This is a genomic window from Methylobacterium soli, from assembly GCF_008806385.1.
In the GTDB taxonomy this organism is placed as follows: Bacteria; Pseudomonadota; Alphaproteobacteria; order Rhizobiales; family Beijerinckiaceae; genus Methylobacterium; species Methylobacterium soli.
The window spans coordinates 1-57,671 of record NZ_VZZK01000012.1 but is presented as its reverse complement, the minus strand read 5'-3'; the positions used below and the strand labels follow the sequence as shown (position 1 = coordinate 57,671).

General features: G+C 70.2%; 47 protein-coding genes, 1 tRNA gene and 1 pseudogene (1 of these 49 running past the window's edge). 18 read left to right on the top strand and 31 right to left on the bottom strand.

Annotated elements, in window-relative coordinates; all coding sequences use genetic code 11:
* Positions 1-1,986, top strand: partial view of a 1,4-alpha-glucan branching protein GlgB gene (glgB, locus tag F6X53_RS13505; RefSeq protein ID WP_151000727.1) — the 3' portion only. Its footprint begins 291 nt before the window's first position; 1,986 of the gene's 2,277 nt are visible here — the last part of the coding sequence; the start codon falls outside the window, past its left edge; its stop codon occupies positions 1,984-1,986.
* Between the two features lie 22 nt (positions 1,987-2,008).
* Here glgB and F6X53_RS13500 read toward each other — a convergent pair whose 3' ends face one another.
* From F6X53_RS13500 to F6X53_RS13490, 3 genes are all read right to left on the bottom strand, one after another.
* A complete protein-coding gene (locus F6X53_RS13500; protein WP_238298138.1) occupies positions 2,009-2,962 on the bottom strand; it encodes a TY-Chap domain-containing protein in 954 nt (317 codons plus the stop codon).
* A 180-nt stretch (positions 2,963-3,142) separates the two neighbouring features.
* Positions 3,143-4,678: a glycogen synthase GlgA gene (gene glgA / locus F6X53_RS13495; protein ID WP_151000568.1), complete on the bottom strand. Its 1,536-nt coding sequence runs from the start codon at positions 4,676-4,678 to the stop codon at positions 3,143-3,145.
* 188 nt (positions 4,679-4,866) lie between these two features.
* Positions 4,867-6,453, bottom strand: coding sequence for an alpha-amylase family glycosyl hydrolase (locus F6X53_RS13490; RefSeq protein ID WP_151000722.1), 1,587 nt, complete (start codon positions 6,451-6,453; stop codon positions 4,867-4,869).
* Between the two features lie 393 nt (positions 6,454-6,846).
* Between F6X53_RS13490 and F6X53_RS13485 the strand changes: the two genes are divergently transcribed.
* The gene (locus tag F6X53_RS13485) at positions 6,847-9,381 is read left to right on the top strand and encodes a glycogen/starch/alpha-glucan phosphorylase (protein WP_151000566.1); all 2,535 of its coding nucleotides are present in this window, start codon (positions 6,847-6,849) and stop codon (positions 9,379-9,381) included.
* Positions 9,382-9,492: 111 nt separating this feature from the next.
* Here F6X53_RS13485 and F6X53_RS13480 read toward each other — a convergent pair whose 3' ends face one another.
* From F6X53_RS13480 to F6X53_RS13470, 3 genes are all read right to left on the bottom strand, one after another.
* Positions 9,493-9,840, bottom strand: a complete 348-nt coding sequence (locus tag F6X53_RS13480; RefSeq protein WP_151000564.1) for a hypothetical protein — start codon at positions 9,838-9,840, stop codon at positions 9,493-9,495.
* Between the two features lie 109 nt (positions 9,841-9,949).
* Complete coding sequence (locus F6X53_RS13475; RefSeq protein WP_151000562.1) at positions 9,950-10,894, bottom strand: ferredoxin reductase domain-containing protein; 945 nt, start codon at positions 10,892-10,894, stop codon at positions 9,950-9,952.
* Positions 10,895-10,929: 35 nt separating this feature from the next.
* On the bottom strand, positions 10,930-11,280 hold the full coding sequence (locus F6X53_RS13470) for a hypothetical protein (protein ID WP_151000560.1): 351 nt from the start codon (positions 11,278-11,280) through the stop codon (positions 10,930-10,932).
* Between the two features lie 345 nt (positions 11,281-11,625).
* Here F6X53_RS13470 and F6X53_RS13465 point away from each other — a divergent pair, with 345 nt between their 5' ends.
* A complete protein-coding gene (locus F6X53_RS13465) occupies positions 11,626-12,060 on the top strand; it encodes a response regulator (protein ID WP_151000558.1) in 435 nt (144 codons plus the stop codon).
* Here F6X53_RS13465 and F6X53_RS13460 read toward each other — a convergent pair.
* The 12 genes from F6X53_RS13460 to coxB form a co-directional block, all read right to left on the bottom strand.
* Positions 11,988-14,873, bottom strand: a complete 2,886-nt coding sequence (locus tag F6X53_RS13460; protein WP_151000556.1) for a sensor domain-containing phosphodiesterase — start codon at positions 14,871-14,873, stop codon at positions 11,988-11,990. The genes F6X53_RS13465 and F6X53_RS13460 overlap by 73 nt on opposite strands.
* A 185-nt stretch (positions 14,874-15,058) precedes the next feature.
* Positions 15,059-16,354: a M16 family metallopeptidase gene (locus F6X53_RS13455; RefSeq protein ID WP_151000554.1), complete on the bottom strand. Its 1,296-nt coding sequence runs from the start codon at positions 16,352-16,354 to the stop codon at positions 15,059-15,061.
* Positions 16,355-16,356: 2 nt separating this feature from the next.
* Positions 16,357-17,769, bottom strand: coding sequence for a threonine synthase (gene thrC / locus F6X53_RS13450; RefSeq protein ID WP_151000552.1), 1,413 nt, complete (start codon positions 17,767-17,769; stop codon positions 16,357-16,359).
* A 60-nt stretch (positions 17,770-17,829) separates the two neighbouring features.
* Complete coding sequence (locus F6X53_RS13445; RefSeq protein ID WP_151000550.1) at positions 17,830-18,246, bottom strand: DUF4864 domain-containing protein; 417 nt, start codon at positions 18,244-18,246, stop codon at positions 17,830-17,832.
* Positions 18,247-18,318: 72 nt separating this feature from the next.
* Positions 18,319-19,089: an SURF1 family protein gene (locus F6X53_RS13440; RefSeq protein ID WP_151000548.1), complete on the bottom strand. Its 771-nt coding sequence runs from the start codon at positions 19,087-19,089 to the stop codon at positions 18,319-18,321.
* Positions 19,086-19,457 (bottom strand): DUF983 domain-containing protein, encoded by a 372-nt coding sequence (locus F6X53_RS13435; RefSeq protein ID WP_151000546.1) that lies wholly within the window; start codon positions 19,455-19,457, stop codon positions 19,086-19,088. The genes F6X53_RS13440 and F6X53_RS13435 overlap by 4 nt, the downstream gene beginning before the upstream one ends.
* A gap of 183 nt (positions 19,458-19,640) precedes the next feature.
* The gene (locus tag F6X53_RS13430) at positions 19,641-20,498 is read right to left on the bottom strand and encodes a cytochrome c oxidase subunit 3 (RefSeq protein ID WP_151000544.1); all 858 of its coding nucleotides are present in this window, start codon (positions 20,496-20,498) and stop codon (positions 19,641-19,643) included.
* 142 nt (positions 20,499-20,640) lie between these two features.
* Positions 20,641-21,252: a cytochrome c oxidase assembly protein gene (locus tag F6X53_RS13425; RefSeq protein WP_151000542.1), complete on the bottom strand. Its 612-nt coding sequence runs from the start codon at positions 21,250-21,252 to the stop codon at positions 20,641-20,643.
* Between the two features lie 6 nt (positions 21,253-21,258).
* Positions 21,259-21,423 carry a hypothetical protein gene (locus F6X53_RS32375; RefSeq protein ID WP_191970827.1) on the bottom strand — a complete coding sequence of 55 codons (165 nt, stop codon included), beginning with the start codon at positions 21,421-21,423 and terminating at the stop codon, positions 21,259-21,261.
* Positions 21,424-21,428: 5 nt separating this feature from the next.
* Positions 21,429-22,391: a heme o synthase gene (locus F6X53_RS13420; protein WP_151000721.1), complete on the bottom strand. Its 963-nt coding sequence runs from the start codon at positions 22,389-22,391 to the stop codon at positions 21,429-21,431.
* Positions 22,392-22,605: 214 nt separating this feature from the next.
* Complete coding sequence (ctaD, locus tag F6X53_RS13415) at positions 22,606-24,234, bottom strand: cytochrome c oxidase subunit I (protein WP_151000540.1); 1,629 nt, start codon at positions 24,232-24,234, stop codon at positions 22,606-22,608.
* Between the two features lie 88 nt (positions 24,235-24,322).
* Positions 24,323-25,159, bottom strand: coding sequence for a cytochrome c oxidase subunit II (coxB, locus tag F6X53_RS13410; protein WP_151000538.1), 837 nt, complete (start codon positions 25,157-25,159; stop codon positions 24,323-24,325).
* Positions 25,160-25,491: 332 nt separating this feature from the next.
* On the opposite strand from coxB, the gene fdhD reads away from it, so the two are divergent.
* A complete protein-coding gene (gene fdhD, locus F6X53_RS13405; protein ID WP_151000536.1) occupies positions 25,492-26,352 on the top strand; it encodes a formate dehydrogenase accessory sulfurtransferase FdhD in 861 nt (286 codons plus the stop codon).
* Positions 26,353-26,389: 37 nt separating this feature from the next.
* Here the strand turns inward: fdhD and F6X53_RS13400 are convergent, their stop codons facing one another.
* Positions 26,390-27,472, bottom strand: coding sequence for a hypothetical protein (locus tag F6X53_RS13400; RefSeq protein ID WP_244965566.1), 1,083 nt, complete (start codon positions 27,470-27,472; stop codon positions 26,390-26,392).
* Between the two features lie 706 nt (positions 27,473-28,178).
* Between F6X53_RS13400 and gltB the strand changes: the two genes are divergently transcribed.
* Both gltB and F6X53_RS13390 read left to right on the top strand, forming a co-directional pair.
* Complete coding sequence (gene gltB, locus F6X53_RS13395; protein WP_151000534.1) at positions 28,179-32,891, top strand: glutamate synthase large subunit; 4,713 nt, start codon at positions 28,179-28,181, stop codon at positions 32,889-32,891.
* Positions 32,892-32,989: 98 nt separating this feature from the next.
* Entirely contained in the window at positions 32,990-34,420 is a 1,431-nt protein-coding gene (locus F6X53_RS13390; protein ID WP_151000532.1) for a glutamate synthase subunit beta, read from the top strand.
* A 68-nt stretch (positions 34,421-34,488) separates the two neighbouring features.
* On the opposite strand, the gene F6X53_RS13385 is transcribed toward F6X53_RS13390, so the two are convergent.
* The 3 genes from F6X53_RS13385 to galE form a co-directional block, all read right to left on the bottom strand.
* Entirely contained in the window at positions 34,489-35,904 is a 1,416-nt protein-coding gene (locus tag F6X53_RS13385; RefSeq protein ID WP_151000530.1) for an SGNH/GDSL hydrolase family protein, read from the bottom strand.
* A 95-nt stretch (positions 35,905-35,999) separates the two neighbouring features.
* Positions 36,000-37,172 carry a lytic murein transglycosylase gene (locus F6X53_RS13380; protein WP_373875960.1) on the bottom strand — a complete coding sequence of 391 codons (1,173 nt, stop codon included), beginning with the start codon at positions 37,170-37,172 and terminating at the stop codon, positions 36,000-36,002.
* Between the two features lie 58 nt (positions 37,173-37,230).
* Positions 37,231-38,223, bottom strand: coding sequence for a UDP-glucose 4-epimerase GalE (gene galE, locus F6X53_RS13375; protein WP_151000527.1), 993 nt, complete (start codon positions 38,221-38,223; stop codon positions 37,231-37,233).
* Positions 38,224-38,396: 173 nt separating this feature from the next.
* On the opposite strand from galE, the gene galU reads away from it, so the two are divergent.
* Entirely contained in the window at positions 38,397-39,263 is an 867-nt protein-coding gene (gene galU, locus F6X53_RS13370) for a UTP--glucose-1-phosphate uridylyltransferase GalU (protein WP_151000526.1), read from the top strand.
* A gap of 303 nt (positions 39,264-39,566) precedes the next feature.
* On the opposite strand, the gene F6X53_RS13365 is transcribed toward galU, so the two are convergent.
* Positions 39,567-40,472: an N-formylglutamate amidohydrolase gene (locus tag F6X53_RS13365; RefSeq protein WP_151000525.1), complete on the bottom strand. Its 906-nt coding sequence runs from the start codon at positions 40,470-40,472 to the stop codon at positions 39,567-39,569.
* Positions 40,473-40,690: 218 nt separating this feature from the next.
* Between F6X53_RS13365 and cpdR the strand changes: the two genes are divergently transcribed.
* The 4 genes and pseudogenes from cpdR (at position 40,691) to F6X53_RS13345 (ending at position 42,826) form a co-directional block, all read left to right on the top strand.
* Positions 40,691-41,047 (top strand): cell cycle two-component system response regulator CpdR, encoded by a 357-nt coding sequence (cpdR, locus tag F6X53_RS13360; protein WP_003603128.1) that lies wholly within the window; start codon positions 40,691-40,693, stop codon positions 41,045-41,047.
* 134 nt (positions 41,048-41,181) lie between these two features.
* Positions 41,182-41,436 (top strand): annotated as a pseudogene (gene grxC, locus F6X53_RS13355) (glutaredoxin 3); the annotation flags it as partial.
* Positions 41,437-41,503: 67 nt separating this feature from the next.
* Entirely contained in the window at positions 41,504-42,349 is an 846-nt protein-coding gene (locus F6X53_RS13350; RefSeq protein WP_151000524.1) for a carbon-nitrogen hydrolase family protein, read from the top strand.
* 21 nt (positions 42,350-42,370) lie between these two features.
* Positions 42,371-42,826, top strand: coding sequence for a DUF1178 family protein (locus F6X53_RS13345; RefSeq protein WP_151000523.1), 456 nt, complete (start codon positions 42,371-42,373; stop codon positions 42,824-42,826).
* Positions 42,827-42,847: 21 nt separating this feature from the next.
* Here F6X53_RS13345 and F6X53_RS13340 read toward each other — a convergent pair whose 3' ends face one another.
* The gene (locus F6X53_RS13340) at positions 42,848-43,354 is read right to left on the bottom strand and encodes a disulfide bond formation protein B (RefSeq protein ID WP_151000522.1); all 507 of its coding nucleotides are present in this window, start codon (positions 43,352-43,354) and stop codon (positions 42,848-42,850) included.
* Positions 43,351-43,932: a YqaA family protein gene (locus F6X53_RS13335; protein ID WP_151000521.1), complete on the bottom strand. Its 582-nt coding sequence runs from the start codon at positions 43,930-43,932 to the stop codon at positions 43,351-43,353. The genes F6X53_RS13340 and F6X53_RS13335 overlap by 4 nt, the downstream gene beginning before the upstream one ends.
* Before the next feature lie 162 nt (positions 43,933-44,094).
* Here F6X53_RS13335 and F6X53_RS13330 point away from each other — a divergent pair.
* Positions 44,095-44,179: transfer RNA gene (locus tag F6X53_RS13330), tRNA-Leu, on the top strand.
* A gap of 3 nt (positions 44,180-44,182) precedes the next feature.
* Here F6X53_RS13330 and F6X53_RS33675 read toward each other — a convergent pair.
* Both F6X53_RS33675 and F6X53_RS13325 read right to left on the bottom strand, forming a co-directional pair.
* Positions 44,183-44,311, bottom strand: a complete 129-nt coding sequence (locus tag F6X53_RS33675; RefSeq protein ID WP_280526026.1) for a hypothetical protein — start codon at positions 44,309-44,311, stop codon at positions 44,183-44,185.
* Between the two features lie 121 nt (positions 44,312-44,432).
* Complete coding sequence (locus tag F6X53_RS13325) at positions 44,433-45,593, bottom strand: ceramide glucosyltransferase (RefSeq protein WP_151000520.1); 1,161 nt, start codon at positions 45,591-45,593, stop codon at positions 44,433-44,435.
* Between the two features lie 209 nt (positions 45,594-45,802).
* On the opposite strand from F6X53_RS13325, the gene F6X53_RS13320 reads away from it, so the two are divergent.
* Complete coding sequence (locus tag F6X53_RS13320) at positions 45,803-46,708, top strand: histone deacetylase family protein (RefSeq protein ID WP_238298688.1); 906 nt, start codon at positions 45,803-45,805, stop codon at positions 46,706-46,708.
* On the opposite strand, the gene F6X53_RS13315 is transcribed toward F6X53_RS13320, so the two are convergent.
* The gene (locus tag F6X53_RS13315; RefSeq protein WP_151000519.1) at positions 46,705-47,268 is read right to left on the bottom strand and encodes a TetR/AcrR family transcriptional regulator; all 564 of its coding nucleotides are present in this window, start codon (positions 47,266-47,268) and stop codon (positions 46,705-46,707) included. The two genes, F6X53_RS13320 and F6X53_RS13315, sit on opposite strands and share 4 nt — an antisense overlap.
* Positions 47,269-47,367: 99 nt before the next feature.
* Between F6X53_RS13315 and F6X53_RS13310 the strand changes: the two genes are divergently transcribed.
* The 3 genes from F6X53_RS13310 to F6X53_RS13300 all read left to right on the top strand — a co-directional run bounded on the left by F6X53_RS13310 (position 47,368) and on the right by F6X53_RS13300 (position 53,164).
* The gene (locus tag F6X53_RS13310) at positions 47,368-48,528 is read left to right on the top strand and encodes an efflux RND transporter periplasmic adaptor subunit (RefSeq protein ID WP_151000713.1); all 1,161 of its coding nucleotides are present in this window, start codon (positions 47,368-47,370) and stop codon (positions 48,526-48,528) included.
* A gap of 443 nt (positions 48,529-48,971) precedes the next feature.
* A complete protein-coding gene (locus F6X53_RS13305) occupies positions 48,972-50,042 on the top strand; it encodes an efflux RND transporter periplasmic adaptor subunit (RefSeq protein ID WP_151000518.1) in 1,071 nt (356 codons plus the stop codon).
* On the top strand, positions 50,042-53,164 hold the full coding sequence (locus F6X53_RS13300) for an efflux RND transporter permease subunit (RefSeq protein WP_151000517.1): 3,123 nt from the start codon (positions 50,042-50,044) through the stop codon (positions 53,162-53,164). The genes F6X53_RS13305 and F6X53_RS13300 overlap by 1 nt, the downstream gene beginning before the upstream one ends.
* Before the next feature lie 125 nt (positions 53,165-53,289).
* Here the strand turns inward: F6X53_RS13300 and F6X53_RS13295 are convergent, their stop codons facing one another.
* The 3 genes from F6X53_RS13295 to tsaA all read right to left on the bottom strand — a co-directional run bounded on the left by F6X53_RS13295 (position 53,290) and on the right by tsaA (position 55,236).
* A complete protein-coding gene (locus F6X53_RS13295) occupies positions 53,290-53,874 on the bottom strand; it encodes a MarR family winged helix-turn-helix transcriptional regulator (RefSeq protein ID WP_191970826.1) in 585 nt (194 codons plus the stop codon).
* Between the two features lie 145 nt (positions 53,875-54,019).
* Positions 54,020-54,721 carry an SGNH/GDSL hydrolase family protein gene (locus F6X53_RS13290; RefSeq protein WP_151000515.1) on the bottom strand — a complete coding sequence of 234 codons (702 nt, stop codon included), beginning with the start codon at positions 54,719-54,721 and terminating at the stop codon, positions 54,020-54,022.
* The gene (gene tsaA / locus F6X53_RS13285) at positions 54,718-55,236 is read right to left on the bottom strand and encodes a tRNA (N6-threonylcarbamoyladenosine(37)-N6)-methyltransferase TrmO (RefSeq protein WP_151000514.1); all 519 of its coding nucleotides are present in this window, start codon (positions 55,234-55,236) and stop codon (positions 54,718-54,720) included. Before tsaA ends, F6X53_RS13290 begins: the two co-directional genes overlap by 4 nt.
* 168 nt (positions 55,237-55,404) lie before the next feature.
* Here tsaA and F6X53_RS13280 point away from each other — a divergent pair, with 168 nt between their 5' ends.
* Together F6X53_RS13280 and F6X53_RS13275 are read left to right on the top strand one after the other, a co-directional pair.
* Positions 55,405-56,898 carry an AMP nucleosidase gene (locus tag F6X53_RS13280; protein ID WP_151000711.1) on the top strand — a complete coding sequence of 498 codons (1,494 nt, stop codon included), beginning with the start codon at positions 55,405-55,407 and terminating at the stop codon, positions 56,896-56,898.
* Positions 56,899-57,190: 292 nt separating this feature from the next.
* A partial coding sequence (locus F6X53_RS13275) for a CHASE3 domain-containing protein (protein WP_191970825.1) occupies positions 57,191-57,671 on the top strand: 481 nt, incomplete at its 3' end.

Genomic DNA, 57,671 nt, shown 5'->3' with positions numbered 1-57,671 from the left:
AAGATCGAGGGGGAGGGCCGTCCCCTCTACGAGATCGAGGTCGAATCCTGGGACGGCCAGACCCGGCGCCGCTTCGATCCCTACGGGTTCGGCTCCTCGCTGGAGCAGCACGACATCAACGCGCTGCGCGAGGTGGGGAGCAACGTGGTCTACCGCGTGCTCGGCGCGCAGGCCGGGCGCCTCGACGGGATCGACGGGTTCCGCTTCGCGGTCTGGGCCCCGAACGCCAAGCGCGTCAGCGTGGTCGGCGACTTCAACGACTGGGACGGCCGCCGCCACCCGATGCGCCTCTGGCAGGATGGGGGCGTCTGGGAGCTGTTCGTGCCGGGGCTGAAGATCGGCGCGCATTACAAGTTCGAGATCCGCGGCCCCGACGGGGCGCTGCTGCCCCTCAAGGCCGACCCGCTGGCCTTCGCGGCGCAGAAGCCGCCGGAGACCGCCTCGGTGCTCCAGGGCACCAGCGACCCGGCCTGGGACGACGCGGCCTGGATGTCGACGCGCGGCGCCAAGGATCCGCGCCACTCGGCGATCTCGATCTACGAGGTGCATCTCGGCTCGTGGGCCCGGGTGCCGGACGAGGGCAACCGCTACCTGACCTACCGGGAGCTTGCCGCCCGCCTGATCCCCTACGTCAAGGAGATGGGCTTCACCCATATCGAGATGCTGCCGATCACGGAGTTCCCGTTCGACGGCTCATGGGGCTACCAGCCCGTCTCGCTCTTCGCCCCGACGAGCCGCTTCGGCACGCCGGAGGATTTCGCCTATTTCGTCAACGCCGCCCACGAGGCCGGCATCGGCGTGATGCTCGACTGGGTGCCGGGGCACTTCCCCCTCGACGCCCACGGCCTCGGGCAGTTCGACGGCACGCATCTCTACGAGCACGCCGACCCGCGCCAGGGCTTCCACCAGGATTGGGGCACCTACATCTACAATTTCGGCCGCGCGGAGGTGGCGACCTTCCTGGCCGCCAATGCCCGGTTCTGGCTGGAGCATTACCATCTCGACGGCCTGCGCGTGGATGCGGTCGCGTCGATGCTCTACCTCGACTATTCGCGGCGCGCCGGCGAGTGGATCCCGAACCAGTATGGCGGCAACGAGAATCTCGACGCCATCCACTTCCTGCGCAAGACCAACGAGGCGACCTACAGCCACGCCCCCGGCACCATCACGGTGGCGGAGGAATCGACCTCCTGGCCGGGCGTCTCGCACCCGACCTACACGGGCGGCCTCGGCTTCGGCTTCAAGTGGAACATGGGGTGGATGCACGACACCCTGAACTTCATCTCGAAGGAGACGATCCACCGGCGCTACCACCACCACGACCTGACCTTCGGGCTGCTCTACGCCTTCTCGGAGAACTTCATCCTGCCCCTCTCCCACGACGAGGTGGTGCACGGGAAGGGCTCGATGCTCGGCAAGATGCCCGGCGACCGCTGGCAGAAATTCGCCAACCTGCGGGCCTATTACGGCTTCATGTGGGGGCACCCGGGCAAGAAGCTGCTCTTCATGGGCGGCGAGTTCGGCCAGGAGCGGGAGTGGAACCACAACCAGTCGCTGGACTGGCATCTCCTCGACGATCCCCTGCACAAGGGGGTCAAGGACGTGGTGCGCGACCTCAACCACCTCTACCTGTCGACGCCGGCCCTCTACGCCCGCGACGTCGAGCATACCGGGTTCCAGTGGCTGGTGGCGGATGACCAGGACAACAGCGTCATCGCCTGGGCCCGGAAGGGGGCCGAGCCCGGCGAGGTCGCCATCGTGGTCTCGAACTTCACCCCCGTCCCGCGCGAGGGCTACCGCATCGGCGTGCCGCAGGGCGGCTTCTACCGCGAGGCCTTCAACTCGGATGCGGAGATCTATGGCGGCTCGAACTTGGGCAACCAGGGCGGGCGTCACGCCGAGGACGTGCAGAGCCACGGCAACGCCCATTCCCTCTGCCTGACGCTGCCCCCGCTCTCCACGCTGATCTTCGTGCGGGAGGGCTGACCTGGCTCCGAGGTCGGTCGCGCTAGTCGGTCCGGACCCGCAGCGCGACCGCCCCGGTATAGCCGTAGGCGTCGCGCAGGAGCGTCAGGATCTCGGCCGCGATCGCGTCGTCGGAATGCGCGTCCAGCGCGTAATCCTTCCAGTAGTTCGGGCTGCGGCCCGGCTCGGCGAAGCCGGCCTCGCGCAGCCGGGCCGCGCGCTCCGGCGTCAGCACTGCGGCGAGCGCCGGCCAGCTGCGGGCGGATTGGGCCTCGCAGGAGAGCGCGCGCTCCGGTGTTCTCGGCATGCATTGAATGTAGCCGATGCCGGCGTCGAACACCGCGAAGATGGGGCGCCCGGCATTGATGCGCAGGCGCTGCAACTCGGCCGCGACCCGGCCGCCATACTGGGCGAGGAGGTCGGCGCGCGTCTCGGCCTTCGGGGGCGCGGGCTCGGGCGCGTAGGTGCAGGCCCGGATCGACCCGCGCCGCATCGACGGCGCATCGTTGACGATGCCGGCGAGATTCTGCGACGGCCCGTTGCGCGGCGGGCAGGGCTCGTCGCCCACCCAGGCGGTCTGCAGCTCGAGGCGCTCCGGAGCGGCCGCGTAGCCCTGCGTCAGCGCGTCGAGGACATGCCCGGCGACGGTCAGGCTCGGCATGTCGGCCGGAAAGCTCCGCACGTAGCTGCCGAAGCTCGGGTCGGGCGACCAGCCGAGGCGCGCGATCGCCTGCAGCCGCGCCGGGGTCAGGACGGCGTCGAGCGAGGGCTGCATCCGCGTGCCGGCCGCCTCGCAGCGCAGGGCGCGGTCCGGCATGCGGCGGCACTGCACGTAGGCGTTGCCGTCCCAGACGGTCGCGTAGCCGACGCGCTCCGGCCGGGTCAGCGCCGTGATGTTCCGGAGGGCCTCGTCGATGCGGGCGACGGGCTCGGCGGCAAATGCGCCGCCTGCGAAGAGCCAGAGACCCAGGGCAGGAACGAGGGCCAGGATCCGCATGGGTGAGACCGCCGATGGACGCTCCGGCGGGGAGCCCGAGCGGCCCCGCGGGGGCGCAAAGGCATGGCCGCGCTTCGTCCCGTCACGCAATCACGCCGCGCGCGCCGCGTCAAAGAACGTTCCGGTGATGGCCTGTCGGGGCGCGACGCGGGGGGCCGCAGCCCACCTGCGCCTGAGGGCTCAGGCCGCGCGCCAGCGCAAGGCCGCGTTGTTGCCGAAGGCGCGGGCGTAGAGGGAAGCGTAATGCGTCGCCGCGTCGTCCCAGCCGAAGCTGCGCGACATCGCGGTGCGACGCATGGCGTTGAAGCGCTTCTTCTGCCCGAACGTGTCGAGGGCGCGCCGGATGGCGCCGCCGAGGCCCCTGGGCGAGCCATCCGCGAAGGTGAAGCCCGTGACCCCGTCCTCGACGGTGTCGGCGAGGCCGCCGGTGCGGCGCACGATCGGCAGGGAGCCGAAGCGCTGGGCATACATCTGCGCCAGGCCGCAGGGCTCGAAGCGCGAGGGCATCAGCAGGAAGTCGCTCCCGGCGAACATCCGGCGGGCATCGGTCTCCTGGAAGCCCACATGGACCCCGACCGCGCCCGGGTGCCGGCGGGCGAGGCCCTGCAACGCCTCCTCGAAGCGGCTCTCGCCCTGGCCGATGACGACGAGCTGGCCGCCCTCCTGCACGATGCCCTCGGCCGCCTGGATCGAGAGGTCGATGCCCTTCTGGTGGACGAGGCGCGACACGATGGCGAAGAGCGGCCCGCGCGAGACCGCGAGGCCGAACTGGTCGCGCACCGCCTCGGCATTGGCGCGCTTGCCCTTCCAGTCGTCGGCCTCGAAGCGGGTGGCGAGGTGCGGGTCGGTGCGGGGGTCCCAGCTCTCGTCGATGCCGTTCAGGATGCCGGCCAGCCGCCCCTGCTGGGCGCGGGTGCGGATCAGCCCGTCGAGGCCGCAGCCCGATTCCGGCGTCATGATCTCGCGGGCATAGGTCTCGCTCACCGTGGTGACGTGCGAGGCGTAGTAGAGGCCGGCCTTCAGGAAGGAGAGCTGCCCGTAGAACTCGACGCCGTTCATCTGGAAGGCGTGATCGGGGACGCCGAGGCGCGCGAGGTTGTCGCGCGGGAACAGGCCCTGATAGGCGAGGTTGTGGATCGTCAGCACGCTCGGCACGCGCAGGCCGCGCCAGGCGAGGTAGGCGGGCGCGAGCGCCGCCTGCCAGTCGTTCAGGTGCAGCAGGTCGGCGCTCCAGGCCGGATCGGCCCCGAGCGCGATCTCGGCGGCCGCGAGGCTGAGGCGGGCGAAGCGCAGGTCGTTGTCGCCGAAATCCCCGTCCGCATTGCCGTAGGGCGTGCCGTCGCGCTCGTAGAGCTCCGGGCTGAGGAGCACGTAGATGCGCAGGCCGTCGCCCGCCTCCACGAGGCCGAGATCGCAGGCCGGCACCCCGGCCTGGGCCTCAAGCCGCGCCACCACCGGTATGTCCGGATAGGCGCCGACCACCTGCCGGTAGCCTGGAATGAGTACGCGGACATCGTAATGGCGGCGAAGCGCGCGGGGCAGGGCGCCCGCAACCTCGCCGAGGCCGCCGGTCTTCACGAAATCCGCCATCTCGGGCGTGGCGTAGAGGATGCGGGGCTGAAGGGCGGTGCGGAGCGGGGGGAGGGCGGCCAGTCGGTCGGCCGGTGCGTAGGCGGAGGCGGGATGACGGTCTTCAACGAGCGCGTCGTACGCCATGCAAGCCTTTCCGCGCGGAGTGACCTGCCCCAGGCGGGCGGCGCCGCCCGCAACCAACGTCGACATCATGAACGCCCTCGCGCATCGCTGGTTCCGCTGCGATGCACAAGTCAGGCCATCATCACAGTTAAGCAACGGTTTCGCCTTACCGCATTGCGGTAGGAAAAGCGATGGCGCCGGACGCCCGGTCAGGTCCGCATTAGGATCAGGCCCTCGGACCCGGCCAGGGCGACCTGGCCGGAGGCCGTCTCGCCGGTGCGGCCGGCATGGCTCGACAGCAGCAGCGTCCAGCGGCTCCCCTCCGGCAGCGGCAGCGCCTGCGGGTCCTCCCCGAAATTGAGGATGATCCGGATCGTCGTGTCTTCATGGCTGCGCTCGTAGGCGAAGACCGCGTCGGGCTCGGTCGGGATCGTGCGGTAGCTGCCGATCGCGAGGGCGGCCTGCTCACGGCGCAGGCCGAGCAGGCGGCGATAGAGCGTCAGCGTGGAGGCCGGCGCGTCGCACATCGCGTCGACGTTGCGGGTCTGCGCATCCGCCGAGAGGGGCAGCCAGGGCTCCACCGTGGAGAAGCCCGCGAAGGGGCCGGGCTCCCACTGCATCGGCGTACGCTCGGGGTCGCGGCCATGGCCGGGCTCGTTGCGCTCCCATGGGTCCTGCATCCGCTCGGGCGGGATCGAGACGTGGTCGAGGCCGATCTCGTCGCCGTAATACAGGGTCGGCGTGCCCCGCAGCGTCAGCAGCAGCATCGCGGCGATGCGGGCCTGCGCGATGCCGATGCGGGCGGCGATCCGGGGCTGGTCGTGGTTGCCGAGCACCCAGTTCGGCCAGCCGCCGGGCGGCAGGGCCGCCTCGTAATTCTCCACGAGATCCGCCACCGCGTCGGCGCGCCAGGGCGTCTGGATCAGCTGGAAATTGAAGGGCAGGTCGGCGGCGTCGAGGTCCGGCCCGTAATAGGTGACGAGGCGCTCGATCGGCAGGTAGATCTCGCCGATCAGGACCCGGTCGGAATAGTCATCGAGGACACGGCGCATCTGCGCGATGACGTCGAGCACCTCGGGCCGGTCGGCGGAATAGACCTGGGTGAAGCGGTTGATCTCGGGCAGGTGCGGCAGGAAATCGGGGTTTTCCGGGTTGTCCCGGAATCCCTCGTCCTTGATCAGGTGCCAGATCACGTCGACCCGGAAGCCGTCGACGCCGCGATCGAGCCAGAAGCGCAGCACGTCGTGCATCGCCGCCCGAACGGCGGGGTTGCGCCAGTTGAGATCGGGCTGCTCGGGCAGGAAGGCGTGATAATAATATTGGCCGGTGGCCTCGTCCCGGGTCCAAGCGGGGCCGCCGAAATTGCTCAGCCAGTTGTTCGGCGGTCCGCCATCGGGGGCCGGATCACGCCAGATGTACCAGTCCCGGCGCGGGTTTGCTCGTGAGGACCGGCTCTCGGCAAACCACGGATGCGCGATCGAGCTGTGATTGGGCACGAAGTCGAGGATCACCTTGAGCTTGTGCCGGTGCGCCTCGGCCACGAGCTCGTCGAAATCCGCCAGATCGCCGAAGAGCGGGTCGACGCCGCAGTAATCGGCCACGTCGTAGCCGAAATCCGCCATGGGCGAGGGATAGATCGGCGAGATCCAGACCGCGTCGACGCCGAGCCAGGCGAGGTAATCGAGGCGCCGGGTGATGCCCTTCAGGTCGCCGACGCCGTCGCCGTTCGTGTCCTGGAACGAGCGCGGATAGACCTGGTACACGGTCCCGCGCTTCCACCAGACGGTCTCGCGCACGGCCTTGTGCGCGATCGATCCGGCGGGCGAGGCCCGGCCGGGGGCGGCGTCAGCGGCGTTCTCGGCGGCGGCGTCAGACATGCGTCACTCCTCCCCCGGAGCGCCGGCTCCCGGGCGGCGCTCGCGGGAGGTTGCTCCGTTCAGCTTATCTTCAAGGGTTTTCCGCCAAATTCAGGCCGGGTTTGCGTGTGACATCAAGAGTTGTGTCCGAGACGACACAGGGACGTGGCCTAGCGCTTGCACGGTTCGATGCAGACGCAACCGACGTCTCGACATGATGGCCGCTTGGACACACCATACCGGCTTCCGGCCCCGGAGCTGACCCCGCCGGCAGAAGCGGAACAGGCTCAGGGCGACCGTTCGCGCTACGGCGGCGAAGATGGGGGTTTGCATATGTTGAACGAGATTCTGGAAGCCGCCGGAAGAACCGACCACCAGCCGAGCGGCGGGCCCCGGCGCCGGCACGACGCCCAGGCGAAGGCCGCCCCGGTCGCGTCGGCCCGGACCGGCACGGGCGACGCCGTGGCGGATCTGCGCGAGGCGATCCTCGGCAAGCTCGCCTTCGTGGTGGGCAAGACGCCCGCCACTGCCCGCGAGCGCGACTGGTTCGCCGCCACCGCCCTCGCCCTGCGCGACCGGATCGTCGAGGCCTGCATGGCGGGCGAGCAGGCGATTCCGAACAAGCGGGTCTATTATCTCTCGCTCGAGTTCCTGATCGGTCGCCTCCTGTCCGACGCCATGAACAATCTCGGCCTCGTCGAGACCACGCGCGCCGCCCTGCGCGACCTCGGCATCGCGCTCGACACGGTGGAGGGCGCCGAGCCCGACGCGGCGCTCGGCAATGGCGGCCTCGGCCGCCTCGCCGCCTGCTTCATGGAGAGCATGGCGAGCCTGTCGATCCCGGCGATCGGCTACGGCATCCGCTACGACCACGGCCTGTTCCGGCAATCCCTGGAGGATGGCTGGCAGCGCGAGGCGCCGGAGACCTGGCTCGCCGAGGGCAACCCCTGGGAATTCGTGCGGCCCGAGGCGACCTACGCGATCGGCTTCGGCGGCAGCGTCACCCTGTCGGCGGTGTCCGAGGGCGTGATCCGCCGCCACTGGCAGCCGGCCGAGACCGTGCTGGCGGTCGCCCACGACGTGCCGGTGGTCGGCTGGCGCGGGCGCCACGTCAACACGCTCCGCCTCTGGAAGGCGGAGGCCGAGGCGCCGATCGAGCTGGCCCAGTTCAACGGCGGCGACCATATCGGCGCGGTGGCGAACCGCGCCCGCGCCGAGGCGATCTCGCGGGTGCTCTACCCGAGCGATTCCTCGACCGCCGGCCAGGAGCTGCGCCTGCGCCAGGAATACTTCTTCACCTCCGCCTCGCTGCAGGACCTGATCCGCCGCCACGTGGCGGAGCGCGGCGACGTGCGCTCGCTCCAAGACCACGCGGCGATCCAGCTCAACGACACCCACCCGGCCATCGCGGTGCCGGAGTTGATGCGCCTCCTCCTCGAGGAGCACCACCTCTCCTGGGAGGATGCCTGGCACGTCACCACCAACACCCTGAACTACACCAACCACACCCTCCTGCCCGAGGCGCTGGAGACCTGGCCGGTGGAGCTGATGGAGCGGCTGCTGCCGCGCCACATGCAGATCATCTACCTGATCAACTGGATGCACCTGGAAGAGCAGGGCAAGCACGGCCGGCACGACGCCGCCCACCTCGCCGCCGTCTCGCTGATCGACGAGAGCCATGGCCGGCGCGTGCGCATGGGCCACCTCGCCTTCCACGGGGCGCGCCGCGTCAACGGCGTCTCGGCCCTGCACACCGACCTGATGCGCTCGACGGTGTTCAAGGACCTGCACGCCCTCGACCCGGACAAGATCGTCAACAAGACGAACGGGATCACCTTCCGGCGCTGGCTGCACAACGCCAATCCGGACCTGACGCGGCTCGCCGTCGAGGCTTTGGGCGAGGGCGTCCTGGATGATCCGACCGCCCTGCGGGGCCTCGAGGTCTTCGCGGAGGACGGGGCTTTCGTGAAAAGCTACGCCGCGATGCGCCGGGGCCGCAAGGAGGCGCTCGCCGGGATCGTGGCCGACCGCACCGGGATCGACATCGATCCGACGGCCCTGTTCGACGTGCAGATCAAGCGCATCCACGAGTACAAGCGCCAGCTGCTCAACGTCATCGAGACGGTGGCGCTCTACCAGGCGATCAAGGCCGAGCCGCATAAGGACTGGACGCCCCGCGTCAAGATCTTCGGCGGCAAGGCGGCGCCGAGCTACACCCAGGCCAAGCTCATCATCAAGCTCGCCTGCGACGTCGCCAAGGCCGTCAACGACGATCCCGAGGTGGCCGGCCGCCTCAAGGTCGTGTTTCTGCCCAACTACTCGGTGAGCCTCGCCGAGGCGATCATCCCGGCCGCCGACCTCTCGGAGCAGATCTCCACCGCCGGCATGGAGGCCTCCGGCACCGGCAACATGAAGTTCGCCCTCAACGGCGCGCTGACGGTCGGGACGCTCGACGGCGCCAATATCGAGATCAGCGAGCATGTCGGGCTCGACAACATCTTCATCTTCGGCCTCGACGCCGCGGGCGTGCAGGCGCGGATGGCCGAGCCGAACTTCGCGCGCGACGCGATCTGGGCCTCGCCCCGCCTCGCCGCCGCCCTCGACATGATCGCGTCCGGCCGGTTCTCCCCCGAGGAGCCGAACCGCTTCCGGCCCCTCACGGACGACCTGCGCCACCGCGACCAGTATCTCCTCACCGTCGATTTCGACGATTACTGGCGGGCGCAGCGCGCGATCGACGCGGCCTGGACAAACCCGGCGGCGTGGTGGCGCAAGGCCATCCTCAACACCGCCCGGATGGGCTGGTTCTCCTCCGACCGCTCCATGCGCGAATATGCCGAGGAGATCTGGCGGGTGAAGGTGGCCTGATCGGAGGACGCGGCCCCGCCGAGGCGGGGCCGCGCTCCCGCACCATTCCGCGCTCGGCCGCCGACGCGACCGGTCTCTCGCGGCGCTGCCGCGTGGAGAATGGCTAGGGCCCTAATGCACCTTGTACCCGGCATGGCTCGGCCCGCATTCGAGCCCGAGCCGCAGGCCGACCAGCTTGATCGCCGTCCTGATCAGATCCGTGATCACCGGATCTCCGAAAGCGGTGCTGTATTCGGAAGCATAGACCAGCCCATCGACCACGCCCTCCGCGGGATCGAGCGGAATCGAGAGCAGAACCTTCGCCCGGCTCGCATCGCACAGAGCTTTCCGGGCGAGCATGTGCGAAGTCAGGTTGCGGGATTCCAGGACGGTTTCCTGCATGGAGGCGATCAACACTCGCAGCTCCTCGACCAGTACGCGCGTACGCTTGGCAGCCGCTTGGTCGATGCTCATGTCCACGCCCCTGGGACGACTTGAAATCGATCGCAGAGTCACAGCGATCGGTCAATCCGCATTGCGGGCAATCGAACTGGGATTTCTCCGCATAAACTGCTGAGACGCGGAGTTCTCAGGGATCGAGGAAGGGCACCGCGTAGCAGCGGGCGCCGGCCGCCGCGGCCAGCACCTCCACGGCGCCTACCGTCGAGGCGCAGCCGGCCACGTGCACCACGTCGGTGGTGCGCAGCGGCGGCAGGTGGGCGGTGAGCGGACCCGGCCGCACGTCGGGCGGGCGCTGGCGGCTGCGATCGGCCACCAGCGTGATCCGGCCGATGCCGGTGGCGCGCAGCCAGTCGAGGGCGGGGCGCATGTAGAGGTCGAGGGGATCGCGGGCGCCGACCAGGACGGCCATGTCGCGGGCCGGCTCGATGTAGCGGGCGGCCCGGGCGATCGACCAGATCGGCGCGAAGCCGGCCCCGGCCGAGACCAGCAGCAGGCGCCCGCCGCCGGGGCGGTAATGCGCCCGTCCGACCGGGCCCTTCACCTTCACGGCGGCCCCGAGGCGGATCGTCTCGCCGAGCGCGGCGGCAAGGCCCGGCGCCTCCGGATCGTGGGGGAGATGGAACACGAGCTCGTTCAGCTCGGCCGAGCCGTCGACCCGCAGCGTCGGGCTCAAGGTGACGGCCGGGAAGCCCGGGAGCGTCAGCACGACCTGATGGCCGGGTTCGAGGGGCAGGCGCCGGGTCACCGTCACGACGAGCTCGCTGACATGCGGGGCGAGCCGGGCGATGCCCGTCACGGTGCCGGTGCGCTTCACGGCGGCGGCCGGGCGCATCTCGGGCAGGGTCAGGGCGGGCTGCGGACGCGGCAGCGGCAGCTTCACGGATTCGGCGCGGTGGCTGCGCGCCTGCGCGCGGCGCGCGGCCGGCCCGGCGGCCTGTCCGAGAACGCCGGTGCCGTGCAACCCTTGGGTCGGTGCGATCATGCCTTCGGCAAGGGCGGCCTCGAGCGGCGTGTCGCCGGTGGAGATGCGCACGGACTTGCCGTTGACGACGAGTGAGCAGCGGGCGCTCATGGTCGTCTCCCGGTGATTGGAACGGAGGATGCCGGTCAGCGCGGCGCGTGCAGAAGGGTGTCGACGAGGGCCGCCCAGCGGTCGCGCACGGCGCGGGACTCGGGGGTCAGGGCCTCGTCGGCGGCGGCGATGTCGTGAACCTGGGCGCGCAGCGCGGCGCTCTCCTGGCGCTCCGCCTGCAGCACGGCCTTCATCACCAGCATCTCGGCGCGCAGGCGGGCGAGATCCGCAGCCTCGGGCTCGGCCTCGTCCTCGAGGGCCTCGGCCTCGAAATCCGGCGCCGGAGCGCTCGGGCGGGTGAAATCGATGCGGATGGGCCGGGCGATGAGCCGCCGCACGACATCCGAACCACTTCCATCGCGAACCCGCCGCGCCAACTCGGCCATCACGCCTCTCCCCGGTGGTCGGTATCCGCACCGAAAGGCACGACCGGACCGCACACAGACTCTTGCCGCCTTATGGTTAAGGGAGGTTTAAATGCCGAGAGCCGGAAGCTGTTCGGATCGGCCGACAAGTTCCCGGAGCCGGCTCAAATTTAATCGCCGCTCCGGCCCCGGAAGAACGGCCCCGCGTGTTGACGTGACTCAATCCCGGCCACATCCTCGGCGCTCCTCGTCCCCCAGCGCCGCGAGGCGCGGCGAGGCGGGCCCCATGGGCCCAATCCCGACAATTCTCCCGCGTTCGAGACGCGTCGCCCGGCGGCGCGCCCGCCCTGTGCTTCGGAGGGATCGATGTTGAACGGCCGTCGCATCCTCATCATCGAGGACGAGATCCTGATCGCCATGGAACTGGCGGACATCGTGGAGGATGCCGAGGGCCGCGTCCTCGGCCCGGTGCGCAGCAACCGCGACGCGATCCGCCTCATCGAGCGGGAGCCGATCGACGCGGCCCTCCTCGACCTCAACCTCGCGGACGGGGAGGCCACCCCCACGGCCGAGCGGCTCGCGGCGGCGCGCGTGCCGATCCTCGTCTGCACCGCCGGGGTGCTGCCGCGCGCCATGCGGATCCTGTGGCCGAACCTGCCGATCCAGCGCAAGCCCGTCGACCCGCGCGCCCTCGCGCAGGCGCTCGCGGCCTTGTTCGCGGCCCCGGCTCAGGCGGCCTCGGGCGCCGCCCCGACGAGCTGGCGGGCCTGCAGCAGCGACATGGGCTCGCCGAACGCGTAGCCCTGCGCGTATTCGCAGCCGAGTTCGGCCAAAGCCTGCGCGTCGGCCTCCGATTCCGCGCCCTCGGCCACGATGGCGAGACCGAGCTCGTGCGCCATCCGGACGATGGAGCGCAGGATCGCGGTCTTGCCCGTCGCGATCTGGCGCACGAAGGACTGATCGATCTTGATCGTGTCGAAGGGGAAGCGCTGCAGGTAGGACAGGGCCGAGTAGCCCGTCCCGAAATCGTCGAGGGACAGGCCGGCGCCGAGGTCGTGGATGCGCGTCAGCATCTGAGCGGCGTATTCGGGATTCTCCATCACGAGGCTCTCGGTGAGCTCGAGCTTGAGCGAGCCCGGCAGCACGCCGGAGCGGGCCAGCACCGTCTTGACGTCGTGCAGGAGGTCGTGGCGCAGGAGCTGGCGCGAGGACACGTTGACGGAGGCGAAGATCGGCGGCTCGACGTCGAGGGAGCGCTGCCAGGCGGCGAGCTCCAGGGCCGTGCGCTCGAGCGCGAAGATCCCGAGATTGACGATGAAGCCGCATTCCTCCGCGATGGGGATGAAGGTCGAGGGCGGGATGCGCCCGAGCTTCGGATGGTCCCAGCGCAACAGGGCCTCGAAGCCCGCCACCGTGCGGTCCTCCAGCCGGACGATCGGCTGGAACAGCACCTTGATCTCGTTGCGCTCCAGCGAGCGGCGCAGGTCGCTCTCCAGCATCAGCTTGTCGGAGCGCTCGTTGCGCATGTTGGCGCGGAACACCTCGATGCGGTCGCCGCCGCCGCGCTTGGCCTGGATCATGGCGATCTCGGCCGCCTTGAACACCTCCTCGCGCTTCAGCGCCGCGCCGGTCTCGTGCAGCGTCAGTCCGATCGAGACAGTGAGGAAGATTTCCCGGTCCGCGTAGGTGATCGGCGTCGCGATGGCGCGGCGGATCATCTCCGCGAAGGCGAGGATCCGGTCGGGGTCGCGCTCGGAGACGAGGATCACGGCGAACTCGTCGCCGGCCACCCGGGCGAGGGTGTCCTGCGGGCGCAGGAGCCGGCCGAGGCGGCGCGACAGGGTGAGCAGGATCGAGTCGCCGGCCGACAGCCCGATCGCGTCGTTGATGCTCTTGAAGCGATCGATGTCGAGGACGAGCACGGTGGGCTTGAGCCGGGCGTCCTGGCTCACGAAGGCGATGGCGGCGTCGAGGCGGTCCCCGAACAACTCGCGGTTCGGCAGGCCCGTGAGGCTGTCATGCACGGCATCGTGCAGAAGCCGCTCCTCGGCGGTCTTGACCTCGGTGACGTCCGCGATGGTGCCGACGATGCGGATGACCTCGCCGTCCGAGCCGATCACCGGCCGCGCCTTGAGGCGGTACCAGTAATAGGGACCCGCGGAGGAGCGCAGACGGAAATCGTGGACGATGCGCCCGCGCCGCTCCTCGATCACGGTGTCGAGGGCCGCCGAGTAGCGCTCGACGTCGAAGGGGTGGAGCAGGCCGAGCCAGTTGGCGGCGGGGCCCTCGAGGGCGCCGCGCTTGAGGCCGAGCTGGCCCTCGATCTCCTGGCCGGCGAAGACCCGGTCCCCCGGCACGTCCCAGTCGAAGACCACGTCGCCGGCCCCGGTCAGCGCCAGCGCCCGGCGCTCCGTGTCCGAGACGAGGGCGTGGGTGAGCCCGCCGCCCGCGAAGGCGTGCTGCATCACCGTGAAGCCGATCAGCATGACGATGAGGACGAGGCCGCCGATCAGCGCCGGCTGGACGAGGTCGGAGCCGATCTGGCCCGTGATGGCGAAGCCCGCCGCCACCACCCAGACGAGGAGGAGGGCCCAGGTCGGCACCAGCAGGATGGCGCGGTCGTAGCCGTTATGGGCGGCGAGGTAGACGATGAGCAGCAGGCCGACGCCCGCGACCGCCGCGATCGAGATCCGGGCGACGCCCGCCGCCACCGGCGGATCGAACACCGCGAGGCCGACGAGGCCCGCCAGGAACGCGAGCCAGAAGAAGGCCACGTGGCTGTAGCGCACGTGCCAGCGCGACAGGTTCAGATAGGCGAACAGGAAGACCAGCAGGGTGGCGCCCAGGATCGCCTCGGCGGAGGCCCGGTAGACCCGCTCGGCCACCTCGGTGACCGGGAAGACCCGCTGCAGGAAGCCGAAATCGATGCACGCATAGGCCAGGACCGACCAGGCGAGGGCGGCGGCCGCCGGGAAGATGATCGCGCCCTTGACCACGAAGATGATCGTCAGGAACAGCGCGAGCAGGCCCGCGATGCCGATGATGATGCCCTTGTAGAGGGTCAGGCCGGTCGATTTCTTGCGATAGGCTTCCTGGTCCCAGAGATAGACCTGGGGGACGTTGGGGCCGCGCAGCTCCGCCACGAAGGTGACGGTGGTGCCGGGATCGAGCGTGATCACGAACTGGTCGGCTTCCGGGTTCTCGTCGCGCTCGGGCCGGATACCCTGGCTCGCCGTGATCGCGGCGATGCGCGAGCCGCCGAGATCGGGCCAGACCACGCCCGATCCGACGAGGCGGAAATGCGGGGCCACCAGGAGGCGGTCGATCTGCTCGTCGGTGTCGTTCGTGAGGGCGAACACCATCCAGTCCGGCCGGGCGCCGGCATCGCGGGCCTTCACCACGATGCGGCGGACGATGCCGTCCTTGCCGGGCGCCGTCGAGATCTGGATCAGGTCCCCGTCCGAGCGGTAGCGCTCGATCATCGGGGTCAGGTCGATCACCGGCGCGTCGAGGGTGACGCGCACGGCCTCCACCGCCCGCGCGGGCGCGCCGGTGCACAGCGTGCCGATCAGGGCCGTGAGGAGGGCGGCGAGGACGGTGGCGAGGATGCGCAACGGATGTGGATTCCGGCCGGGCAGCGACGAGTACGCTCAGGCTCCGGGCTTTGGTAAAGGCGGGTCCGTCGGCGGACAAGGCGCGGTGGCCGTGCCGCAGGGGACACCCACCGCTTCCTGCCGTGACCTGCGGATTTTCGATCGCGCGGCTTTGCGGCCAAAACAAGCCGGGCCGGCGCCGGCCCTCAGGCCGCGCGCAGCTGCGCGGCGATCCGGTCGAGGCTCGGGAGCTTGCGGATCGGCCCGATGGCCGCGAGCGTCGGGGCGCCGGTGAGCAGCGTGCGGCCGGCCGCGCGCACGTCCTCCACCGTCACGGCATCCACCTTGGCGATCACCTCCGCCGAGGGAATGACCCTACCCCAGGCGAGGAACTGGCGGGCATTGCGCTCGATGCGCCCGCCGGGCGTCTCCAGGGCGGAGAGCAGCGCCACCTTGAGCTGCGCCTTGGCGCGGGCGATCTCGATCGTGTCGAGGTCGTCCACGGCCTTGACGGTCGCCGCGAGGGTGACGTCGACGAGCTCGGGCAGGTCCGTCCCCGACGTGCCGGCGCCGATGCCGAACAGGCCGCAATCCGAGAAGGGCCAGTGGAAGGCCTGGATCTCGTAGGCGAGGCCGCGGGTCTCCCGCACCTCGTGCCAGAGCCGCGAGGTCAGGCCGCCGCCGAGCACCTGCGCGAAGATGTGGAGGGCGTAGTAGCCGTCGTCCCGGAAGGACAGGCCGGGCAGGCCGATGACGAGGTTCGCCTGTTCGAGCTTGCGCTGCAGGCGCCGCTCGCCGCCGCCGTAGCTGCCGGCCACCGCGGCGGGGGCCCGGGACGGCGCGAGGTCGCCGAAATGCCGCTCGGCCGCCTCCACGATCGCCGCGTGCTCGACGGCGCCGGCCGCGGCCAGCACCATCCGGTCCGGGGTGTATTCGCGGGCGATATAGGCCTCGATGCCGGCCCGGTCGAAGCTCTGGATCGTCTCCGGGCGTCCGAGGATCGGGCGGCCGATCGGCTGATCCGGGAAGGCGGCCTCCGTGAAGGCGTCGTAGACGACGTCGTCGGGGGTGTCCTCGACGGCGGCGTATTCCTGCAGGATCACGCCCTTCTCGCGGGCGAGCTCGCCGGCCTCGAAGGTCGAGCGGGTCAGGATGTCGCCGATGACGTCGAGGGCGACGCCGGCATCCTCGCCGAGGACGCGGGCGGTGTAGCTCGTGCTCTCGACGCTCGTGGCGGCGTTGATCTCGCCGCCGACATTCTCGATGTCCTCGGCGATGCGCCGGGCCGAGCGCGTCTCGGTCCCCTTGAACGCCATGTGCTCGATGAGGTGGCTGAGGCCGTTCTCGTCGGCCCGCTCGTGGCGCGAGCCCGCCCCCACATAGACCCCGAGCGTCGCGGTGGCGACGCCCGGCATCGCCTCGGTGGCGACCGTGAGGCCGTTCCGGAGGCGCGTGATCTTCAGATCCGGCGAGGCGCCGTGGGTCTCGAAATGGCGGTTCATGCTCAGGCGCCCCGGGTGATGCGGGCGCGCTCGCGGATGAAGCTCTCCACCGCGGATTGATCGTTGGCCACCCGGGAGACGCGCTCCTGGCGCTCCATCAGGTCGGCGAGATGCGGGGGCAAAGCGGGGCGGTGGCCGCCCGTCGCCCGGGCGACGGCGTCCGGGAACTTGGCGGGATGGGCGGTGGCGAGCGCCACGACCGGGGTCGCCGGATCCTTGGCGAGGAGGTGGCGGCCGGCCCGCACCCCGATGGCGCTGTGGGGATCGAGGATCACGCCGGTCGCCGCATGCGTCCGGGTAATCTCGTCCATCACGTCGGGCTCCGGCACCGCCGTGGCATCGAACTCGGCGCGCACGCTCGCGAGCACGCCGGGATCGAGGCTGAAGCCCCCCGATTGCTTGAGGCCCGCCATGAGCCGGCCGAGCGCGGAGGAATCCCGCCCCAGCGCCTCGAACAGCAGGCGCTCGAAATTCGACGAGATCTGGATGTCCATCGACGGCGAGGTGGTGGGCTGCACGCCCCGCAGCTCGTAGGCGCCGTGCTCCAGGGTGCGGGCCAGGATGTCGTTGGCGTTGGTGCCGATCATCAGGCGCTCGATCGGCAGGCCCATGCGCTTGGCGACCCAGCCGGCCAGGATGTCGCCGAAATTGCCGGTCGGCACCGCGAAGGAGACCGGGCGATGCGGGCTGCCGAGGGCGACCGCGCTGGTGAAGTAATAGACCGCCTGCGCCGCGACGCGGGCCCAGTTGATCGAGTTGACGCCCGACAGGCGCACCGAGTCGGCGAAATCCGCGTGCTGGAACAGGGCTTTGACGATGTTCTGGCAATCATCGAAGGTGCCGTCGATCGCGATCGCGTGGACGTTCTCGGCGCCGACCGTCGTCATCTGCCGGCGCTGCACCTCCGAGACCCGCCCGTGCGGGAACAGGATGAAGACGTCGACCTGATCGAGGCCTCGGAACGCCTCGACCGCCGCGCTCCCGGTATCGCCGGAGGTCGCGCCCACGATGGTGGCGCGCGCCCCCCGCGACCGCAGGACATGGTCCATCAGCCGCCCGAGGAGCTGCATCGCCACGTCCTTGAACGCCAGCGTCGGGCCGTGGAAGAGCTCCAGCAGGAACAGGTTGTCGTCGAGCTGCGTCAGCGGGCAGACCGCCGGGTGCCGGAAGGTGGCGTAGGAGGCCTCGATCATCGCGTCGAGGTCGGCATCCGCGATCTCCCCGTCGATCAGCGGGCGCAGGACAAGCTTCGCGGCATCAGCGTAGAGCTTGCCGGCGAGGCCCGCGATCGCCTCGGACGGGATCCGCGGCCAGCTCTCCGGGACGTAGAGGCCGCCGTCGCGGGCGAGGCCGGCCAGGAGGGCGTCGGAGAACGAGAGCGGCGCGGCGGCACCGCGGGTCGAGACGTGCAGCAAAGGGGCCTCCGGGGAAGGCGCCCCCTCTACACGATGCGAGGGCGCCTGTCGAAGCCAGGATCACAAGGGGGTGCCGGGCGATTTCGTCAGGCGGCAGCCGGTGATCCGCCAGGTGCCGTCGGCCTGCCGTTCCAGGCTGTAGGCGGCCGTCCAGTCGACCCCGTAGGAATCCTGGATGGCGACGTCCTGCGCGAGGCCGTTCTCGGCCGTCTCCCGCCCCTCGCCGAAGACGAAGCTGCGGTGGCGGTAGATCGCCGCGTAGTTGCTCCGGACCATGCCGATGAAGACGTCGGGGGTCGGGAACAGGGCCTGGATCGAGGGCGCCGCCACCGCGTAGGCGCTCGCCGCGTCGTCGCGCCCGAGGGCCTCGACCTGCCGGGTGATGGCGGCCCGGGCCGCCTCGCGCGCCGGCTCGTCGAGCGCCCGCGCCGGCACTGCCCAGAGCGCGAGGACCAGGAAGGCGAGGACGGCGCGCATCGGGCATCAGCTCCGCGATCTTGACACCCCGGGAGTGTAAGGCGCGGCAGGCCGACGACAAGCCGGCGTCGCTCAACGATGCGCCGGCTCGGGCTGCGGGCCCTCGTGCAGGCGGCGCCAGGCGAAGACCGAGAACACGCCGATCAGGCAGGCGGCGATGCCGAACCAGGTGAAGGCGTATTGCATGTGGTTGTTCGGCAGGTCGACCCGGAGCTGCCCGCCGCGGGGCCAGGCCTGAGAGCCCGGGTTGGCGTCGGCCTCCACCAGGAAGGGCGCCGCCTCCGTGAGGCCGCGGGCGGCGGAGATGCCGGCGATGTCGCGGTTGAACCACTCGCCGCGGGCGGGGTCGGGGGCCGGCACGAACATGGCGCGCGCCTCGCTCGCGCGCAGGATGCCGGTGACGGTGGTGGGCCCCTCGACCAGGCCGCTGCGGCGGTCCTCCGGGCGCTTCAGCTCCGTCGGGGTGAAGCCGCGATTGACGAGGACGATGCCGCCATCCTGGCGCGCCAGGGGGGTGACCACGTAATAGCCCTGCAGCGCCCGGCCCGGCGTCTCGCCGGCCGCGAGGCCGTGGACCAGGGTCTCCTTGTCGTTCAGGTAGGTGCCGGAGACGCGCACGTGCCGGAACTCGTCGCGGGCGGGGTCCCAGGCGCCGGGGGCGGGGAGGGGCTGCGGCTCCGCCTTGGAGCGGGCGAGGATCCGGGCGATCAGGGCTTCCTTCTCGCCCTTGCGCTCCAATTGCCAGGTGCCGAGACCGAGGAGGATCGCCAGCGCCACCAGGGCGGCGAGGCCGGGCGCCAGGAGATCGCGCCAGGCGCCCGCTCGGATCGTCGTCGTGGTCACTTCTCGAAGCGCCCTTCCTCGGCCTTGTTGGAATATTGCAGGGCGACGAGCAGCCCCTTCAGCGGCCGGACCATGAGCAGGCTGAGGCCGATCGAGAGGGTGCCGGCCACGAGGGCATGAACCCAGATCGGAGGCTCGTAGGCGATCTCGAGCCAGAGGGCGAGGCCTACCACCACGAGGCCGACGATCGACATCACGAAGAAGGCCGGGCCATCCGCCGAATCGAAGCCCGAGTAATCGAGGCCGCAGGCCTCGCAGGAGGGGCGCAGGGTGAGGAAGCCCTGGAACAGGTGCCCTTCTCCGCAACGGGGGCAGCGGCCGCGCAGGCCGGTCGGGATCGGGGCGGGCAGGTCGTGCGTCCGGTTCAAAGCTTCACTCCTCGCGCGCCTCCGGGCCCTGCCCGAGCCGCGCCGCGGAAATCCCCCGAATGCCGAGGATATGGGGATCGGTCCCGATGCCCGATACGAGAAAGGGCGGCTCGCGCCGCCCTTTTCAGCATGCCCCTCATGCGTCCGATGGATGCAGAGGCGATGGTTGCGCGGGTCCGGCCCTCAATGGGCGCCGTGGCCGACGCCCGAGCCCCAGACGTAGATCGCGGCGAAGAGGAACAGCCACACCACGTCGACGAAGTGCCAGTACCAGGCGGCGAACTCGAAGCCGAGATGCTGCCGGGGCGTGAACTGGCCCGCATAGGTGCGGAGCAGGCAGACCGCGAGGAAGATGGTGCCGATGATGACGTGGGCGCCGTGGAAGCCCGTCGCCATGAAGAAGGTCGACGAGTAGATGCTGCCCGAGAAGCCGAAGGCGGCGTGGTGATACTCGTAGGCCTGGCAGGCGGTGAAGAGCACGCCGAGGATGATCGTCAGCCAGAGGCCGTATTTCAGCCCCTTGCGGTCACCGTTCAGGAGGGCGTGGTGCGCCCAGGTGATGGTGGTGCCGGAGGTGAGCAGGATCAGCGTGTTGAGGAGCGGCAGGTGCCAGGGATCGAAGGCCTCGATGCCCTTGGGCGGCCAGACGCCGCCGGTGAAATCGACGCGCGTCGCCTGGATCGGGTCGGCGGTGTAGAGGGCGGCCTCGAAATAGGCCCAGAACCACGCGACGAAGAACATCACCTCGGAGGCGATGAACATCATCATGCCGTAGCGGTGGTGGAGTTGGACGACGCGGGTGTGATCGCCCGAATTCGCCTCGTGGACGACGTCCTTCCACCACGAGAACATGGTGTAGAGCACGCCGATCGTGCCGGCACCGAAGATGTAGGGACCGGGCAACAGGGTGCCGATCTGGAGGCTCTTCATCCAGAACACGGCGCCGAACGCCATCAGGAAGCCCGAGAAGGCGCCGATCAGGGGCCACGGGCTCGGGCTGAGAATGTGGAAGTCGTGATTCTTGGCGTGCGCCTCAGCCATCTGAACGTCTCTCCTCGACCCCCGGTCCTTCGCCGCACCCGGCCCCGGCCCTGATTTCTTGTGACCCCGAGGACCGGACGAGCCCGGACCCTCAAGCTTGAACCCATTATGTGCGCGCGGATGCCTTGTCACGCGCACGCGATCAGAAATTCGATTTCTTGCCCGTCTCCGCGACCGCCGCCGTGGCCGGCTGGCCGTTCTTCGAGGCGAAGTAGGTGTAGGACAGCGTCATCTCGCTGAGATGGCTGGTGTTGGAATCCGTCCGCACCGCCGGGTCGATGTAGAACACCACCGGGAAGTCCATCGCCTCGCCGGGCTGCAGCGTCTGCTCCTTGAAGCAGAAGCACTCGATCTTGACGAAGTAGCCGCCCATCAGGGCCGGCTGCACGTTGAAGGTCGCGATGCCGGTGGAGGGCGTGGTGCCGGTGTTCTTCACCCGGAAGAACACCGTCGTGGTCTCGCCGAGATGCGCCGCGACCTTGGGGCTCTCCGCCCGGAACTTCCAGGGCAGCGTGGCGGCGACGTTGGTGTCGAAATGGACCACCATGCTGTCGTCGGTCCGCGCCATCGCGGCCGAGGGCGCCCCCCCCTGCAGCGGCGTGCCGTCATAGCCGGTCGCCTTGCAGAAGGCGTCGTAGAGGGGCACCGACGCGAAGGCGAGGCCGGTCATGCCGGCCACGAGCGCCGCGCAGGCGAGGGCCGTGCGGTTGGCCGACCGGTTCGGGTTCATTGGCGGCGGGCTGCGATCGATCATGGGTCTCTAGAGCGGCCGGTTGAGCACCTGCGGCCCGAGCTTCGCGATGGTGAGCACGAAGAACAGGACGACCATTGCGCCCAGGGCGAGCGCGATGGCGATGGAGCGCTTGCGGCGACGCTGCTCCTCTTCCGGGGTGAGGGGGCGATACGCGATCTTGGGATCCTGCATGATGCTCAGACGATGACGGGGCGGAACAGGCCCAGGCCCTGCTCGGCGAGGAGCGCCGAGAACAGGAGGAACAGATAGAGGATCGAGAAGGCGAACATGCCCATGGCGGCCCGCTTCTCGGCCTCGCCCTCGCGGTTGCGGAAGACCTGGACGCTGAAGGCCAGCATGCCGAGGCCGCCGAGGAGTCCGACGATGGCGTAGAGCAGGCCACCGAAGCCGAGGGCGACGGGGGCGAGGCCCAGCGGCGCCAGGAGCAGCGTGTAGTAGACGATCTGCCGGCGGGTCGATTGCGGGCCCGCCACGTTCGGCATCATCGGGATGCCGGCCTTGGCGTACTCGCCGGCCTTGACCAGCGCGAGCGCCCAGAAATGCGGCGGCGTCCAGATGAAGATGATCAGGAACAGCACGATCGACTCGATGCCGACGCTGCCGGAGATCACCGCCTGGCCGATCACCGGGGGGAGGGCGCCGGCGGCGCCGCCGATGACGATGTTCTGCGGCGTCGCCCGCTTCAGCCACATCGAGTAGATCACGGCGTAGAACACGATCGTGAAGGCCAGGAGCCCGGCCGCCAGCCAATTCGAGGCGAGGCCGAGGATCAGGACCGAGCCGACCGAGAGGGTGAGGCCGAAAGCCAGGGCCTCGTTGGGCTGGATCCGCCCGTCGGGGATCGGGCGCTTGGCCGTGCGGGTCATCACCGCGTCGATATCGGCGTCCCACCACATGTTGAGGCAGCCGGAGGCGCCCGCGCCCACCGCGATCATCAGGAGCGAGATCGCCGCGATCGTGGGCGGCACATGCCCGTGCGACACCACCATGCCGACGAGGGCGGTGAAGATCACCAGCACCATCACGCGCGGCTTCAGGAGCGCGAAGTAATCCGGCACGTCGCCGCCGACGGCGGCGGGAGCGGGGGCGAAGCGGTTCGCCTCGGCCCCGGCGGGGAGGGTGTTCGACAGGCTCGTCATCAAGGCCACAACCGTGTTTCGCTCGCCGGGCATGCCGGCCGTCGCCGGTCCTCCCGGCGCGTCAGACCGTTTCCGATCATCCGGGCGCGGAGCGCCGCGGGAGGGGCATCGGTCCGGCACTGATGGGCCGGATCGCCCTTTCCGGGTCCCTCCGCGACGGGGAGGAGCCTGGAAAGGGCGAGGACCGCCGGGGCGGTCCTCGCGATGGGGGCATTCAGTGGTAGCCCGGCTCGTCCACGATGCGGGGCAGCGTCTCGAACTGGTGGAAGGGCGGCGGCGAGGACAGGGTCCACTCGAGCGTGGTGGCACCCTCGCCCCAGGGATTGTCGGCCGCCCGGACCTTCGAGCGGAAGGCCAGGATCACCCCGATGACGAACACGATCATGCCGAGGGCGAAGATGTGGCCGCCCCAGGTGGCGACCCGGTGCCAGGGCGCGAAGGCGTCGGGGTAATCGGCGTAGCGGCGCGGCATGCCGGCGAGGCCCAGGAAGTGCATCGGGAAGAACAGGACGTTCGCGCCGATGAAGGCCAGCCAGAAGTGCAGCTTGCCGGCCCATTCCGGGATGACGTAGCCGGTCATCTTCGGGAACCAGTAATAGACGCCCGCGAAGATGATGAACACGGCGCCGAGGGAGAGCACGTAGTGGAAGTGCGCCACCACGTAGTAGGTGTCGTGCAGGTACTTGTCGACGGCCGAGTTCGCCAGCACGACGCCGGTGACGCCGCCGACCGTGAACAGGAAGATGAAGCCGACCGCCCAGTGCATCGCGGCGGTGAAGCGGATCGAGCCGCCCCACATCGTGGCGATCCAGGAGAAGATCTTCACGCCCGTGGGCACCGCGATGACCATGGTGGCGAAGACGAAGTAAGACTGCGTCTGGAGCGACAGGCCGACGGTGTACATGTGGTGGGCCCACACGACGAAGCCGACGACGCCGATGGCGACCATCGCGTAGGCCATCGCGAGATAGCCGAAGACGGGCTTGCGCGAGAAGGTCGCGATGATGTGGGAGACGATGCCGAAGGCCGGCAGGATCATGATGTAGACTTCGGGGTGACCGAAGAACCAGAACAGGTGCTGGTACAGGATCGGGTCGCCGCCGCCGGCCGGATCGAAGAAGGTGGTGCCGAAGTTGCGGTCGGTGAGCAGCATCGTGATCGCGCCGGCGAGAACCGGGAGCGACAGCAGCAGCAGGAAGGCGGTGACGAGCTCAGCCCAGGCGAAGAGCGGCATCTTGTGCAGCGTCATGCCGGGGGCGCGCATGTTGAGGATCGTCGTGATGAAGTTGATCGCGCCGAGGATCGAGCCCGCGCCGGACAGGTGCAGGGCGAAGATCGCGAAATCGACGGCGGGGCCCGGATGGCCGACGGTCGAGAGCGGCGGGTAGACGGTCCAGCCGGTGCCGGCGCCGCTGGCGCCTGGCGCGCCCTCGACGAAGAGCGAGCAGAGCAGGCTGCAGAAGCCCGCCACCGTCAGCCAGAACGAGATGTTGTTCATGCGCGGGAACGCCATGTCGGGCGCGCCGATCATGAGGGGCACGAACCAGTTGCCGAAGCCGCCGATCAGCGCCGGCATCACCATGAAGAACACCATGATGAGGCCGTGGCCGGTCACGAAGACGTTGTAGGTGGCCGGATTGGAGAAGTACTGCAGGCCGGGCTCCTCCATCTCCATGCGGATGCCGAAGGAGAGGAACGCGCCGATGATGCCCGCGCAGAAGGCGAACAGCAGGTAGAGCGTGCCGATGTCCTTGTGGTTCGTGGAGAGGAACCAGCGGGCGAAGAAGGAGGGTTTGTGATCGTCGTGGGCGTGATGCCCGGCTTGTGCTGCGGCGGTAGCCATCGATGCTGACCTTGCTCGGGTTTCTCGTGATCTCGCGATTGGTGTGGCGGTCGGAGCCGTGCCGGACGGCCCCGATCCTGCCGCGCCCTTAGCGGGCTTCGGCGAATTTCGACCCGTCGTCGATGCGGGCGTACTTGGTCTTCGCCTCGGTCAGCCACTGCGCGTAGGCCTCGTCGCTGACGACCCGCACCGTGATCGGCATGTAGGCGTGGCGCTGGCCGCAGAGCTCGGAGCACTGGCCGTGATAGGTGCCCTCGCGGTCGGCCTTGAACCAGAATTGGTTGAGCCGGCCCGGGACGGCGTCGATCTTGAAGCCGAAGGACGGCATCGCCCAGGAATGCAGCACGTCGGCGGCGGTGACCTGGATCTTCACGATCTTGTTCACCGGAACGACCATGTCGTTATCGGTGCCGAGGAGGCGCGGCTGCTTGTCCTCGTCGAGGTTGGCGTCGAACGCGAAGCCGCCGCCCTGGTCGGCCGGGTACTCGTAGGACCAGTACCAGGCATGGCCGATCACCTTCACGAGCACGTCGGCCTTGGGGTCCGAGAGCTGCGTGCGCAGGAGGCGGAAGGACGGGATCGCGACCGCCACGAGGATCAGCACCGGGACGATGGTCCAGGCCACCTCGATCAGGGTGTTGTGGGTGGTCTTCGAGGGCGTCGGGTTCGCCTTCTCGCTGAAGCGGTAGATGCAGTAGATGATCAGGCCGAGAACGAAGACCGAGATCGCCACCGAGAGCCAGTGCAGGCCGACCTCGAAGGAGAGGATGTCCCGGGCATTCTCGGTGACCGGAACCTGGCGGTCCATCTGCCACGGCTCGGGCTGGCCGATGCCCGCCGCGAGGGCGGAGGATGACGAGACCAGGAAGGCGCCGAGTGCGGCGAACCCCCACGATGACCGGTGTTGCGTCTGCGCCGTCCGCATGTGCCTCTCGTGGCTCCCCTTAGCGACCCTCAGGCCGACCGCTCGCGCCTTTGATTCTGCCGAGACCGGCGCGATGTGGTTGTGACGTGTCTGAGCCCCGGCCGAGCAAAAACCCGGCTGGGTCCGATCGCGGTGTCAGACCACAAGGAAGTTCAAGGTGCAACCGCAACAGCGTCGCATCATGCGCTTTCTTGCGGGCCACCTGGAACTTTTCCAGGTCGCGTTTGCGTGCCGGCCGGGGGCGCAAGGGCTTGCGCGCGCTGTTATGTTACGGGGTGCCGCCGGGCCCGGACCGGCGCGCGAAATCGAGAGAGCCGCGGGTCGTGCAACCGATGCAGCAGAGCAGGACGAACGAGACGCCAGAGCCCGCCTCCGGCCCCGAAACGCAGCCGACCGCCCGCGCGGTGCCGACCGAGATCATCGCCTACGACGCGTCCGATCCGCGCGCGGGCACCCGGTCCCTCGCGGTCGAGATGCCGGTCAATCTCGTGTACGGCAGCGTGCCCTACGCGGTGATGATGACGACGCCGTCCGACCTCGAGGACTTCGCCTACGGCTTCAGCCTGACGGAGGGGATCGTGGCGGCGGCGGAGGAGATCCGCTCCGCCCGCGTCGAGGACGGGGAGGGAGGCCTGCGGCTCCTCGTCGATCTGGTGCCCGGGCGCCTGCGCGAGCATCTCGCCCGCAAGCGTGCGATCAGCGGTCGCACCGGCTGCGGCGTCTGCGGCATCGACGACCTCTCGGCCCTGCCGATGGCCGAGCCGCGCCAGGCCGGCGCCACCCGGGTGGCGCTCGGGGCGATCAGCCGGGCGCTGGCGGCGCTCAGCGAGGCGCAGCGGCTCAATCACGAGACGCGGGCGGTCCACGCCGCCGCCTGGGCCCGGCTCGACGGCAGCCTCGTGGCCGTGCGGGAGGATGTCGGCCGCCACAACGCCCTCGACAAGCTCATCGGCGCCCTGATCCGGACCGGGACCGATCCGGCCGACGGGTTCCTGGTGATCACGAGCCGCTGCTCGTTCGAGATGGTGGAGAAGGCCGCTCATTTCGGGGCCGCCGTAGTGGTGGCGATCTCGGCCCCCACCTCGCTCGCCCTGGAGCGGGCCCAGCTCCACGGCATGACGCTCTGCGCCATCGCCCGCTCGGACAACCTGACGGTCTTCGCGGGCCGGGAGCGCCTGATCCTGGGCGCCTGATTTCGGGCGCCTCAGCTCTCGCGTGGATCCGGGCCGCCTACTCGGCGGCGGCCCCGTCCTTCTCGCTGCCGCCGGGCACGATCGTGGCGCCGCCGATCACCCGGACGTTGCGCTTGCCCTCGGCGGGCGGGTCCTTCCAGGCCTTCTCGGCCGGCTTGGCCTCCAGGGACTTGGCCTCCGGGGGCTTCACCTCGGCGGCCTTGCTCTCCGTGGCCGCCGATGGCTGCGGCTTCGGCTCGGCCGGGGGCGGCTGCACGGAAGCGGGGGTCTGGGCGGGATTCGGGGCGACCTTGGGCGGCTCGATCGCGGCCACCGGCGCCTCCGGCTTGCGTGGCTCCTTGGCCAATTCCTTGGCCTGCTCCCCGCTCTGCTCCCTCGTCTCGGCCGGCTTGAGCTTCGGCGCCGGCGCGTCCGGCGCCGTTCGGGCCGCCGGCTTGCCTTCGGGCTTCGGGGGTGCGAGGCGGCTCAGCTTGCGCGGGGATTCGGTCCGGCCCCGGGTATCCGGGTTCAGGCCGTGGGGATTCGCATCCGCGGGTTCCGGGCGCCCCGCGAGGGCGGGCCGGGCCGGCTCGGTGTGGCCGTAAAGGTCGGGGCGCGGCGCGAGCGCGCGGCCCGTCGGATTGGGAATGTCGGCGGGAGGCAAAAGGCGCTCGGCTTGGCGCTCGACTTGGCGCTCGACTTGGCGCTCAACCGGGCGCAGCGGGCGCCGCGGCTCGGCATCCTCCTCGGTCCAGCCGAACCCGGGCATCGGCCGGGAGACGCGGGCGGGCGCGTAGGGATCGCCGCCGAGGCGCTCGCGCCCCACGATGGCGCCGTCATGGGCATCGACGAAGAGGCGGATCCGGGCGCCGTTCGGCGCGAAGGCCTCGACGATGTAGGCGCGCCCGTCGAAGCGCGGGCGGGTGAGCCCGCTGAAGCCGCGCTCGCTCAGCCGCCACGCCACGGACCGCGGCGACAGGATCACGTCCTCGAAGGCGTACTGGGCCTGCGCCGCGCCGCCGAGGCCCAGCAGGACGGCCGCGGCGAGGAGGCCGGCGCGCAGGGCCGGGCGGGATCCGGCGGACCAGGAGAGCGTCGGAGCCGGGGGGAGCTTCCGGGAAACCTTGCGGCTCGCATCCATGAGGGCGTCGTCCCATTCCGTTGAGGGCCGGCTCGACCGGGCGGCGGGAGCTGCCGACCCCGAACCACCCGCTGCGGGGCCTGCCGCGTGCCGAAGGCCCGCCATGCGCGGGTCCTTCGGCTGTCCTGGCGAGGTCGTTGCCCCGCATGCCGCTTGTGCTCGGCAAGACTTCGTTAACCGTCCGAATAGGGCGAGATTGCGGGCCAATCCCGGCAAGACGCGGCCGGGATGTCTCCCATGCGTGTCTGCGTGCCCCTCCGCGGCATCGCGGCGCGCATCGGCATGAGCCCGCACGATGGCCGCCCGGGGCCTGCGGCGATGTCACTCTGCGGCCGCGCGGGGACGCCCGCCGCAAAACGCATGCGCTCCGGCGATCCGGGCCTTGCTGGACCGGTTAAAATCTGTCACCTTCCATCGTTAGGACAGCATCCCTGTCCCATTTTCGGCAAGGCCTCGAGGGCAGGCAAAGGGTTTCGGGACGTGAACATCGTAGCGTCGAAACGAGATCTGAAGCCGGTCGCCATTCGGGCGATCCGGGCCCACGCCGGCTGAGCACAGCCCGGCGTCGAGCCCGCGGGTGAGCGGGCGCTTCGACACCGAAGACCCGACCAAGACCCGACGTTGAGAGTTGCGTGAGCCCGGCATCGGTTGATGCCCGGGCATGAAACATGCTCGCATGCGAGCAGGTCGGACAGATGAAGGGGTTTTGAGCGTGGCCGCATCTGGTAGCTTCGAGGCCGTTCCGGCATTCATCCCGGCCACCCGGGACGGGGCAAAGCCGCTCGTCGTGCGCGATCCGGCGCTGCCGGCCGCGCAGGGCGCCTACGACCCCGCCCACGAGCGCGATGCCTGCGGCGTCGGCTTCATCGCCGACATGCATAACCGGCAGAGCCACGCCATCGTGCAGCAGGGCCTTCTGATCCTCAAGAATCTCGACCATCGCGGCGCCGTGGGCGCTGATCCGAAGATGGGCGACGGCTGCGGCATCCTCGTGCAGATCCCGCACGTTTTCTTCGCGGAGGAATGCTCGCGCCTCGGCTTCGAGCTGCCCCCGGCCGGCCACTACGCCATCGGCCAGTTCTTCCTGCCGAAGGCCGAGGCGGCGCGGCGCACCATCGAGGAGATCGTCGAGAAGGCGCTCGCCGACGAGGGCCTGCCGCTACTCGGCTGGCGCGACGTGCCGGTCGACCCCGAGGATCTCGGAAATGCCGTGAAGGAGACCGAGCCGCATCACCGGCAGGTCTTCATCGGGCGCCCCGCGAGCGTTTCCGACGACGATGCCTTCGAGCGCCGCGTCTTCATCGCCCGCAAGGTCATCTCCGGCAAGGTCTACGGTCTCGGCGACCCGAGCCTGATGGAGTTCTACCCGGTCTCGGTGTCGAGCCGCACCATCGTCTACAAGGGCATGGTGCTGGTGAACCAGCTCGGCCACTACTTCCTCGACCTGAAGGACGCGCGCTTCGTCTCGGCGCTCGCCCTCGTGCACCAGCGCTTCGCCACCAACACCTTTCCGACCTGGCGCCTGTCGCACCCCTACCGGATGGTCGCGCATAACGGCGAGATCAACACGCTGCGCGGCAACGTGAACTGGATGGCGGCGCGCCAGGCGAGCGTCGATTCCGAGTTGTTCGGCAACGACATCTCGAAGCTCTGGCCGATCTCCTACGAGGGCCAGTCCGACACCGCCTGCTTCGACAACGCCCTCGAATTCCTGGTGCAGGGCGGCTACCCGCTCGCCCACGCCATGATGATGCTGATCCCAGAGGCCTGGGCCGGCAATCCGCTGATGAGCGAGGAGCGGCGCGCTTTCTACGAGTACCATGCCGCCCTGATGGAGCCCTGGGACGGCCCGGCCGCCGTCTGCTTCACCGATGGCCGCCAGATCGGCGCGACGCTCGACCGCAACGGCCTCCGGCCCGCACGCTATATCGTGACCGAGGACGGCCTCGTGGTGCTCGCCTCCGAGATGGGCACGCTGCCGATCGAGGATTCGCGCATCATCGAGTCCTGGCGCCTGCAGCCCGGCCGCATGCTGCTGATCGACCTCGAGAAGGGCCGCATCGTCTCGGACGAGGAGATCAAGGGTGAGCTCGCCGCCGCGCACCCTTACGCGGAATGGCTGAAGAACACCCAGATCGTGCTGGAGGACCTGAAGCCCGTGGTGCCGCGCGCCTCCCGCGCCGACGTCTCGCTCCTCGATCGCCAGCAGGCCTTCGGCTACACCCAGGAGGACCTGAAGCTTCTGATGCAGCCCATGGCCGTGACCGGCCAGGAGGCGGTCGGCTCGATGGGCTCCGACACGCCGCTCTCGGCGCTCTCGGACAAGGCGAAGCTCCTCTACACCTACTTCAAGCAGAACTTCGCGCAGGTGACGAACCCGCCGATCGACCCGATCCGCGAGGAGGCCGTGATGAGCCTCGTCTCGTTCATCGGGCCGCGGCCGAACCTCCTCGACATGGAGGGCGCCTCGCGCAAGAAGCGCCTGGAGGTCCGCCAGCCGATTCTGACCAACGGCGACCTCGAGAAGATCCGCTCGATCGGCCATTTCGAGGACCGTTTCGACACCAAGACCCTCGACATGACCTACCCGGCCGAGACCGGGGCGGCCGCCATGGAGGGCGCCCTCGACCGTCTCTGCGACCGGGCCGAAGTCGCGGTGCGGGGCGGCTACAACATCATCATCCTGTCCGACCGCGCGGTCGGACCGGACCGGATCCCGATTCCGGCGCTGCTGGCCACCGCGGCCGTGCACAATTACCTGATCCGCAAGGGCCTGCGGACCTCGGTCGGCCTCGTGGTCGAATCGGGCGAGCCGCGCGAGGTGCATCACTTCGCCTGCCTGGCCGGTTATGGCGCGGAGGCGGTCAACCCGTATCTCGCCTTCGAGACGCTGATCGGCATGAAGGACGAGTTCCCGCCGGACCTCGTCGATGACGAGATCATCTACCGCTACATCAAGTCGATCGATAAGGGCCTGCTGAAGGTGATGTCCAAGATGGGCATCTCCACCTATCAATCCTATTGCGGCGCCCAGATCTTCGACGCGGTGGGGCTGAACTCCGCCTTCGTGGCGCGCGACTTCTTCGGCACCGCCACCACGGTCGAGGGCATCGGCATGGCCGAGGTCGCCGAGGAGACGGTGCGCCGCCACGCCGACGCCTTCGGGGACGCGCCGATCTACCGCCACGCCCTCGATGTCGGCGGCGAGTACGCCTATCGCCTGCGCGGCGAGGTCCACACCTGGACCCCGGACACGGTCGCGACGCTGCAGCACGCGGTGCGCCTCGGCGTGCCGGAGCGCTACCGGGAATACGCGCGCCTCGTGAACGAGCAGGAGAACCACCTCAAGACCCTGCGCGGCCTGTTCCGCATCAGGGAGGCGGGGGAGATCGGCCGGGCGCCGGTGGACCTCGCCGCGGTCGAGCCGGCCTCCGATATCGTCAGGCGCTTCGCCACCGGCGCGATGTCCTACGGCTCGATCTCGAAGGAGGCGCACGAGACGCTCGCGATCGCGGTGAACTCCTTCGGGGGCCGCTCGAACTCGGGCGAGGGCGGCGAGGAGGTCGAGCGCTTCAAGCCCCTTCCGGACGGGCGCTCGCGGCGCTCGGCCATCAAGCAGGTGGCCTCGGGCCGCTTCGGCGTCACGACGGAGTACCTCGTCAATTCCGACATGATGCAGATCAAGGTCGCGCAGGGCGCCAAGCCCGGCGAGGGCGGCCAGCTGCCCGGCCACAAGGTCGACGCCAAGATCGCCAAGGTCCGCTACGCCACCCCGGGCGTCGGGCTGATCTCGCCGCCGCCCCACCACGACATCTACTCGATCGAGGATCTGGCCCAGCTCATCTTCGATCTGAAGAACGTGAACCCGGCGGCCGACGTCTCGGTGAAGCTCGTCTCCGAGGTCGGCGTCGGCACGGTCGCGGCCGGCGTCGCCAAGGCGCGGGCGGACCACATCACGATCTCGGGCTTCGACGGCGGCACGGGCGCCGCGCCTCTCACCTCGCTCAAGCACGCGGGCGGCCCCTGGGAGACGGGTCTCGCCGAGACGCAGCAGACGCTGGTGCTCAACCACCTGCGCGGCCGCGTCGCCCTCCAGGCCGATGGCGGCATCCGCACCGGCCGCGACGTGATGATCGCGGCGCTGCTCGGGGCCGACCAGTTCGGCTTCTCGACCGCGCCGCTCATCGCGGCGGGCTGCATCATGATGCGCAAGTGCCACCTCAACACCTGCCCGGTCGGCGTCGCCACCCAGGATCCGGTGCTGCGCAAGCGCTTCAAGGGCACGCCCGAGCACGTGGTGAACTACTTCTTCTACGTGGCGGAGGAGGTCCGCGAGCTGATGGCCCAGATGGGCTTCACCCGGCTCGACGAGCTCGTCGGTCGCTCCGACCTCCTCGACAAGATCGAGGCGATCTCGCACTGGAAGGCGCGCGGCCTCGATTTCTCGAAGCTGTTCCACCGTCCCGAGGTCGGGCCGGAGGTGGCGATCCGCCATGTCGAGAAGCAGCACCACCCGGTCGACACGGTGCTCGACCGCCGCCTGATCGCGGGGGCGCAATCGGCCGTCGAGACCGGCGAGCCGGTGACGCTCACGGACGTGATCCGCAACTCCGACCGGGCGGCGGGCGCGATGCTCTCGGGCGTCGTCGCCAAGGCGCATGGCCATGAGGGGCTGCCCGACGACACCATCCGGGTGAAGCTTTCCGGCACCGCCGGCCAGAGCTTCGGCGCCTGGCTCGCGGCGGGCGTCACCGTGGAGCTGACCGGCCACGCCAACGACTATGTCGGCAAGGGCCTGTCGGGCGGCAAGCTGATCATCCGCCCGACGGACGCGCTCCGCTCGCCGCCGGACCGGACCATCATGGCCGGCAACACCGTCCTGTACGGGGCGATCGCGGGCGAGTGCTACATCCGCGGCTCCGCGGGCGAGCGCTTCGCGGTCCGGAACTCCGGCGCCATCGCGGTGGTCGAAGGGATGGGCGACCACGGCTGCGAGTACATGACCGGCGGCGTCGTCGTGTCGATCGGCGAGACCGGGCGCAACTTCGCGGCCGGCATGTCGGGCGGCATCGCCTACGTGCTCGACGAGGACGGCTCGTTCTCGGCCCGCTGCAACCTCTCGATGGTCGATCTCGAGCCCGTCGAGGAGGAGGACGACCTGATGCGCCGCTTCCATCAGGACGGCGACCTGGAGACCAAGGGGCGCGTCGACATCCTGGCCAACATGTCCGGCCACGACGAGGAGCGCCTGAGCCAGCTCATCACCAACCATCTCAAGTACACGGGCAGCCCCCGGGCACAGGCGATCCTGGATGATTGGGCCGGCTACCGGACCAAGTTCGTCAAGGTGATGCCGGTGGAGTACCGCCGAGCCCTGCGCGAGATGGAGATGGCCCGCATGCCGGTGGCGGCGGAATAGAACCCGAAGGGGCGGCCGATCTCGGACCGGCCGCCCCGGACAGACAGCGACGATGCAGGTGGCGGGATCAGGCGATCCGCCAGCCTAGGGACGGATCGATGGGCAAGGTCACAGGCTTCCTCGAATTTGACCGGCAGGAGCAGAAGTATCAGCTCGCCGCCGATCGGGTGCGCCATTTCCGCGAATTCACGCTGCCGCTCGACGAGCACGACCTGAAGAAGCAGGCGGCGCGCTGCATGGATTGCGGCATCCCGTTCTGCCACGGCCCGACCGGCTGCCCGGTGCACAACCAGATTCCGGACTGGAACGACCTCGTCTTCCAGTCGGATTGGGAGGAGGCCGCGCGCAACCTGCACTCGACGAACAACTTCCCCGAATTTACCGGCCGCATCTGCCCGGCGCCCTGCGAGGAGGCCTGCACCCTCAACCTCGAGAACCAGCCGGTCGCCATCAAGACGATCGAGCAGGCCATCGCGGACCGGGCCTGGAACATGGGCTGGGTCAAGCCGGAGATCCCGGAGACCCGCACCGGCAAGCGCGTCGCGGTGGTGGGGTCCGGCCCCGCCGGCATGGCGGCGGCCCAGCAGCTCGCCCGCGTCGGCCACGACGTCCACGTCTTCGAGCGCGAGCCCAAGGCCGGCGGCCTGCTGCGCTACGGCATCCCCGACTTCAAGATGGAGAAGCGCCACATCGACCGGCGCGTGAAGCAGATGGAGGCCGAGGGCGTCGTCTTCCATTACGGCGTGAATATCGGGGTCACGAAGACCGTCGAGGAGCTGACTGCGGAATTCGAAGCGGTGCTGTTCGCGGGCGGCGCCGAGGATCCGCGCAACCCGCAATTGCCGGGGCAGGAATTCGAGGGCGTGCACTACGCTATGCCCTACCTCGTCCAGTCGAACCGCCGCGTCGGCGCCGAGCCGATGCCCGGTAACGGCGAGGAGCCGATCCTGGCCGCCGGTCGGAACGTCGTGGTGATCGGCGGCGGCGACACCGCCTCCGACTGCGTCGGCACCGCGTTCCGCCAGGGCGCGCTCTCGGTGACGCAGCTCGACATCCGCCCGCGCCCGCCCGAGCGCGAGGACAAGCTGACGGTATGGCCCTACTGGCCGACCAAGATGCGCACCTCGTCGAGCCAGGCGGAGGGCGCCGAGCGCGAGTTCCAGGCCGCGACGCTCCGGCTCGAGGGCAAGAAGGGCCGCCTCACCGGCGTCGTCTGCGCCCGCGTCGACGCTCAGCGCCAGCCGATCGCGGGCACGGAATTCGTGATGCCCGCCGACCTCGTCTTCATGGCGATCGGCTTCGCGGGCTCGATCCGTAAGGGCATGCTGGAGCAGTCGGGCGTCGTGATGGACAAGCGCGGCAACGTGACGGCCAACGAGATCGATTACCGGACCTCGCACGAGAAGATCTACGCGGCGGGCGACATGCGCCGCGGCCAGTCCCTCGTGGTCTGGGCGATCCGGGAGGGCCGACAGGCCGCCCGCGCGATCGACGAGATGCTGATGGGTGCCACCGTCCTGCCGCGCTGATCCGCGGCGGATATGAAGAAAACGGGCGCGGCGCGGCATGCGGGCCGCGCCCGCTTCGTTTCGGGCCGCTAACTGGGCGGCCAGCGGAAATCGTCGGCGCGGCCGGGCTGGGGCAGGGGCGCGGCGCCCCGCTGCAGGGCCCGCTCCACGTTGCCGGAGGTGTCGGCGTCGCGCGGTCGCCCGCTCATCAGGACGCCGCCGGGGGAGATCTCGGCCCGGCCGAGGGGCACGACGGGGCCGGCGAGCGGCTTCACCGGGAGCGCCGGGATCCCGGGCGGCTCGGGCAGGCTCGGCAGCATCGCGGTGATCTGACGGTCGATCGCGGCGGTGTCGTCGAGCTTCGGGACGGCGCCGTCGAGGGTCTGTCCGGGGGTCGCCGCCACCGCCGCCGGCTGGTCGGCGGGCGCCGGACTGGCGTTGCCCATCAGGCGCTTCAGCTCCACGTCGGCGAAATGGGCGAGCTTGCGGGCGCCCGCGCGGGTGAAGTGCACCCCGTCCTGGGTGCGCAGCTTCGCGTTCTGGCCGTCGAGATCGGGGCCCGAGGGCGTGTAGTGGTTGCGGTCGTCCACGAAGCCCGGCCAGACGTCCACGTAGGTGCCGCCGCCCCGGGCGACGCGCTCGCGAAAGATGTCGTTGATGGCCGCGAGGTCGGTGGTCAGGCCCTCGCTGCGCATCGGCGGGGTGCCGACCCAGATCAGCGGGATCTTGCGGTCGGCAAAGACCTTCACCATCGCGTCGACCCGCTCGCGGTAGAGCTCGCGCCAGCGGTCGGTGAGGGGGTCCAGGCTCTGGTCGCCCTCGCGGATCGGCTGGCGGTCATTGGCGCCGAGCATCACCAGGGCGTAGGTCACCTTCGGGTTCGCCTTCAGGAAATCCTCGGCGACCTTCGGCCAGTCGACCACGTCCTTGCGCACGAGGCCGCTATCGCCCTTGGCGCGGTCGAGGACGGCGACGTCGGCATTCTCCTCGAACACGTCGTCGAGGCCCTTGCTCAGGTGGTCGGCCAGCGAATCTCCGAACACCGCGATCTGGGTGTTGGGCTCGGCCTTCGGCACCACGGGCTTGGGCGGGGCCGCGACCGGGGCGGGGCGGACCCGCCGCTTCTGGACGCGCTGCGCATCGGCCGCGGCGGCGGGCGCGCGCGGCCGCGCCGGACGGTAGCTCGGCTCGGGCTGCGGCTGGGGCTGGGCCTGCTGCGGCCGGTCCTCCCAGGGCCAGTAGAACTGGCGCGGCGCCTCCTGCGGCTGCGGTGCGTAGCGGCGCGCCTGCCGGGCCCCGTAGGCGTTGTCATCCCGGTAATAATTGTCCCGGGCGCGGCGGCGGGGCGGGACCGCGTAGGGATCGCTGCGGGGCTGCTCGTACGCGTCTCCCCATTGGGCGGCGGCCGGCGCGGGCGTGAAGGCCCAGGCGGCGCCGAGGCCAGCCGTGCCGAGGAGGGCGCGGAGGGCCGCGCGCCGCCAACAGATCCGCGATCGGAGCTTCATCAAACGCCACCTCGGCCCGCCCGCGGCAACGGCCCCGGGTCGGCATGCGGACCCGACCATACAGAAGGTCGGCCCGGAGGTCTAAACACGGCCCGTCACGGAGCGGTCCCGAGCCGTTCGAGGAGCGCGGGCGCCGCGTAGCCGTCGGCCACGATCCCCTCGCGGATCTGGTAGCGGCGCACCGCCTCGCGCAGCTTCGGGCCGGCCCGCCCGTCGGCCTCGCCGGCATAGAGCCCCTGCGCGGCCAACCCGCGCTGCAGGGCCTTGAGGCCCGCCGTGTCGAGGCGCCTGGCCCCGTCCGGCCAGGGGCGCGCCAGGGCGGGCGCGCCGGCGAGCCGGTCGGCGAGATGCCCGACCGCGAGGGCGTAGGAATCGGAGGTGTTGTAGGCGCGCACGACCTCGAAATTCCCGGTGATCAGGAAGGCGGGGCCGCCGGCGCCGCCGGGAAGGAACAGGCTGGCGGCGCCGGAGGCCGGCAGGGGCTTGCCGTCGCTACGCCGCACGCCTCTCCGGGCGAACGCGCCGAGATCGTCCGCGTAGCGGGTCAGGTCGAACGCCGCCGGCAAGCTCACCTCGTAGCCCCAGGACAAGGCCGGGTTCCAGCCGAGATCCTTCAGGTAGCCGGCGATGGAGGCCAGGGCATCGGCATCCGAGGTCCAGATGTCGCGGTGGCCGTCGCCGTCGAAATCCACCGCGTGGCGGAGGAAGGTTGAGGGCAGGAACTGCACCTGCCCCATGGCGCCGGCCCAGGAGCCCTTCATGCGCTCGGGCTGGATGTCGCCGCGCTGCAGGATCGTCAGCGCCGCGAGCAGTTCCTCCCGGAACAGGTCGCCCCGGTGGCGGGCCTGGGCGAGGGTCGCCAGCGCCCGGATCGTCGGCACGCTGCCGGCGCTCGCCCCGAAATCGGATTCGACGCCCCAGAAGGCGAAGATGATCCAGCGCGGCACGCCCGTGCGCGCCTCGATCGCCGCCAGGGTGTCGGCGAGGGCGGCGGCGCGCGCATGCCCCCGCGCGATCCGGCCGGCCGAGACCGCCCCGACGAGATAGTCCCAGACGGGCCGGGCGAACTCGCCCTGGCGCTTGGTGCGGGCGAGGATCTCGGGATCGGGCGCCGTGACGCCCCGGAAGGCCGCCGCGAAGGTGGCGTCCGACACGCCCCGGCTCAGCGCCTCGGAGCGCAGGGCGGCCACGAAGGCACCGAATTCCTCGACGCGGGCCTCCGGCACCCGCGCCGCTTCCGGCACCCGCGCCGCTTCCGGCGCCGCGATGGCGGAAGGCGTCATCAGCGCCAAGATGAGTGCGGCGCGCCAGCACACTCGCACCGCGTCAGACCCGGTTGCGCCGGCCGAGGGCGTCTTCCCAAGCGAGCGCCTGGGCGACGATCCCGTCGAGGTCGTCGTGCTTCGGGCTCCAGCCGAGCTCGCTCCGGATCCGGTCGGCCCGCGCGATGATCTGGGCCGGGTCGCCGGCGCGGCGGGGCGAGAGACGCACCGCGAAATCCCGGCCGGAGACGCGCTTGACCACCTCGATCACCTCGAGCACCGAGTAGCCGCGGCCGTAGCCGCAATTCAGCGTCAGGCTCTCGCCCCCGGCGCGCAGGTGGTCGAGGGCGACCCGGTGCGCCTCGGCGAGATCCGAGACCTGGATGTAGTCCCGCAGGCACGAGCCGTCGCGGGTCGGGTAATCGGTGCCGAACACCTCCAGATGGCTGCGCTGGCCCAGGGCCGTCTGGGTCGCGGCCTTGATCAGGTGAGTGGCGTTCGGGGTCGATTGCCCGGTGCGCCCGCGCGGGTCGGCGCCCGCCACGTTGAAGTAGCGCAGGATGACGTAGCTGAAGCCGTGCGCCTTCGCGGCATCGGCGATCATCCACTCGCTCATCAGCTTCGAGCGGCCGTAAGGGTTGATCGGGTTGAGCGGCAGGTCCTCGGGCACCGGCACGACCTCCGGCTCGCCGTAGACGGCGGCGGTGGAGGAGAAGATGATGTGCTTGATCCCCGTGCGCACGGCGGCCTCGATGAGGGCCCGGGTCTTGACGGTGTTGGCGAGGTAGTAGCCGAGCGGATCGGCCACCGAATCCGGCACCACGATCCGGGCCGCGAAATGCGCGATGGCGTCGATGCGGTGCTGGCGGATCGTCTCGGTGACGAGGGCCTGGTCGGCGACGTCGCCGACCACGAGCCTCACCTCCGGCGGCAGGGCCCAGTCGAAGCCGGTTGAGAGATCGTCGAGGACGACGATCTCCTCGTGCCCCGCATCCTGGAGGGCCAGAACCATGTGGCTGCCGATATAACCGGCACCGCCCGTCACCAGAACCGCCATCGTGAGCCCGCTCCCCGCCGCAACCGTTCAGCGAACATAACGCAAAGCTTCAGCATTGTTGATGACAAAGGTCAGGCGCGTTCCGGGGCGGCCGAGGCTAGGCGACTTACCGGAGCGTGCTATCTTTGAGCTTGAGCATTCCTGCCGTCCCATACATCTCCAGGTCGCATCCGATGAAACGCATTCGCAAGGCTGTCCTGCCCGTCGCGGGCCTCGGCACACGCTTCCTGCCGGCCACGAAGGCCGTCCCCAAGGAGATGCTCACGGTCGTGGACCGGCCGGTGGTGCAGCACGTGGTGGACGAGGCGCGCGAGGCCGGCATCGAGCATTTCATCTTCGTCACCGGCCGCGGCAAGGCGGTGATCGAGGACCATTTCGACATCGCCTTCGAGCTCGACCACATGCTGCAGGAGCGCGGCAAGCAGGCGGCCTTCGAGGAACTGAAGAAGGACCTGCCCAAGGCCGGGCAGACCAGCTTCACCCGGCAGCAGGCGCCGCTCGGCCTCGGCCACGCCGTCTGGTGCGCCCGCGAGATCGTCGGCGACGAGCCCTTCGCGGTGCTGCTGCCCGACATGCTCAGCCGCGGCTGCATGGGCCAGATGCTGGAGGCCTACGAGCGCCACGGCGGCAACGTCATCGCGGTCGAGGAGGTGAAGCCCGAGGAGACGCACCAATACGGCATCGTCAGCGTCGGCGAGACCTTCGACCGGACCTTCGAGATCACCGGCATGGTGGAGAAGCCGAAGGCCGGCACGGCGCCCTCGAACTTCATCATCTCGGGCCGCTACATCCTGCAGCCCGAGATCTTCGCGATCCTCGAGCACGGCGAGAAGGGCGCTGGCGGCGAGATCCAGCTCACCGACGCGATGATCAAGCTCGCGGGCCAGCAGAAATTCTACGGCATGCGCTACGAGGGCCGGACCTACGATACCGGCTCGAAGCTCGGCTTCCTCACGGCGAACCTCGCCTACGCGCTGCAGCGCGAGGATCTGGCCGCGCCCCTCCGGGCCGAGATCGCGCGGCTCCTCGGCGAGGCCTGAGAGCACAGCCTGGACGGGAATCCGCGCCCGCAACTCAATTGCGTCCGACGCGGTCGTGCCATGCGCTGGAAGCAGGCTTGGCGGTTCGGTTCAGGCTTGCAATTTGTGCGGCGCACTTTACTTTGTGCATTGCGGGATCGCGATGGCGTCGCGGTCCGGTAGCCCTTCTTGGGCGTTTCCTCCCTAGACTTCGGGCCGCTCCTTCGGGAGTGGCCTTTTTTCTTGGGCGCAGGGTGCCGGGCGCGCCGGCAGCGAGGACTGCCCCAGGGCTCGCGCGTCGGGGATGACCCGGCGGGGGCTGCGCTACTCGGCCGCCATGCGGCGCGCGCCGAGATCGACCGCCTCGGCCGCCACCGCGATCACCATGGACCGCAGGGCCTGGACCAGGGGCTCGAAGCCCGCCGTCACCGCCAGCGTCGTCTCGTTCATGTAGAGACCCCGGTTGATCTCGATCTGCAGGGCATGACGCCCGACATTCGGCTCGCCGTAATGCTCGGTGATGAAGCCGCCCGCGTAGGGCTTGTTGCGCACCACGCGAAATCCCCCGGCCCGCAGGGTGTCCTCGACGAGGTCGATGAGCAAGGGCGCGCAGGCGGTGCCGAAGCGGTCGCCGAGCACGAAATCGGCCTTTCCGTCCGGGTCCCGCCCGAGGCTCGACGAGGGCATCGAGTGGCAATCGATCAGGATGGCGTGGCCGAATTGGCGCGCGGTGCGCTGAATCAGGCCCCGCAGGGTCCGGTGATAGGGCTTGTAGAGCTGCTCGATGCGCGCCACCGCCTCGTCGACCGAGAGGCGCGCCCCGTAGATCTCCTGCCCGTCCGCCACCACCCGCGGCACCGTGCCGAGGCCGCCCGCGACCCGCATGGAGCGCGTGTTGGCGAACGGCGGCAGCCGCCCGTCGAACATGCGCGGGTCGAGCTCGTAGGGTTCCCGGTTCACGTCGAGATAGGCGCGCGGGAAATTCGCCCGCATCAAGGGGGCGCCGAGGTCGACCACGGGGGCGAAGAGCCGCTCCACATGCGCGTCCTCGGAGCGGCGCAGGGCCAGCGCGCCGAGGCGGGAGGAAGCCAGGAACACCGCCGGGTAGACCGAGCCGGAATGCCCCGTGTTGAAGACGAAGGGCAGGGTGTGGGCCGCGGGCTCGTCCACGGCGAAGGCCGGAGCGAAGCCGAAGGCGTCGGTCGCATCATCCGGTTGGGGCGCTGTCATCGGAGGGCGGGCGCCTCTCTGCGGCGAGGGAAAAGGCTGTCCTACATTGGTGCGTCGCGCCCGCGCTGTCCACTGCGGCGAGCGGCGCGGAGGGCACCGTCGCGGCGCTGCATCGGTGCGGCACGGCACCGCCCGCAGTCCGCAAATCCTAACACCTTGTTTACCAAATCGTCCCTTTATGGAATGAACACAGCGACTCAAGGGCTCGGAACTGTCCGATGAAGATCCTCCTGGCCGAAGACGACAACGACATGCGCCGCTTCCTGGCCAAGGCGTTGCAGAATGCGGGCTACGACGTCCTCTCCTTCGACAACGGCCTGTCGGCGTATAACCGCCTGCGGGAGGAGCCGTTCGAGCTGCTGCTCACCGACATCGTGATGCCGGAGATGGACGGGATCGAGCTGGCGCGCCGTGCCACCGAGCTCGACCCGGACATCAAGGTGATGTTCATCACGGGCTTCGCCGCGGTGGCGCTGAACCCGGATTCGAAGGCTCCAAAGGACGCCAAGGTCCTGTCGAAGCCCTTCCACCTGCGCGACCTCGTCAACGAGGTCGAGAAGCTGCTCGCCGCCTGAGGTCTCGGCGCGCGCGGCCCCGGGCGATCCGCCCGCGCGGCACGTTGGCGCGACACCCGTGGCGGCCCCGCAATAGGAACCGGCCTGCGGTTTGCCTATATGCAGGGGGTCACCCACGGGGCACGTCCACGCGCATGCAGCCTGTCACGATCTACACCACGGCCTGGTGTCCCTACTGCTCGGCGGCCAAGAGCCTGCTGAAGGAGAAGGGCGTCGCCTTCCAGGAGATCGACGTCGAGAAGACGCAAGGCGCGCGGGCCGCCATGGTCCAGCGGGCCGGCGGCCGCACCAGCGTGCCGCAGATCTTCGTCGGCCCGCAGCATGTCGGCGGCTGCGACGACCTCTACGCCCTCGACCGCGCCGGCCGGCTCGATCCCCTGCTGGCGGCAGCGGGCGAAGCGAGCAAGACCGAGCTTGGCAAGACCGAGCTGGGCAAGAGCGAATTGGGGAAGGCCGATGCCTGAGCCCCGCTTCGTCGCCGCCTGCGTCCAGATGCGGTCCGGGCGCGACCCGCAGGCCAACCGCGACGCGGCGGTGGCGGGCGTGCGCGAGGCCGCCCGCGCCGGGGCGCATTACGTGCAGACGCCGGAGATGACCTCGCTCGTCGAGCGCAGCCGCACCGCTCTGTTCGAGAAGGTCGGCCCGGAGGACAGCGACCCGACGCTCGCCGCGCTCCGCACGGTGGCGCGCGAGGCCGGCATCGTCGTGCAGATCGGCTCGCTCGCCGTGCGCAACGGCGACAAGATCGCCAACCGCGCCTTCCTGATCGACGCGGAGGGCGAGGTTCTGGCCTCCTACGACAAGCTCCACCTCTACGATGTCGATCTGCCGAACGGCGAGCGCTGGCGCGAATCGGCCACCTATACGGGGGGCGGCTGCGCGGTGGTGGCCGACCTGCCCTGGGGAAGCCTCGGCCTCGGCATCTGCTACGACGTCCGCTTCCCGGCCCTGTTCCGGGCGCTCGCGGAGGCCGGCGCCACCGTGCTGACCGCGCCCGCCTGCTTCACGAAGCAGACCGGCGAGGCCCATTGGCACGTGCTGCACCGGGCGCGCGCCATCGAGACCGGCTCGTTCATGATCTCGGCCGCGCAGGGCGGCCACCACGAGGACGGGCGCGACACCTACGGTCATTCCCTCATCGTCGATCCCTGGGGCCGCATCCTCGCCGATGCGGGCGGGGCCGAGCCCGGGATCATCCTGGCCGAGATCGACCTTGCCCGCGTGACGGAAGCGCGCGGGCGCATCCCGGTCCTCGATCACGCGAAGCCGTTTACGGTGACGCGCGTGGGACGAGAGGCCTGATTCGCGCGTTCACCCATCACCATGATCCGATACGCCCTCGTCTGCGAGGCCGGCCACGGCTTCGAGAGCTGGTTCCCGTCGAGCGACGCCTACGATGAGCAGGCGGCGCGCGGACTCGTGACCTGCCCGTTCTGCGATTCGCCGAAGGTCTCCAAGAGCCTGATGTCGCCCGGCATCGCCCGGACCGACCGAGGCTCGGTGCCGGCCGAGCCCGCGCCCGCGAGCCCCGACCCCAGGCCGATGACCGCCGAGCCGGAGCGCCGAATGCGGGAGATCCTGCGGGCGATGCGCCAGCACGTGGTCGAGACCGCCGAGCATGTGGGTCCGCGCTTTCCCGAGGAAGCCCGCAAGATCCATTACGGCGAGGTCGACAGCCGCCCGATCTACGGCCAGGCCAGCGTCGAGGAAGCCCGCGCCCTCATCGACGAGGGCATCGAGGTCGCCTCCCTGCCGCCCGTGCCGGACGAGCGGAACTAAGCGGCGAGGGAGGGGGTCAGGTCAGCGCCGCGAGCCTGCGCGCGACAGGGCCGCCATCCCGGCGAGCGAGGCCAGGGCCGCCGCGATCACGGCGTTCCAGCCCGCGAGCGAGATCCCGAGGAAGCGCCAGGCCGCCGTCGTGCAATTGACGACGCGCGTCGCCTTGAGGGCGTCGAGGAAATCGCCGACCGCGCCGGGATTCGGGCCGCTGCCGCCGCCGCAATCGCTCGGCCCGGGCCAGAAGCCCCACTCGGCGCCCGCGTGGTAGGTGCCGAGCCCGGCCCCGTAGAGCAGGACCAGGGCGGCAAGGCCGAGGGCGAGGCGCGCCAGGCGCTCCGGTGCCGCGACGGCGAGCCCCGCGAGCGGGATGGCGAGGTAATAGGGCACCCGCTCGGTCAGGCAGAGCTTGCACGGGACGTAGCCGAGGACATGCTCGAAGACGAGGGCGCCCCCCACCGTCAGGACGGCCCCGAGGAGGACGAGGAGGGCCGCGCCGCGGCGGCCCGTCAGCGGGCGGCCGGCCGTCACAGCAGCACCTTGAACAGGACGAAGCCGAGGATGATCACCGCCGCCGCGATGGCCGCCACCACGTTCAGATGCCGGTCGAGGACGCCGCGGATCTGCACGCCGTAGCGGCCGAGCAGCCCGGCCAGGATGAAGAAGCGGGCGCCGCGGGTCACGATCGACAGGATCGTGAACCAGAACAGGCTGTAATGGGCAAAGCCCGACGTGATGGTGACGAGCTTGTAGGGGATCGGCGTCAGCCCTTTCAGGAGGATGACCCAATGCCCGTACTGGGCGTAGGAATCCTGGAAGCTGACGGCCGAGTTCTGCAGGCCGTAGAGCCGGAACAGCCACTGGCCGAGGGAATCGAATAGCAGCGCCCCGATGGCGTAGCCGAGGAGGCCGCCCGCCACCGACCCGACCGTCGCGATCAGCGCGTAGAACCAGACCCGGTCCGGCCGGCTTACCGCCATTGGGACCAGCATGGCATCGGGTGGGATCGGGAAGAACGAGCTCTCGGCGAAGGCCACCGCGCCGAGCGCCCAGGGCGCCGTGGGCTTGCCGGCAAGCGCCATTATCCACTCGTAGAGGCGGCGGATCATCGGGTCCTGGGTCCAGTGTGGCGGAAGCGCGGATCTTTGAGCACAACCGGGCGATGCAGGAAAGCGCGGGTCGGAGGTCGGGCGGGAGCGGGCATCCCCCGGAATACCCGGCGAATTATCCACTTGGCCCGGCCCGCGAACCTGTGCGATGAGGCGCAGGTCGCGGGTATGGCGGAATTGGTAGACGCGGGCGACTCAAAATCGCCAGCCGCAAGGCGTGGGGGTTCGATTCCCTCTACCCGCACCATCGCTAGCGCACCCCCTCGAGACATCCCCGGATCCAGCCTTCGACGCGGGCACCATCCTGCGGCCGGTCGAGGCAGGCCAGCGCCGTCCGGTCGCGATCGCGGTCGCGCAGGATCGCGATCCTCATGGACACGGGTCCGTCCGCCATGCAGGGTTCGTCGTCTCGGTCTGCACCCCAACCCTCCGGCGCGGCCCGCGAGAGGGCCATCGGACAAGGCCGGACGCAAGAGCGCTGCCGTTTCGCGCGAGCGCCCTCAGGCCGCCCTCATGCGGGGGCGCAAACGGCCCGTCTCCTTCGGGCGTATGGTCATGGCGTTGCCGCGCCAGACGATGGCGCTCTGCAGCCACGCGCCGGCCCAGATCGCCGGAAGCAGGGCGTCCCGGACCAGGAAGGCGAGGAGGAGCCGGGGCGAGCGGTGCCAGCCGGCCCGTGCCGCGAGGGCGTACTCGGCGCCGTACCACGCGAGCGCAAGGGTGATGAGCCCGGCGGCCGCGAGAGGCGTGCCGGCCGCGAGCCCGGCGAGGCCGAAGGGGAGGAGCGGGCCGGTGCCGATCTCCGGCGCGAAGAAGAGCGGGAAGGTGACGCGGCGCAGGCGCGCCCAGCGCAATTGCCGCGACCAGACCTCGGCGAGGCTGCGGCGCCCGAGCGGCTGCTCGAACGGCGTCCCGACGAGGTGCACCCGGCTGCCGGCGCGGCGAACGAGCTTCGTCGCCGCCGCATCCTCGGCGATCTCGGCGGCCAGCGCCCGGATGCCGCCCTGCGCCTCCAGGAAGGGCCGGTGCCAGAGCATGCTCTTGCCTTGCGCGAATCCGAGGCCGAGCGCCTCGCCGGCATATTGCCAGCGGGCCTGGAGGGTGTTGAGGAAGGCGCACTCGACCTCGGCCGGGAAGCCCTCCGGCCGCACACCGATCGGCGTCGAGCAGACGAGGCCGGTCTCGGGTCGCCACGCGGCCTGCAGCCGCTGCAGATAGTCGGGCGGCATCAGCACGTTGGAATCGGCGAGCACGATCCAGTCGTGCCGGGCCGCCTCCCAGCCGCGCACGCAGTTGTTGAGCTTCGGATTGTCGCTGATCGGCTCGTCGCCGACGATGAGGCGGGCCGGCACGCCCGGATGCGCGGCGATCAGCCGGCGCAGGAGCGGCAGGATCGGATCGGCCGCGTCGGCGGCGCAGAAGATCAGCTCGTAGCCGGGGTAATCGAGGCGAAAGCCGCGGGCCAGCATCTCCTCGCTGAAGGCCTCGAGGCCGCAGACCGGGCGCACCAGCGAGACGGGCGCTCCGGCCGGGAAGGACGAGGCGCCCCGCCGCGCGCCGATCCGCCCCGCCGCGATCGCGAGGCTCGCGAGATTGATCAGGGTGATCAGGGCGCAGAGCGACAGGGCCAGCAGCGTGCCGGGCTCGACGGGGCCGCTCATGCGGGGTCTCCTCCAGAAGGCGCGGGGGCCCTCGCGCGATGCGGGGCTGCGGCGTGCGGGCGCGTCGGTCCCCGATCCGGGCCCTGGCCCTAACAGCCGCGCCGTATCAGTCGTATGACAGGGGCCCGACCGCCACGCCCTCCCGCGTCCCAAGGACCTCGCCCGACCGTGGATAGCCGCGCGCGCAACGTCGAACCCGGAGTCGCGGCGTGAGCCCGCCCATCGTCTATCACCCGGCCTATCAGGCGAGCCTGCCGGAGGGTCACCGTTTCCCGATGGGCAAGTACGGGCACCTCGCGTCGCGGCTGACGCAGAGCGGGCTCGCACCGGGCGGCTTCGTCACGCCGGAGCCGGCCTCCGCCGCCCTGCTCGGGCTGGTCCACGACCCCGCCTACGTGGAGGCGGTCCTGGCCGCCGCCGTGCCGCGGGCGATCGAGCGGGAGATCGGCCTGCCGGTCGATGACGGGGTGGCGCGCCGCGCCCGCGCCTCCGCGGGCGGAACCCTCGCGGCGGCCCGGCTCGCTCTGGCGCACGGCCTCGCCGGGAGCGCGGCGGGCGGCAGCCACCATGCCCGCCGGGCGCAGGGCGCCGGCTTCTGCATCTTCAACGACGTGGCGGTGGCGGCCTGCGCCCTGCAGCGCGAGGGCCGGATCGCCCGGGCGCTGGTGGTCGATTGCGACGTGCACCAGGGCGACGGCACCGCCGATTGCCTCGTCGACGCCCTCGACCTCTTCACCCTGTCGATCCACGCGGAGAAGAACTATCCGGTGCGCAAGATCGCGGGCGACCTCGATATCGGCCTGGCGGACGGCCTCGGCGACGCGGATTACCTTGCGGTGCTGGCCGCCCGCCTGCCGCCGCTCCTCGACGCGCTCAACCCCGACCTCGTGTTCTACAATGCCGGCGTCGACCCGCACCGGGACGACAAGCTCGGCCGCCTCGCCCTCACGGATGCGGGCCTGGCCGCGCGCGACCGCGCCGTGGTGGGCCTGGCGCGGGCGCGCGGCATTCCCCTCGTGGCGGTGATCGGCGGCGGCTACGGCAGCGACGTCGCGGCGATCGCGGCCCGCCACGCTCTGGTCTTCGAGGCGATGGCGGCCGAGGCCGGCGCCTAGGCTTCCGGGAGCGCCCGGGCCTGCGCCTCGAGGGCGTGAAACAGGCGGTCGAGATCCGCCCCCTCGAGCTGATGGAAGCCGAGGGAGCGGCTCAGCATCAGGCCGAGGATGGCGAAGACCAGGGCCGATCCCGCCCCCGGGCGCGCCTCGAGCCCGCGCATCTGGGCCAGCCTCTCGGCCAGGAAGGCCTGGAAACCCGCCACCGCCGCGGCATTCTCCGCGGAGGCGATCAGGAGGGAATCGGGAAAGCCGCACTCCTCCGCGTAGACCTCCCGCGCATGCGCGATCAGCGCCAGCGGCAGCGCCGCCGGCCCCTGCGGCTGGGCCTGCGCCTGCGCGGCGATGCCGTCGATCATCCGCTGGACCTTGCGGGCGGCCAGCGCCGTCACCAGCGCGTCCTTCGAGGCGTAGTGGTGCAGCACCCCGCCCTTGCTGAGGCCGGCCTCGGCCGCGACGGCATCGATCGTCAGCGTGCGGCTGCCCGAGCGGCGCAGCAGCGCCTCGGCGGCGTCGAGGATGATCTCCGGCCGATCCTCGCGTCGGCTGCGCGCCTTGGTCATCCCGCTCTCATTAAAAACCGTCTGGACGGTCGGTAAGGTAGCCTATATGTCTGCCCGACGATAGGGCCGAATCGCCATGATGGAACCCTCGTGATGACCATGCCAGCGCCGAGACCGGATTGCGCGTTCCGCCGCGGGCGAAGCACCGCCCGCCTTTCCGTGGTGCTCCGGCCGTTCCTGGTCGGGCCATCCCTGGCGCTGCCGGTCGCGGCTCTGCTGGCCGGACCGGCCGCGGCCGAGGAGCGGCCCCTCGCGGCCCAGACCCTGGTGCGCACCGTCACGGCCAAGCCGACCCCGATCGCGACCGACATCGTGATCACCGGCGACATCCAGGCCCAGGCCCAGACCAACGTCTCGTTCCGGACGAGCGGCAAGATCGCGTCCCGCCTCGTCGAGGTCGGCGACCACGTGGCCGCCGATCAGGTGCTGGCGCGGCTCGATCCGCAGGAGCAGCGGGCCAATCTCGACAATGCCCGGGCGGCGCTGACCTCCGCCGAGGCCCTGCTGACCCAGGCCAAGCTCAACTTCAAGCGCCAGGAAACCCTGCTGGCGAGCGGCTACACGACCCGGCCCGCCTACGACAACGCCGAGCAGCAGCTGCGCACCACCCAGGCGGCGGTCGATTCCGCCAAGGCCGCCCTCGGCACGGCGCAGGAGCAGCTCTCCTACACGGAGCTGCGCGCGGGCGTGTCCGGCATCGTGCTGAGCCGCTCCCTCGAAGTCGGACAGGTGGTGCAATCCGGCCAGTCCGTGCTGGTCCTGGCGCAGGACGGCGCGCGCGACGCCGTCTTCAACGTCTACGAGGCGCTGCTGGCGACGCCCCCCGATTCCAAGACCGTCGAGATCACGCTCCAGTCGGACCCGGCCGTGACGGCGACCGGCCTCGTCCGGGAGATCTCTCCGAGCGTCGACCCGGCCTCCGGCACCGTGCGGGTCAAGGTCGGCATCGCGCAGACGCCCGAGGCCATGACGCTCGGCTCCGTGGTGATCGGGCGCGGCCGCTTCCGGCCACGCGAGGCTATCGCGCTGCCCTGGTCGGCCCTCTATCGCTGGAAGCGCAAGCCCGCCGTCTGGGTGCGCGACCCTCAAACCAACACCGTCGCGCCCCGCACTGTCGTCATCGACCGCTACGGCTCGGACAGCATCGCGCTCGAGTCCGGGGTCGCCCCCGGCGAGGAGATCGTCGTGGCCGGCATCCAGTTCCTGCGGCCCGGCCAGACTGTGACGGTCGCCTCGGCCGAGCCAGGAGCCGCGCCATGAGCCATCTCCATTCCGGCCTCATCCTTGGTTGCGCGCAGGACACGCCCCACCTCTCCCGTCCGGGAGTGGTCGAATCCGCGAAAGCGGAACGGGTGAGGGGTGCGACTTTTCCGGACAGCGCGCATCCCTCACCCCAACCCTCTCCCGCACGGGAGAGGGGGCCGGTCGCGGCACCCAAGTCCCATCCTGAGGCGCCTTCCCGCGTCGCTACTGGTCGCCCGCACGAGACTCCCCACCTCTCCCGTCCGGGAGAGGTCGAGTCGGCGCCAGCCGACCGGGTGAGGGGTGCGACCTGTCCGGAGAGGGCGCACCCCTCACCCCAACCCTCTCCCGCACGGGAGAGGGGGTCGGTCGCGGCAACACCTTCCCATCCTGACACCCGCTCCAACCTTGCTGCCGATGGCCCGCACGCCGCTCGCTGCCGCTCCCGATCGCAAGCGAGGGTGGCCCGTGCCGGGCTGGCTCTTCTGGCGGCGCTCTCGCTCGCCGCCTGCCAGGCTCAGGAGAAGCAGGAGGCGCCGCCGGTGCGTCCCGTGCTGTTCACGGTGGCCCACCCCGTCGTGACCGCGATGTTCGGCCCCTTCGCGGGCACGGTCGAGCCGCGCTACCAGTCGCAGCTCGGCTTCCAGATCGGCGGGCGCGTCGTCGCCCGGGACGTCACGATGGGCGACATCGTCCACAAGGGCCAACGCCTCGCCGCCCTGGACCCGATCGTGCCGCGCTTCGCCCTGGTGCGGGCGGAGGCCGACGTCGCCGATGTCCAGGCCCAGGCCGACAACGCCGCCGCCACCGAGGCGCGCACCCGCCGTCTGATGGAGGGCGGCAACGTCACCCAGGCCCAGCTCGACAGCGCCGTGGCCAACCGCGACACCGCCCAGGCCCGGCTCGCCCAGGCCCAGTCGAGCCTGCAGAAGGCCCGCGACCAGATGGGCTATACCGAGCTGAAGGCGGATTTCGACGGCGTCGTGACGCAGCGCATCGCCGAGGTCGGGCAGGTTCTGAGTGCCGGTCAGGCCGTCGTCACCGTGGCGCGCCCCGAGGCGCGCGAGGCCGTGGTCGACATTCCCGAGGATCTCGCCGGGGCCATGCCGAAGGATGCCCGGTTCACGGTCGCGCTCCAGAGCGCGCCCACCGTCACGGCGCTTGGCCGGGTGCGCGAGATCGCGCCCTTCGCCGACACGATGACGCGCACCCGCCGCATCCGGATGACCCTCGAGAACCCGCCCGCCGCCTTCCGCCTCGGGGCGACCATCACGGTCTCCCTGTCGCAGGCGGTGGACCAGCGCTTCCCGCTGCCCGCCACCGCCCTCCTCAGCGAGGGCGGGCGCGACAGCGTCTGGATCGTCGACGCGGCCGGCACCGGCGTCGTGCGGCGCGACGTCACCGTGGCCGAGCGCGGGCCCGAGCGCGTCTCGATCCGCGCCGGCCTCTCCACCGGCGAGCGCGTCGTGGTCGCCGGCGTCCATTCCCTGAGCGAGGGCCAGACCGTGCGGCTCTCGGACGAGTCGCACTGATGCACGCTCCCCAAGACCTTCCGGGCCAGGACCGGACAGACCCGAACGGGACGGGCCAGGACCGCGCCGATGCCGGCTTCAACCTGTCGGAATGGGCGCTCGGCCACCGGTCCTTCGTCTGGTTCCTGATGGCCGTGTGCCTGGTCGCCGGCGCCATCGCGTATCGGGGCCTCGGCCGCGAGGAGGACCCGCCCTTCGCCATCAAGACCATGATCGTGCAGGCGAACTGGCCCGGCGCCACCATCGGCGACACCCTCGATCAGGTCACCGACCGGATCGAGAAGGAGCTGCAGCAGGTCAACGCCCTCGATTACGTGCGCAGCTACACCACGCCGGGCCAGACCACCGTGTTCGTGCAGCTGCGCGACACCACCAAGCCGACCGAGATCCAGGCCGCCTTCTACCAGGTGCGCAAGCGCATCGGCGACATCCAGAACACCTTCCCGCAGGGCGTGCAGGGCCCGTTCTTCAACGACGAGTTCGGCGACGTCTACGGCAACGTCTACGGCTTCACCGCCGACGGGCTGACCCATCGCCAGTTGCGCGACTACGTCGAGGGCGTGCGCACCGAGGTGCTGAAGGTGCCCAATATCGGCAAGACGCTGCTGCTCGGCACCCAGAAGGAGACCATCTACCTCGATTTCGCGACCCGCAAGCTCGCGGGCTACGGAATCGACCTCCAGGCCCTGATCAAGACCCTGCAGACCCAGAACGCGATCTCGCCCTCGGGCGTGGTCCAGGCCGGGCCCGAGCGGGTCTCGGTGCGGGTGAGCGGGCAATTCGCCTCCGAGGAGAGCCTGCGCGACATCAACCTGCGCTTCAACGACCGCTTCTTCCGGCTCTCGGACGTGGCCGAGATCAGCCGCGGCTACGAGGACCCGCCGGCCGCCCTGTTCCGGGTCGACGGCAAGCCGGCGATCGGGCTCGCCATCGCGATGCGGCCGAACGCCAACCTGCTGCATTTCGGCGAGGACCTGAAGGCGCGCATGCGCCTGATCGAGGCCAAGCTCCCGATCGGCGTCGGCATCCACCTGATCTCGGACCAGCCCAGGATCGTCGAGGAGGCGGTGGGCGGCTTCACCCAGGCGCTGATCGAGGCCGTGTTGATCGTGCTCGCGGTCAGCTTCATCAGCCTCGGCATCCGGGCCGGCCTCGTGGTCTCGATCTCGATCCCCCTCGTCCTGGCGATCGTCTTCGTGGTCATGCAGATCATGGGGGTGACGCTGCAGCGCATCTCGCTCGGCGCCCTGATCATCGCGCTCGGCCTCCTCGTCGACGACGCCATGATCACCGTCGAGATGATGGTCGCCCGCCTCGAGCTCGGCGAGAACCTGAAGAAGGCCGCGACCTTCGCCTACACCTCGACCGCCTTCCCGATGCTGACCGGCACCCTCGTGACGGTGGCGGGCTTCCTGCCGATCGGCTTCAACGGCTCGTCGGCGGGCGAGTACACCTACTCGCTCTTCGTGGTGATCGCGGCCTCGCTCCTCGTCTCCTGGGTGGTGGCGGTTCTGTTCGCGCCCCTCATCGGCGTGACGCTGCTGCCGGCATCGATGAAGAAGCACAGCCACGAGCCGGGCCGCCTCGGCCGCGCCTTCCTGGCCGTGCTGCGGCTCGCCATGCGCTTCCGCTGGACCACGGTGCTGATCTGCATCGGCCTGATGGGGGCCTCGATCGTCGGCATGACCCATGTCCAGCAGCAATTCTTCCCGTCCTCGGACCGGAACGAGGTGCTGGTCGATTTCACCCTGCCGCAGAACGCCACCATCACCGAGACCCGGGCGCAGATGGACCGGTTCGAGGCCACCCTGAAGGGCGATCCCGATATCGACCGCTGGTCGTCCTATGTCGGCCAGGGGGCGGTGCGCTTCTACCTGCCCCTCGACCAGCAGCTCGCCAACGCGTTCTTCGGGCAGATCGTGGTGGTGACGAAGTCCCTGGAGGCCCGCGACCGGGTGATGGCGCGCCTTGCCGAGCGGGGCAAGCGCGACTTCGTCGGCACCGACGTGTTCGTGAACCCGCTCTCGCTCGGGCCCCCGGTCGGCCGCCCGATCCAGTACCGCCTCGGCGGCCCCGACATGCAGGTGGTGCGCGAGCAGGCGCTGGCGCTCGCCGACATCGTGGCCTCGAACCCGCATGCGGGCGTGCCGACCCTCGACTGGAACGAGCCCGGCAAGGTCCTGCGGGTCGAGATCCTGCAGGACAAGGCGCGCCAGCTCGGCGTGACGAGCCAGGACATCGCCACGATCCTCAACGGAGTCGTGGGCGGCAGCACCATCACGCAGGTCCGGGACTCGATCTACCTCGTCAACGTGGTGGGCCGCGCCCGCACCGTGGAGCGGACCTCGCTCGACACCCTGCAGAGCCTGCAGGTGACGCTTTCCAACGGCAGCGCGGTGCCGCTCCTCGCCTTCGCGAAGATCGATTACGACCTGGAGCAGCCGATCGTCTGGCGCCGCGACCGGGTGGCGACGCTCACCGTGCGCGCGGCGATCATCGACGAGACCCAGCCGCCCACCATCGTGGCGGCCCTGCAGCCCCGGATCGACGCCTTCATCAAGGCGCTGCCGGAGGGCTACACCCTGGCCACCGGTGGCGCCGTCGAGGAAGCCGCCAAGGGCCAGGGCCCGATCGCCGCGGTGGTGCCGGTGATGCTGCTCACCATGGCGGTGTTCCTGATGATCCAGCTCCAGAGCGTGCAGAAGCTGTTCCTGGTCTCCAGCGTCGCGCCGCTCGGCCTGATAGGCGTGGTGGCGGCGCTGCTCACCTCGGGCAAGCCGATGGGCTTCGTGGCGATCCTGGGCATCCTGGCGCTGATCGGCATCATCATCCGCAACGCCGTGATCCTGGTCAGCCAGATCGAGGAATGCGAGGCCGAAGGGCTCGGCCCCTGGGACGCGGTGGTGGAGGCGACGCGCCACCGCATGCGGCCGATCCTGCTCACGGCGGCCGCCGCGAGCCTCGGCATGATCCCGATCGCCCGCGAGGTGTTCTGGGGCCCGATGGCCTATGCCATGATCGGCGGCATCATCGCCGCCACCTTCCTGACCCTGTTCTTCCTGCCGGCCCTCTATGTCGGCTGGTACCGGATCAAGGCCCCGTCCCGCGCGCGCACCGCCTGACCCCCAGGGCCGGCCGCACCGGCCGGCGCGGCTCAGGAAACGGCCCCGCGCGCGGCCGGCTCGTCAGGGAACGGCCGCGCGCGCGGCCGGCTTGTCAGGGAACGGCCGCGCGCGCGGCCGGCTTGTCAGGGAACGGCCGCGCGCGCGGCCGGCTTGGACCTGGCCGGCGCCGGAACGGCCTCGCTGGGCACCACCGCCACGGGCGGGATCGAGACGGGCTTCGAGAAGGCCCGGAGATTGCCGATCAGCTTCTTGAGGAGGTGGACCGTCGCGGCCCGCTCCTCCTCGGTCAGATGCGCCAGGAAGTTGCGCTCCCGCTCCAACGCCACCTGGGTGATGCGGTCATGCAGGTCGAGGCCGGCGGGCGAGAGGGCGATGAGGCGGCGGCGCGCGTCGGTCTCGTCGCCGCGCACCAGGACCAGCCCGCGCTTCTCCATCCAGGCCAGGCTGCGGCTGACGACGCCCTTGTCGAGATGGGCGGCGTTGCAGATGTGGTGGGCCGTCACCCAGGGCTCTGAGGACAGGCGGTACATGATCCGCCAATCCGTGATGCCGACCCCGAAATGGCGCCGGTAGAAGGTCGAGGCGTTCCGGGTCAGGCTGTTCGACAAGGTCGTCAGAAGGGCCGGCACATAGGCCTGAGGATCGATGACCTCCTGCCGGACCGGCCCCGGTTCACGGATCTCGACTGCCTTTGTCGCGCGCCCCATCGGTGAAACTCTCGACTCTCGAGCCAGGCGGGGGCAGGTGGAGCCCGCGCCGCGCCGGATATTCCCCAGAATCAACATATTAGGACAAATTTTGTTCAGTGCGCAGGGGTGTGCGGGCCACACGCTGGATATCCTGAAGTTTAAGTTAGCGCGGTCCTGCACCGCACAGGGCGGGCGCGAGGGCGCGCAGGGCCGGCCGGTAGGCCGCGAGGTGCAGGCCGTCGCGCATCGCACCGGGCTTGGCGAAGCCCGAATCACCGTCGCGCAGATCCGCGAAGGGGTCGGCGAAGCGGCAACCGAGGCGCTCGCAGAGCGTTCGCAGCCGCTCCGAATAGGCGCCGACCGCCCCGGGCTCGAGGTAGCGCGCGAGGTTGCGCCCGACCGGCGGCAGCGCCGTGACCACGAGGTGGTCGGTGACTGCGAGCAGCCGCCGCAGGATGCGGGTGACCGAGGCCTCGAACTGGGCCGCGGCCTTGGGATCGAGGGGGTGGTTCTTCAGCATCAAATCGTTGGTTCCGATGCTGAGCATGGCCGCGCGGGGGCGGTCCTTGAAGGTCAGGGTCTCCACGAGGTCGGCATAGACCGCCGCGCTGGCGCCGCTCACCCCGCCATTCACCAGTTCGAGCCCGCAGGGGCGCTGGGCCGGCGGCTGCAATTCGGCCTGCGAATCGCCGGCGAGGAAGACGTAGTCCGGCGGCGCCTCGTCGAGATGCACCTGCACGGCGATGAGCCGGTTCTGGGCGTAGAGCCGGGCGTTGATCGCGGGCTTGTGCAGGACCCAGCCGAGGCCGAAGCCCGCCGCGAGCAACAGGAGCGCGGCCAAGCCGAGGCGCAGGCGCTGCCTCACGAGTTGGCGTCCCGGCCGTTCTCCTCGACCGTGCCGGCCCGGTCGACCCGGGCGTCCGGCCGCGCGTCGGTGGTCGCGTAATAGGGCTTGATGTCGAGGAGCGGGGTGCCGTCGAGGCAATCGAGCCCGCGCACCCGCAGGCTGGCCGCCTCCCGCCCCAGCAATTCGACCACCGAGAGGGCGATCGGGTTCGGGCGAACCGGGGAGCGCAGCGAGAAGGTCCCGCGGCTGCCCTCCGCGTGGCGGGGCCGCTGCCGCACGAGGTCGCGGTCGGCCCGGTCCATCCAGTAGAGCAGGATCAGGTGGGTCGCGCCCTCGACGTTCTGGAGGCCTGCGGCAAAACGCGGATCGACCTCGACGGTGCAGACCGCGTCGGTCTGCAGGCCGTTCTTGGGGCAATCCTGGCGCTGCCGCCAGGGCGTGCGGAGGCGGCCGATGAAGTAGAGGCCGGCATCGAAGTCCTGCGGCAAGGACACCGCTTCCTCTCCGCGCCGCCGGCCCTCCCGATCGCTCATGACCTGTTCCAAGCTCTCACGCGCCGGCCGCCCGCCTCGCCGGACGGGAGCGCAGCGTTTCGGCCAAGTTCGGCCCCGCCGCAACCCCGCCCCGCCCGTCTGGCCTGTCGCGCCGGGCAGGCCGGCGGTGTAGAGCCTGCACAGTTCGGATGAGGACCGGAGATGCGCGTGATCGAAACCGAATTGCGGCCGATGGAGACCCTGTCCGACCCCGCCGTGGCGGTCGATCGCCTCGCCGCCCTCCATACGGGCGCGACCCGGGCGCTGCAGGCCGCCCTCACGCGCTTCCTCGATGGCGGGCCGCCCCCGGACCCCGCCGAGCGGCTGCAATTCCGCTATCCCGAATTGCGCGTCACCTACCGGCCGGTCGGACCGGTTCCGCGCATCAGCCGGGCGACCGCCAAGCTCCAGGCTGGGGGCACCTACGCCACCACGGTGACGCAGCCGGATCATTTCCGCGATTACCTGATCGATCAGCTCCGCTCCCTCGTGCGCGATTACGGGGTGAGCCTCGAAGTCGGCCTCAGCGCGCAGGAAATCCCCTATCCGTACGTGCTGGAGCCCGGGATCGACCTCAGCGCGGGCGGGGTCTCCGCCGCCGAGCTCGCCACATGGTTCCCGGTGCCGCTGCTCTCCGTCGTCGGCGACGAGATCGCGGACGGCCTCTGGCAGCAGCACGCGGATGAGCCGCGCCCGCTGGCGCTCTTCGACGCGATCCGGGTCGATTACTCCCTGCGCCGCCTCGTCCACTACACCGGCTCGGATTGGCGCCACGTCCAGCCCTGGATCCTGCTGACGAACTACCATCGCTACGTCGACCGTTTCGTGCGTCACGGCCTGGAGCGCCTCGCCTCGGGGGCCGAGGGCTTCGAGCGGATGATCCTGCCCGGGGGCGTCTCGATCACCCGGTCCGAGGCCGCGGGCGCCGACCCGGCGGCCGTGATCGCCCGCTCCGACTGGCACCGCTTCCAGATGCCGGCCTACCATCTCGTGGCACGCGGGCCGGACGGGTCGATGCAGGGCACGACCCTCGTCAATATCGGTGTCGGCCCCTCGAACGCGAAGACGATCACCGATCACCTCGCGGTCCTGCGCCCGCATTGCTGGCTGATGGTGGGCCATTGCGGCGGATTGCGGCAATCGCAGACGATCGGCGACTACGTGCTGGCCCACGGATACCTGCGCCGGGACCGCATCCTCGACGAGCTCGTCCCGCCCGACGTCCCGGTGCCGGCCCTTGCCGAGGTTCAGCTCGCTCTCCAGGCCGCCGCCGCGCAGGTCACCGGCGAGCAGAGCGAGGCCCTCAAGCGACGCCTGCGCACCGGCACCGTCGTCACCTACGACGACCGGAACTGGGAGCTGCGCTTCTCGCAGGAGCGGCGCCGCATCAACCTCTCGCGGGCCATCGGCGTCGACATGGAGAGCGGCACGATCGCCGCGCAGGGCTACCGCCTGCGCGTGCCCTACGGCACGCTGCTCTGCGTCTCCGACAAGCCGCTCCACGGGGAGATCAAGCTGCCGGGGGCCGCCAACGCCTTCTACGAGCGGGCGGTCGCCGAGCACCTGCTGATCGGGCTCGCGGCCCTCGATGCCCTGCGGGCCGACCGCCATGGCCTGCATTCCCGCAAGCTCAGAAGCTTCGACGAGCCGCCCTTCCGCTGACCCCGACCGAGCCTCCACATGGTCATCGGGTGCGGACGCTGAGCGTGTTTTGCCCATGCAGCCTAGGCAGAACTTGAAAGAGACATAAAATAGATCAAAGAGGACCAGCAATCGAACAGCAAGTCCACATATTGTCCATTTGTCTCCATCTTAGAACATTAATTGTTCATTTGCTTCGATGGAGATGCTTTCACGATTATTTAGCGAGAATCGCGCGAATGCTTGGGCAACGCAATCGTCCAGGCCCGGCGTCTCATCCGCCCGTCCTGGCACAATCGGGCCCGACCTTGCCATGCTGTCGTTCTTTGCCAACCTGAAGATCGCCCTGAAGATCGGCGTGACCTTGGTGCTCCTGATCGCCGTCGGGGTCGCAACCTCGGTGATCTCGCTGACCACTCTCACGAAGATCGAGAACACCGCGCGCTGGACCGCGCATACGCACGCGGTGATCCAGGAGTTGAACACCCTCGTGAGCGCGATGGTGAACCAGGAAACCGGCCTGCGCGGATACCTGGTCTCGGGCAACGAATCCTTCCTCGAACCCTACCGCGCCGGCGCTAGCGCCTACGCCGACGCGCACGCGGCGGCCAGCCGCCTGACGGCCGACAACCCGGCCCAGCAGAAGCGCCTCGCCGATCTCGACGGCCAGACCCGGACTTGGCGGACGGACGTGGCCGAGCGCGAGATCGCGCTGATGCGGGATGCCGTGTCCGGATGCGAAACCTCCTTGGCGACGGCTACAACCTTGAGCGCTTTCGGCAGCGCGTCCGGGT

Coding starts and splice junctions, on each gene's coding strand:
- galU (WP_151000526.1), top strand. CDS start 38,397: ATGAAACGCATTCGCAAGGCTGTCCTGCCCGTCGCGGGCCTCGGCACA.
- tsaA (WP_151000514.1), bottom strand. CDS start 55,236: ATGAGCGATCGGGAGGGCCGGCGGCGCGGAGAGGAAGCGGTGTCCTTG.
- F6X53_RS13315 (WP_151000519.1), bottom strand. CDS start 47,268: ATGACCAAGGCGCGCAGCCGACGCGAGGATCGGCCGGAGATCATCCTC.
- F6X53_RS13455 (WP_151000554.1), bottom strand. CDS start 16,354: ATGAACCGCCATTTCGAGACCCACGGCGCCTCGCCGGATCTGAAGATC.
- fdhD (WP_151000536.1), top strand. CDS start 25,492: ATGCAGCAGAGCAGGACGAACGAGACGCCAGAGCCCGCCTCCGGCCCC.
- F6X53_RS13390 (WP_151000532.1), top strand. CDS start 32,990: ATGGGCAAGGTCACAGGCTTCCTCGAATTTGACCGGCAGGAGCAGAAG.
- F6X53_RS13300 (WP_151000517.1), top strand. CDS start 50,042: ATGCACGCTCCCCAAGACCTTCCGGGCCAGGACCGGACAGACCCGAAC.
- F6X53_RS13485 (WP_151000566.1), top strand. CDS start 6,847: ATGTTGAACGAGATTCTGGAAGCCGCCGGAAGAACCGACCACCAGCCG.
- F6X53_RS13500 (WP_238298138.1), bottom strand. CDS start 2,962: ATGCGGATCCTGGCCCTCGTTCCTGCCCTGGGTCTCTGGCTCTTCGCA.
- F6X53_RS13465 (WP_151000558.1), top strand. CDS start 11,626: ATGTTGAACGGCCGTCGCATCCTCATCATCGAGGACGAGATCCTGATC.
- coxB (WP_151000538.1), bottom strand. CDS start 25,159: ATGCGGACGGCGCAGACGCAACACCGGTCATCGTGGGGGTTCGCCGCA.
- F6X53_RS13425 (WP_151000542.1), bottom strand. CDS start 21,252: ATGATCGATCGCAGCCCGCCGCCAATGAACCCGAACCGGTCGGCCAAC.
- F6X53_RS13350 (WP_151000524.1), top strand. CDS start 41,504: ATGCCTGAGCCCCGCTTCGTCGCCGCCTGCGTCCAGATGCGGTCCGGG.
- cpdR (WP_003603128.1), top strand. CDS start 40,691: ATGAAGATCCTCCTGGCCGAAGACGACAACGACATGCGCCGCTTCCTG.
- galE (WP_151000527.1), bottom strand. CDS start 38,223: ATGGCGGTTCTGGTGACGGGCGGTGCCGGTTATATCGGCAGCCACATG.
- F6X53_RS13420 (WP_151000721.1), bottom strand. CDS start 22,391: ATGACGAGCCTGTCGAACACCCTCCCCGCCGGGGCCGAGGCGAACCGC.
- F6X53_RS13295 (WP_191970826.1), bottom strand. CDS start 53,874: ATGGGGCGCGCGACAAAGGCAGTCGAGATCCGTGAACCGGGGCCGGTC.
- F6X53_RS13325 (WP_151000520.1), bottom strand. CDS start 45,593: ATGAGCGGCCCCGTCGAGCCCGGCACGCTGCTGGCCCTGTCGCTCTGC.
- F6X53_RS13400 (WP_244965566.1), bottom strand. CDS start 27,472: ATGGATGCGAGCCGCAAGGTTTCCCGGAAGCTCCCCCCGGCTCCGACG.
- F6X53_RS13385 (WP_151000530.1), bottom strand. CDS start 35,904: ATGAAGCTCCGATCGCGGATCTGTTGGCGGCGCGCGGCCCTCCGCGCC.
- glgA (WP_151000568.1), bottom strand. CDS start 4,678: ATGGCGTACGACGCGCTCGTTGAAGACCGTCATCCCGCCTCCGCCTAC.
- F6X53_RS13310 (WP_151000713.1), top strand. CDS start 47,368: ATGCCAGCGCCGAGACCGGATTGCGCGTTCCGCCGCGGGCGAAGCACC.
- ctaD (WP_151000540.1), bottom strand. CDS start 24,234: ATGGCTACCGCCGCAGCACAAGCCGGGCATCACGCCCACGACGATCAC.
- F6X53_RS13365 (WP_151000525.1), bottom strand. CDS start 40,472: ATGACAGCGCCCCAACCGGATGATGCGACCGACGCCTTCGGCTTCGCT.
- F6X53_RS13430 (WP_151000544.1), bottom strand. CDS start 20,498: ATGGCTGAGGCGCACGCCAAGAATCACGACTTCCACATTCTCAGCCCG.
- F6X53_RS13470 (WP_151000560.1), bottom strand. CDS start 11,280: ATGGCCGAGTTGGCGCGGCGGGTTCGCGATGGAAGTGGTTCGGATGTC.
- F6X53_RS13335 (WP_151000521.1), bottom strand. CDS start 43,932: ATGATCCGCCGCCTCTACGAGTGGATAATGGCGCTTGCCGGCAAGCCC.
- F6X53_RS13345 (WP_151000523.1), top strand. CDS start 42,371: ATGATCCGATACGCCCTCGTCTGCGAGGCCGGCCACGGCTTCGAGAGC.
- F6X53_RS13445 (WP_151000550.1), bottom strand. CDS start 18,246: ATGCGCGCCGTCCTCGCCTTCCTGGTCCTCGCGCTCTGGGCAGTGCCG.
- F6X53_RS13475 (WP_151000562.1), bottom strand. CDS start 10,894: ATGAGCGCCCGCTGCTCACTCGTCGTCAACGGCAAGTCCGTGCGCATC.
- F6X53_RS32375 (WP_191970827.1), bottom strand. CDS start 21,423: ATGCAGGATCCCAAGATCGCGTATCGCCCCCTCACCCCGGAAGAGGAG.